Annotated in this window: 48 protein-coding genes (2 of these 48 running past the window's edge); 18 read left to right on the forward strand and 30 right to left on the reverse strand. The window is 71.1% G+C overall.

The features are described from left to right. Nucleotides 1–165 carry the start of a diaminobutyrate--2-oxoglutarate transaminase family protein gene (locus tag E6R60_RS19590; RefSeq protein ID WP_136327881.1) on the reverse strand. 1,215 nt of this gene lie to the left of the window's left edge, so the window shows 165 of its 1,380 coding nt (coding positions 1–165); it begins with the start codon at nt 163–165; its stop codon lies beyond the left edge, outside the window. Between the two features lie 473 nt (nt 166–638). Here E6R60_RS19590 and E6R60_RS19595 point away from each other — a divergent pair, with 473 nt between their 5' ends. Together E6R60_RS19595 and E6R60_RS19600 are read left to right on the forward strand one after the other, a co-directional pair. Then, a complete protein-coding gene (locus E6R60_RS19595) occupies nt 639–1,865 on the forward strand; it encodes a hypothetical protein (RefSeq protein WP_206309460.1) in 1,227 nt (408 codons plus the stop codon). Between the two features lie 224 nt (nt 1,866–2,089). After that, nucleotides 2,090–3,262, forward strand: a complete 1,173-nt coding sequence (locus E6R60_RS19600) for a hypothetical protein (RefSeq protein ID WP_136327882.1) — start codon at nt 2,090–2,092, stop codon at nt 3,260–3,262. Nucleotides 3,263–3,342: 80 nt separating this feature from the next. On the opposite strand, the gene hflX is transcribed toward E6R60_RS19600, so the two are convergent. The 6 genes from hflX to miaA form a co-directional block, all read right to left on the reverse strand. Continuing rightward, nucleotides 3,343–4,863 carry a GTPase HflX gene (gene hflX / locus E6R60_RS19605; RefSeq protein ID WP_136327883.1) on the reverse strand — a complete coding sequence of 507 codons (1,521 nt, stop codon included), beginning with the start codon at nt 4,861–4,863 and terminating at the stop codon, nt 3,343–3,345. 249 nt (nt 4,864–5,112) lie between these two features. After that, complete coding sequence (locus E6R60_RS19610; protein ID WP_136327884.1) at nt 5,113–6,573, reverse strand: M1 family metallopeptidase; 1,461 nt, start codon at nt 6,571–6,573, stop codon at nt 5,113–5,115. 178 nt (nt 6,574–6,751) lie between these two features. After that, the gene (locus E6R60_RS19615; protein ID WP_136327885.1) at nt 6,752–8,917 is read right to left on the reverse strand and encodes an HD domain-containing protein; all 2,166 of its coding nucleotides are present in this window, start codon (nt 8,915–8,917) and stop codon (nt 6,752–6,754) included. 141 nt (nt 8,918–9,058) lie between these two features. Next, complete coding sequence (gene dapF / locus E6R60_RS19625) at nt 9,059–9,931, reverse strand: diaminopimelate epimerase (RefSeq protein WP_136327886.1); 873 nt, start codon at nt 9,929–9,931, stop codon at nt 9,059–9,061. Between the two features lie 74 nt (nt 9,932–10,005). Further along, on the reverse strand, nt 10,006–10,446 hold the full coding sequence (locus tag E6R60_RS19630) for a hypothetical protein (protein ID WP_136327937.1): 441 nt from the start codon (nt 10,444–10,446) through the stop codon (nt 10,006–10,008). Nucleotides 10,447–10,553: 107 nt separating this feature from the next. After that, nucleotides 10,554–11,492 (reverse strand): tRNA (adenosine(37)-N6)-dimethylallyltransferase MiaA, encoded by a 939-nt coding sequence (gene miaA, locus E6R60_RS19635; protein WP_136327887.1) that lies wholly within the window; start codon nt 11,490–11,492, stop codon nt 10,554–10,556. A 259-nt stretch (nt 11,493–11,751) separates the two neighbouring features. On the opposite strand from miaA, the gene E6R60_RS19640 reads away from it, so the two are divergent. Then, a complete protein-coding gene (locus tag E6R60_RS19640) occupies nt 11,752–12,012 on the forward strand; it encodes an antitoxin (protein ID WP_136327888.1) in 261 nt (86 codons plus the stop codon). 184 nt (nt 12,013–12,196) lie between these two features. Here E6R60_RS19640 and E6R60_RS19645 read toward each other — a convergent pair whose 3' ends face one another. Both E6R60_RS19645 and miaB read right to left on the reverse strand, forming a co-directional pair. Beyond that, the gene (locus tag E6R60_RS19645; RefSeq protein WP_136327889.1) at nt 12,197–12,910 is read right to left on the reverse strand and encodes a class III extradiol dioxygenase subunit B-like domain-containing protein; all 714 of its coding nucleotides are present in this window, start codon (nt 12,908–12,910) and stop codon (nt 12,197–12,199) included. Nucleotides 12,911–13,126: 216 nt separating this feature from the next. Then, nucleotides 13,127–14,647, reverse strand: a complete 1,521-nt coding sequence (gene miaB, locus E6R60_RS19650) for a tRNA (N6-isopentenyl adenosine(37)-C2)-methylthiotransferase MiaB (RefSeq protein WP_206309461.1) — start codon at nt 14,645–14,647, stop codon at nt 13,127–13,129. 135 nt (nt 14,648–14,782) lie between these two features. On the opposite strand from miaB, the gene E6R60_RS19655 reads away from it, so the two are divergent. Further along, on the forward strand, nt 14,783–15,781 hold the full coding sequence (locus tag E6R60_RS19655; protein WP_136327890.1) for a TAXI family TRAP transporter solute-binding subunit: 999 nt from the start codon (nt 14,783–14,785) through the stop codon (nt 15,779–15,781). 106 nt (nt 15,782–15,887) lie between these two features. Here E6R60_RS19655 and E6R60_RS19660 read toward each other — a convergent pair whose 3' ends face one another. Then, nucleotides 15,888–17,282 carry a HAMP domain-containing sensor histidine kinase gene (locus E6R60_RS19660; RefSeq protein WP_136327891.1) on the reverse strand — a complete coding sequence of 465 codons (1,395 nt, stop codon included), beginning with the start codon at nt 17,280–17,282 and terminating at the stop codon, nt 15,888–15,890. Between the two features lie 16 nt (nt 17,283–17,298). After that, nucleotides 17,299–17,991 (reverse strand): response regulator transcription factor, encoded by a 693-nt coding sequence (locus E6R60_RS19665; protein WP_136327892.1) that lies wholly within the window; start codon nt 17,989–17,991, stop codon nt 17,299–17,301. A gap of 337 nt (nt 17,992–18,328) precedes the next feature. Here E6R60_RS19665 and E6R60_RS19670 point away from each other — a divergent pair, with 337 nt between their 5' ends. The 8 genes from E6R60_RS19670 to E6R60_RS19700 all read left to right on the forward strand — a co-directional run bounded on the left by E6R60_RS19670 (nt 18,329) and on the right by E6R60_RS19700 (nt 24,710). Next, entirely contained in the window at nt 18,329–19,114 is a 786-nt protein-coding gene (locus E6R60_RS19670; RefSeq protein ID WP_136327893.1) for an amino acid ABC transporter ATP-binding protein, read from the forward strand. Nucleotides 19,115–19,183: 69 nt separating this feature from the next. Next, nucleotides 19,184–20,026 (forward strand): glutamate ABC transporter substrate-binding protein, encoded by an 843-nt coding sequence (locus E6R60_RS19675; RefSeq protein ID WP_136327894.1) that lies wholly within the window; start codon nt 19,184–19,186, stop codon nt 20,024–20,026. Nucleotides 20,027–20,100: 74 nt separating this feature from the next. Further along, a complete protein-coding gene (locus E6R60_RS19680) occupies nt 20,101–20,766 on the forward strand; it encodes an amino acid ABC transporter permease (RefSeq protein WP_136327895.1) in 666 nt (221 codons plus the stop codon). Continuing rightward, on the forward strand, nt 20,763–21,653 hold the full coding sequence (locus E6R60_RS19685; protein ID WP_136327896.1) for an amino acid ABC transporter permease: 891 nt from the start codon (nt 20,763–20,765) through the stop codon (nt 21,651–21,653). The genes E6R60_RS19680 and E6R60_RS19685 overlap by 4 nt, the downstream gene beginning before the upstream one ends. A 240-nt stretch (nt 21,654–21,893) precedes the next feature. Next, the gene (locus E6R60_RS19690) at nt 21,894–23,507 is read left to right on the forward strand and encodes an FAD-dependent monooxygenase (protein WP_136327897.1); all 1,614 of its coding nucleotides are present in this window, start codon (nt 21,894–21,896) and stop codon (nt 23,505–23,507) included. Nucleotides 23,508–23,601: 94 nt separating this feature from the next. Continuing rightward, the gene (locus E6R60_RS37965) at nt 23,602–23,688 is read left to right on the forward strand and encodes a putative leader peptide (RefSeq protein WP_346766078.1); all 87 of its coding nucleotides are present in this window, start codon (nt 23,602–23,604) and stop codon (nt 23,686–23,688) included. Between the two features lie 105 nt (nt 23,689–23,793). Then, on the forward strand, nt 23,794–24,303 hold the full coding sequence (locus tag E6R60_RS19695; protein ID WP_136327898.1) for a cysteine dioxygenase: 510 nt from the start codon (nt 23,794–23,796) through the stop codon (nt 24,301–24,303). Further along, nucleotides 24,300–24,710 carry a rhodanese-like domain-containing protein gene (locus tag E6R60_RS19700; RefSeq protein ID WP_136327899.1) on the forward strand — a complete coding sequence of 137 codons (411 nt, stop codon included), beginning with the start codon at nt 24,300–24,302 and terminating at the stop codon, nt 24,708–24,710. The genes E6R60_RS19695 and E6R60_RS19700 overlap by 4 nt, the downstream gene beginning before the upstream one ends. Before the next feature lie 309 nt (nt 24,711–25,019). Here E6R60_RS19700 and E6R60_RS37825 read toward each other — a convergent pair whose 3' ends face one another. Both E6R60_RS37825 and E6R60_RS37830 read right to left on the reverse strand, forming a co-directional pair. After that, nucleotides 25,020–25,388: a hypothetical protein gene (locus E6R60_RS37825; RefSeq protein WP_276613987.1), complete on the reverse strand. Its 369-nt coding sequence runs from the start codon at nt 25,386–25,388 to the stop codon at nt 25,020–25,022. 167 nt (nt 25,389–25,555) lie between these two features. Beyond that, nucleotides 25,556–25,690, reverse strand: a complete 135-nt coding sequence (locus E6R60_RS37830; protein WP_276613988.1) for a hypothetical protein — start codon at nt 25,688–25,690, stop codon at nt 25,556–25,558. Between the two features lie 500 nt (nt 25,691–26,190). On the opposite strand from E6R60_RS37830, the gene E6R60_RS19710 reads away from it, so the two are divergent. After that, nucleotides 26,191–26,832: a hypothetical protein gene (locus E6R60_RS19710; protein WP_136327900.1), complete on the forward strand. Its 642-nt coding sequence runs from the start codon at nt 26,191–26,193 to the stop codon at nt 26,830–26,832. Nucleotides 26,833–27,061: 229 nt separating this feature from the next. Here E6R60_RS19710 and recX read toward each other — a convergent pair whose 3' ends face one another. From recX to E6R60_RS19730, 4 genes are all read right to left on the reverse strand, one after another. Continuing rightward, complete coding sequence (gene recX, locus E6R60_RS19715) at nt 27,062–27,811, reverse strand: recombination regulator RecX (RefSeq protein WP_136327901.1); 750 nt, start codon at nt 27,809–27,811, stop codon at nt 27,062–27,064. A 3-nt stretch (nt 27,812–27,814) separates the two neighbouring features. Continuing rightward, on the reverse strand, nt 27,815–28,951 hold the full coding sequence (gene recA / locus E6R60_RS19720) for a recombinase RecA (protein WP_136327902.1): 1,137 nt from the start codon (nt 28,949–28,951) through the stop codon (nt 27,815–27,817). A gap of 298 nt (nt 28,952–29,249) precedes the next feature. Then, complete coding sequence (locus tag E6R60_RS19725; RefSeq protein WP_136327939.1) at nt 29,250–30,419, reverse strand: AI-2E family transporter; 1,170 nt, start codon at nt 30,417–30,419, stop codon at nt 29,250–29,252. Between the two features lie 184 nt (nt 30,420–30,603). After that, complete coding sequence (locus E6R60_RS19730) at nt 30,604–30,798, reverse strand: DUF3046 domain-containing protein (protein ID WP_136327903.1); 195 nt, start codon at nt 30,796–30,798, stop codon at nt 30,604–30,606. Between the two features lie 79 nt (nt 30,799–30,877). Here E6R60_RS19730 and E6R60_RS19735 point away from each other — a divergent pair, with 79 nt between their 5' ends. Next, on the forward strand, nt 30,878–31,792 hold the full coding sequence (locus tag E6R60_RS19735) for a hypothetical protein (protein WP_136327904.1): 915 nt from the start codon (nt 30,878–30,880) through the stop codon (nt 31,790–31,792). A 53-nt stretch (nt 31,793–31,845) separates the two neighbouring features. On the opposite strand, the gene E6R60_RS19740 is transcribed toward E6R60_RS19735, so the two are convergent. From E6R60_RS19740 to E6R60_RS19750, 3 genes are read right to left on the reverse strand one after another with little or no spacing between them, the layout of a single operon-like run. After that, a complete protein-coding gene (locus E6R60_RS19740) occupies nt 31,846–32,151 on the reverse strand; it encodes an AzlD domain-containing protein (RefSeq protein ID WP_136327905.1) in 306 nt (101 codons plus the stop codon). Continuing rightward, nucleotides 32,148–33,005: an AzlC family ABC transporter permease gene (locus tag E6R60_RS19745; RefSeq protein ID WP_240802626.1), complete on the reverse strand. Its 858-nt coding sequence runs from the start codon at nt 33,003–33,005 to the stop codon at nt 32,148–32,150. The genes E6R60_RS19740 and E6R60_RS19745 overlap by 4 nt, the downstream gene beginning before the upstream one ends. 10 nt (nt 33,006–33,015) lie before the next feature. Next, nucleotides 33,016–33,879, reverse strand: a complete 864-nt coding sequence (locus E6R60_RS19750; protein WP_136327906.1) for an AraC family transcriptional regulator — start codon at nt 33,877–33,879, stop codon at nt 33,016–33,018. Between the two features lie 90 nt (nt 33,880–33,969). On the opposite strand from E6R60_RS19750, the gene E6R60_RS19755 reads away from it, so the two are divergent. From E6R60_RS19755 to E6R60_RS19765, 3 genes are all read left to right on the forward strand, one after another. Further along, nucleotides 33,970–38,631, forward strand: a complete 4,662-nt coding sequence (locus E6R60_RS19755) for a DEAD/DEAH box helicase (protein ID WP_136327907.1) — start codon at nt 33,970–33,972, stop codon at nt 38,629–38,631. 188 nt (nt 38,632–38,819) lie between these two features. Next, complete coding sequence (locus tag E6R60_RS19760; protein WP_136327908.1) at nt 38,820–39,647, forward strand: DNA-formamidopyrimidine glycosylase family protein; 828 nt, start codon at nt 38,820–38,822, stop codon at nt 39,645–39,647. Nucleotides 39,648–39,708: 61 nt separating this feature from the next. Then, nucleotides 39,709–40,473 (forward strand): SDR family NAD(P)-dependent oxidoreductase, encoded by a 765-nt coding sequence (locus E6R60_RS19765; RefSeq protein ID WP_136327909.1) that lies wholly within the window; start codon nt 39,709–39,711, stop codon nt 40,471–40,473. An 835-nt stretch (nt 40,474–41,308) separates the two neighbouring features. Here E6R60_RS19765 and E6R60_RS19775 read toward each other — a convergent pair. The 10 genes from E6R60_RS19775 to E6R60_RS19820 form a co-directional block, all read right to left on the reverse strand. Then, complete coding sequence (locus E6R60_RS19775; RefSeq protein ID WP_136327910.1) at nt 41,309–41,503, reverse strand: CsbD family protein; 195 nt, start codon at nt 41,501–41,503, stop codon at nt 41,309–41,311. Between the two features lie 102 nt (nt 41,504–41,605). Beyond that, nucleotides 41,606–42,076 carry a DNA starvation/stationary phase protection protein gene (locus E6R60_RS19780; protein WP_136327911.1) on the reverse strand — a complete coding sequence of 157 codons (471 nt, stop codon included), beginning with the start codon at nt 42,074–42,076 and terminating at the stop codon, nt 41,606–41,608. 285 nt (nt 42,077–42,361) lie between these two features. Further along, nucleotides 42,362–42,745 (reverse strand): helix-turn-helix transcriptional regulator, encoded by a 384-nt coding sequence (locus E6R60_RS19785; protein WP_069169097.1) that lies wholly within the window; start codon nt 42,743–42,745, stop codon nt 42,362–42,364. Between the two features lie 109 nt (nt 42,746–42,854). After that, nucleotides 42,855–43,364: a nicotinamide-nucleotide amidohydrolase family protein gene (locus E6R60_RS19790; protein WP_136327912.1), complete on the reverse strand. Its 510-nt coding sequence runs from the start codon at nt 43,362–43,364 to the stop codon at nt 42,855–42,857. After that, a complete protein-coding gene (gene pgsA, locus E6R60_RS19795) occupies nt 43,361–44,203 on the reverse strand; it encodes a CDP-diacylglycerol--glycerol-3-phosphate 3-phosphatidyltransferase (protein WP_136327913.1) in 843 nt (280 codons plus the stop codon). The genes E6R60_RS19790 and pgsA overlap by 4 nt, the downstream gene beginning before the upstream one ends. Then, complete coding sequence (gene rimO, locus E6R60_RS19800) at nt 44,200–45,678, reverse strand: 30S ribosomal protein S12 methylthiotransferase RimO (RefSeq protein ID WP_136327914.1); 1,479 nt, start codon at nt 45,676–45,678, stop codon at nt 44,200–44,202. The genes pgsA and rimO overlap by 4 nt, the downstream gene beginning before the upstream one ends. Nucleotides 45,679–45,876: 198 nt before the next feature. Beyond that, nucleotides 45,877–46,677 (reverse strand): helix-turn-helix domain-containing protein, encoded by an 801-nt coding sequence (locus E6R60_RS19805; protein WP_136327915.1) that lies wholly within the window; start codon nt 46,675–46,677, stop codon nt 45,877–45,879. A 204-nt stretch (nt 46,678–46,881) separates the two neighbouring features. Beyond that, nucleotides 46,882–49,653, reverse strand: coding sequence for a DNA translocase FtsK (locus E6R60_RS19810; protein ID WP_136327916.1), 2,772 nt, complete (start codon nt 49,651–49,653; stop codon nt 46,882–46,884). Between the two features lie 240 nt (nt 49,654–49,893). Next, nucleotides 49,894–50,571, reverse strand: a complete 678-nt coding sequence (locus E6R60_RS19815; RefSeq protein WP_136327917.1) for a response regulator — start codon at nt 50,569–50,571, stop codon at nt 49,894–49,896. A 245-nt stretch (nt 50,572–50,816) separates the two neighbouring features. Next, nucleotides 50,817–56,288 (reverse strand): HAMP domain-containing protein, encoded by a 5,472-nt coding sequence (locus E6R60_RS19820; protein ID WP_136327918.1) that lies wholly within the window; start codon nt 56,286–56,288, stop codon nt 50,817–50,819. A gap of 414 nt (nt 56,289–56,702) precedes the next feature. Between E6R60_RS19820 and E6R60_RS19825 the strand changes: the two genes are divergently transcribed. Further along, nucleotides 56,703–57,671, forward strand: partial view of a SpoIIE family protein phosphatase gene (locus E6R60_RS19825; RefSeq protein ID WP_136327919.1) — the start only. It continues 1,650 nt past the right edge of the window; the window shows 969 of its 2,619 coding nt (coding positions 1–969); it begins with the start codon at nt 56,703–56,705; the stop codon falls past the right edge of the window.

Genomic DNA, 57,671 nt, shown 5'->3' on the forward strand with positions numbered 1-57,671 from the left:
GCGCCGTCCGTCCGCGCCTTCGATGGTCAGTCCCCGTGCCCGTACCGGCACGATCGGCAGCGACCGCGCATAGGTGCGGGCGGCGGATTCACGCAGCGACTGGCGGCGCAGGATGCCTTCGTGCGGCGCGAGGGGTGGTGCCGGAGCTGGTTCGGTCACGGCCACGGCTGTTGATCCTCCCGCTGTAACAGTTGCGTTGCACGTCAGCACGATTCCGCAAGGACGGACTGCGGGGGTGAACGCTGTCTCCGTGTCCCCCGTACGTACCAACGACGCCGGGCGCGGCGGATCACGGGTACATCCGAAGATCCTTGCGGGAGCGCGAGCGGGCGGTGTCCGCGGAATAGCGTCGTCCGCCCGAAGGGCGGGGCCCGCCTCGCGGGGCGGGCGGGACGCCGGGGTCCCGAACCGGGGCCCTGCCGCACGCCGTCGGGAGCCGCACCGGCATAGTGGGGGACCGTGCCGCGGCCCCGGGACGGCCTTCCGGCGGCCCGTGGCCTGCAGGGAAAGGCGGCCGGACCGCCGTCCGCCGGAGCCGGCCCCTGTGCGGTCGGTCAGGACAGAAGTGCGGTACAGAAGCGCAGTTCAGCAGTGCGGTACAGAAGTGTTGAGTTACGAAGTCCCAGGGGGATCACCAGATGCGACTCATTCGACCAGGATTCACCGGTCGGCGTGCGGGGAGCGCCCGCCGCACCCGTTCCACCGTGCTCGCCACGGCGGCGGCCGCCGCCGTCCTCGCCCTCACGGCGACGGCCTGCGGGCCGGGCGACGAGGAGGCGGGCACCGAGCCGAGCAGCAGTGCCGCGGGGACGCCGGACGGCAAGATCGCCCTTCCGGATGACCTGAAGGGCCGGCTCAAGGAACACGGGATCGACCTCGGCCAGTGGAAGAACGGCGACTGGAAGAACTGGGACAGGGACAAGTGGCTGCGTGAGGCCAAGGACTACATCAACCCCATCATCGAGGGCCTGTGGGACCCGGACCGCATGCGGGACGCGGACAAGCCTCCCGAGCAGCCGGTCGACAACGACATCTCCGGCGACAAGGGCGTGACCGACCCGACGCCCGTGCCGGTCAGGGCCGTTGGCGTGCAGACGCCCTACCACGACAACGCCGCCGAGTCGGGGAAGCTGTTCTTCGACGGCCCCGAGGGCTCGATGGTCTGCTCGGCGACGGTGGTGAAGGACCCGGCGCACCCCGGCAAGTCCAACATGGTGTGGACCGCGGGCCACTGCGTGCACGCGGGCAAGAAGGGCGGCTGGTACCGCAACATCGCCTTCGTGCCGTCGTACAACAACAGCGGGCTGTCGACCGATGAGCTCCGGAACAACCCGCCGAAGGAGAAGGTCGCCCCGTACGGCGTGTGGTGGGGCTCGTGGGCGCAGACCTCCGAGCAGTGGATCGATCAGGGCGCCTCGGTCGGCGGTCTGGGCGCCCCGTACGACTTCGCCGTGCTGCACGTGACGCCGGAGAAGGGTTCCACGGGCAAGTCCCTGGAGGAGACGGTCGGTTCGGCTCTGCCGGTCGAGTTCAACGCCCCGGCGGTGCCCAAGATCGCCGAGATGACGGCCACCGGCTTCCCGGCCGCCCCGCCGTACGACGGCCAGAAGCTCTTCCAGTGCGACGACAAGCCCGGCCGGCTCTCGCTCACCGAGGACGATCCGACGATGTACCGCATCGGCTGCAGCATGACCGGTGGTTCCTCCGGTGGCGGCTGGGTCGCGGCGGGTCAGGACGGCAAGCCGGCGCTGGTCTCCAACACGTCCATCGGGCCGGTGTCGGCCGGCTGGCTCGCCGGACCCCGCCTCGGCACGGAGGCCAAGGGCGTCTACGAGTCGGTCAGCAAGAAGTACGCGGGACAGTAGGCCGGCATCACCGTCCCGGACATGTGACGGCAGATCAGGGCCCTTCGGTGGAATGCCTTCGCCGAAGGACCCTGATCCACCCGGCGGATCCCGCGGCGCCCGGGTGGCAACGGCCGCCGCCCGGGCCGTCATAGGGTGGTCCCCGCACATCACCGACAGCCGGCCATTCCGGCCACGGCATGACACGCTCATGCCATTCCAAGGTTTCAGGGGGAATCTTTTCCATGCGATCCATACGTCCGCTGCTCACCGCGACCGGCCTCGTCGCCGTCCTCGCGCTGACGGCGACGGCCTGCGGTCCGGACGAGGACCAGGCAGCCGCCCAGCCGGCGGCCACCATGTCCGCAGGCGGCAACGAATCCGGCGGCGGCATACCCGCCGACCTGGCCGACACCCTCAAGAAGCACGGTGTCGACCCGGACCGGTGGAAGAGCGGCGAGTGGAAGAACTGGGACAGGGACAAGTGGCTGCGTGAGGCCAAGGACTTCGTCAACCCGGTCATCGAGGGGCTGTGGAAGCCGGACCGGATGAAGACGGCGAAGGACCCGGCCAAGACCATGTCGGCCGGAGACCTCTCGGGCGCCCAGGGCGTCAGCGACCCGGAGCCGAAGCCGGTCACGGCCGCGCGCGAGAGGACGCCCTACCACGACTACGCCGCCCCGGTCGGCAAGGTGTTCTTCGACTCCCCCGAGGGCTCGATGGTGTGCTCGGGCACCGTGGTCAAGGACCCGAAGAACCCGGGCAGGTCCAACCTGGTCTGGACGGCCGGTCACTGCGTGCACGCCGGCGCGAAGGGCGGCTGGTACCGCAACATCGTCTTCGTGCCCGCCTACAACGACCAGGGCAAGGACGCCGCGTCGCTGAAGAACGCGCAGCCGCAGGAGATCGCCCCGTACGGCGCCTACTGGGCCGACTGGGCCAGCACCTCCGGCGAGTGGCTGACCGGCGGCGGCCCGACCGGCGGCGAGGGCGCCCCGTACGACTACGCGGTCCTGCACGTGAAGCCCGAGCACGGCACCAAGTCCCTCGAGGAGACCGTGGGCAACGCACTGCCGGTGAACTTCTCGGCCCCCGAAGCCGCGCAGATCAACGCGATCGGCGCCTGGGGCTACCCCGCCGCACCCCCGTACGACGGTCTGATCATGCACAAGTGCGTCGACCGCCCCGGCCGGCTCTCCATCAGCCCCGCCACCCCCACGATGTACCGCATCGGCTGCACCATGACCGGCGGCTCGTCAGGGGGCGGATGGTTCAGCGAGGGCAGCGACGGCAAGCCGGCGCTGGTCTCCAACACCTCCATCGGCCCGGTGACGGCCGGCTGGCTGGCCGGACCCCACCTCGGCGAGGGCGCCCAGCAGATCTTCACGATGATGAGTGACAAGTTCGGGTCGGAGTAGCCCCCCCCCCCCGGAAACGGACGGAGGGCCCGCACCCCATGAGCCATGGGGTGCGGGCCCTCCGTCCGAGCCTGCCGCGGTCAGTGCACCGCGGGTACGAACGCGGAGAGGTCCGAAGCGAGCTCCTCGTGCACCCGGGCCTTGAGCAGGGTGCCCTCGGACGTGTGCTCCTCGGAGATCACCTCGCCCTCGGCGTGCACCCGGGAGACGAGTCCGCCCTGGGTGTACGGCACGAGTGCCTCGATCTCGACCGACGGCCTCGGCAGCTCGCGGTCGATGAGCGCGAGCAGCTCGTCGATACCGGCACCGGTCCGGGCCGACACGGCGATCGCGTGCTTCTCGTTGCGCAGCAGCCGCTGGAGGACCAGTGGGTCCGCCGCGTCCGCCTTGTTGATCACCACGATCTCGCGCACGTCCACCGCGCCCACCTCGCGGATCACCTCGCGCACCGCGGCGAGCTGCTCCTCCGGCACCGGGTGCGAGCCGTCCACCACGTGCAGGATGAGATCGGATTCGCCGACCTCCTCCATGGTGGAGCGGAACGCCTCGACCAGGTGGTGCGGCAGGTGCCGTACGAACCCGACGGTGTCGGCGAGGGTGTAGATCCGCCCGCTCGGCGTCTCGGCCCGGCGCACGGTCGGGTCGAGAGTGGCGAACAGGGCGTTCTCCACCAGGACACCCGCACCGGTCAGCCGGTTGAGCAGCGAGGACTTGCCCGCGTTGGTGTAGCCGGCGATGGCGACCGAGGGCACCTTGTTGCGCTTGCGCTCCTGGCGCTTGATCTCGCGGCCGGTCTTCATCTCCGCGATCTCCCGGCGCATCTTCGCCATCTTCTCGCGGATCCGTCGCCGGTCCGTCTCGATCTTGGTCTCACCGGGACCGCGGGTGGCCATACCGCCACCGCCGCTGGAACCGCCGCCGCCCATCTGACGGGACAGCGACTGGCCCCAGCCGCGCAGGCGCGGAAGCATGTACTGCATCTGTGCCAGCGACACCTGCGCCTTGCCCTCGCGGGACTTGGCGTGCTGGGCGAAGATGTCGAGGATCAGAGCGGTCCTGTCGACCACCTTGACCTTGACGACGTCTTCCAGGTGGATCAGCTGGCCGGGGCTGAGCTCACCGTCGCACACGACGGTGTCCGCCCCTGTTTCGAGAACGATGTCACGCAGTTCGAGCGCCTTGCCGGAACCGATGTAGGTGGCCGGGTCCGGCTTGTCGCGACGCTGGAAGACGGCGTCGAGCACCTGGGCTCCGGCCGTCTCGGCGAGTGCCGCGAGCTCGGCGAGCGAGATCTCCGCGTCGTGCACCGTGCCGGAGGTCCAGACACCGACCAGCACGACGCGCTCCAGGCGCAGCTGTCGGTACTCGACCTCGGTGACGTCCTCGAGTTCGGTCGAGAGTCCCGCCACGCGCCGCAGGGCGGCGCGGTCGGAGCGGTCCAGCTGGTCGCCGTCCCGCGCTCCATCGATCTCGTGGCTCCAGGCGACGTCCTCTTCCATCAGGGCGTCGGCCCGAAGGCTTTCGGTGAGGCTCTCGGTGACATTCTCCGTGGCACTCTGCGCGTCCCGCGCGTCCTGGGGAAGGGAAGAAGAGGAGGTCATTGGATCCTTACGTCGATAGGAATGAGCTACATCAGTCACAACGCGTGACCTCCCGGAATGATTCCCCGGGGATTTCTCCCGGGGTCCCTCCGGTCCGGCCGCCGCAGCGACTCGACCGGTTCCCTCCGGCCCGGCCGCCGTGGCGACCCGACTGGATTCCTCCGGTCCCGCCGCCGTGGCGACCCGACTGGATTCCTCCGGTCCGGTGCCGTGGCGACCCGTCGATAGTGGCACGGCGGGCCCCGCCCGTCACGCGGGTTTCCCGCCGCCCACGGGCGCGGTGCTCACCCAGTCCGGGTGGCCCGGCATGGGGGGCGTCTTCTCGCCGTACAGCCATCCGTCGAAGAACGCGGTCAGATCGCGTCCGGCCACCCGGGACGCCAGGGCGGTGAAGTCGGCCGTGGCGGCGTTGGAATCGCGGTGCTTGCGCACCCAGAGCCGTTCCAGCCGGTCGAATGCGCCCTTGCCGATCTCCTGGCGGAGGGCGTACAGGACCAGTGCGCTTCCGTCGTACACCACCGGCCGGAACAGGCTGATCTTCTCGCCCGGCGCGGGTGCGGCGGGGCGGGCCGGGGGGCCGCCGGCGCGACGCCAGCCGTCCGAGCGGGTGTAGGCGTCACGCATCCGGCGCTCCAGCGGCTTGTCGCCGTGCTCCTCGGCGTAGCGCGCCTCGTACCAGCTGGCGTGTCCCTCGTTGAGCCAGAGATCGGACCAGGTCCGCGGGGAGACGCTGTCGCCGAACCACTGGTGGGCCAGCTCATGGACCATGACCGAGTCGACGTACCACTCGGGGAAGCCGTCGGTGAACAGGCGGCGCTCGAAGAGGGAGAGCGTCTGGGTCTCCAGCTCGAACCCGGTCTCCGTGTCGGCGACCAGCACGCCGTAGTTCTCGAAGGGGTAGCGGCCTACCTGCTGTTCCATCCATTCCAGCTGGCCGGGGGTTTTCTTCAGCCAGCGTTCCAGCTTCTCCCGGTCGGCGGCCGGTACGACGTCGCGCACGGGCAGCCGGTGCGGGCCGGTGCGCTCCACGACGGCGGACCGGCCGATGCTGACCTGGGCCAGCTCGGTGGCCATCGGGTGGTCGGTCCGATAGGTCCAGGTGGTGCGGTCGCCGTGCCGGAACCGCCCGGTGCGCCGACCGTTGGCCACCACGGTCAGCTCCTGCGGGGCGGTGACGTGGAAGGTGAAGTACGCCTTGTCCGCGGGGTGGTCGTTGCCGGGGAAGACGCGGTGCCCGGCGTCGGCCTGGTTGGCCATGGCGAGCCCGTCGGCGGTCCGCACCCACCCGCCGCTGTCGCGCTCGCCCGAGGGGTCGCTGGTGTGGCGGACGGTGATGCGCAGGGGGACGCCCGCGGGGAGGCTGCCCATCGGCTCGATGATCAGGTCCTCGTCCTCGGTCTCGAAGTCCGCGCGCAGTCCGTTGACGTGGACGGAGCGGACCGTGCCGTGCGCGAAGTCGAGGTTGATCCGGTCCAGCGGGTCGGTCGTCCGCGCGTCGATCGTGGTGACGGCGTCGAGCGGTTCGCTGTTGCGGCCGCGGTAGGTGAGGCCGATGTCGTAGGCGAGTACGTCGTATCCGGGGTTGCCGAGATGCGGGAAGAGCGGGTCCCCGATGCCGAGCGGCACCGGTGCGGGCAGGGTGGCGGCGACGAGGGTGGCCGATGCGGTGGCCAGCAGGGCGGCCCGCAGACGGCGGGAGAGGAACGGCATGGACTACGGCTACCAGCGCCACCCCCGCCGTACCGGGACGGCGCGCACCGCGCCACCCGAACGAGGACCGCCGCGGCGGAGGCCCGGCGGATCTGATGGGGGCTACCGCCACTCAGGCTGAGACGCGGACGGCCCCGGCGCCCGCCCCCGGCCACCGTGCCGGGCAGGCGTCTCGCGGTCAGATCGCGCCTGCCGGGTGCTGGGCGCGGCTCACGTCGTACACCCCCGGCACGTCGCGCATGGCGCGCATCAGCGCGGGCAGTCCGGCCGCGTCGGGGAGTTGCAGGGTGTACGTGTGGCGTACGCGCTGTTCGCTGGGGGGTTCGACGGTGGCGGAGATGACGGCCGCGTCCGCACCGGCGATCGCCTCGGTGAGGTCGGCGAGGAGCCGGGGCCGGCCGAAGGACTCCGCGACCAGGGTCACCCGGCATTCGGCGGCGTCGCCCCAGCTCACGACGACCGGCACCCGGCCGACGGCCTCCATCCTGGCCACGACCGGGCACTCCAGGCGGTGCACGGTCACGGCGCCGCCGCGCACCGTGAAGCCGGTGACCTCGTCGGGGGGCACGGGGGTGCAGCAGCCCGCGAGACGCACCGTGGTGTCGGGCCGCTCGACCACGGCGCTCACGGTGCGGGGCGCCATGCCGGTCGGACCGGGGCGCGCGGGCCGGGAGGACCGGTCGGGCTGGGGGCCCGGACTGCCGCCTTCGGGCGCGCTGCCCTCGGCGGATTCGGCGGCCCCCGGGTGGGCGTCGAGCCAGCCGGTGATGGCGATGCGGGCGGTGGGCGTCCGCGCGTGGTCGAGCCAGTCGGGCGAGGGCCCGGACGCGGCGTCCTCGGCGAGGAGCGGCTGGACCGTGTCACCGTCGCCGAGCACGGTGCTGAGGGTGGCCAGCCGGCCGTTCACCCGGGCCCCGATACAGCTGTGCGCGGCGTCCCCGTACTGCGCGTAGGCGGCGTCGACGCAGGTGGCGCCCGCGGGCAGGCCGAGCGTTCCGCCGTCGGTGCGGAAGACGGTGATCTCACGGTCCTGGGCGAGGTCGGCGCGCAGGGTGGTCCAGAAGGTGTCGGGGTCGGGGGCGGACTGCTGCCACTGGAGCAGGCGGGAGAGCCAGCCTGGGCGGGTCGGGTCGGCCCGTTCGCCGTCGGTGGATTCGGCGCCCGGCGCGGCGTCGGCCGCGGACTCGGCGCTCGGGGCCGTGCCGTCCGCGGCGTACGGATTGCCCAGCGCGATCACGCCGGCCTCGGCGACCTTGTGCATGCGGTGGGTACGGATGAGGACCTCGGCGACCTCGCCGTCCGGACCCACCACCGCGGTGTGCAGCGACTGGTACAGGTTGAACTTGGGTGAGGCGATGAAGTCCTTGAACTCGGAGATCACCGGCGTGAAGCAGGTGTGGAGCTCCCCCAGGACGGCGTAGCAGTCGGCGTCCTCGGCCACGAGCACGAGCAGGCGCCCGAAGTCGCTGCCGCGCAGTTCGCCGCGTTTCATCCGGACCCGGTGCACGGAGACGAAGTGGCGTGGCCTGAAGGCTACTTCGGCGGTGATGCCCGCCTCCCTCAGCACGGAGGCGACCTTGTCCGCGACGGCGGTGAGAGGCTCCGCCGTAGCGGTCGCGGCCGAGATGAGGGCGCTGGTGTGTGCGTATTCCTCGGGGTGGAGGATGGCGAATACCAGATCCTCCAGCTCGGTCTTGAGCGCCTGCACACCGAGTCGTTCGGCGAGGGGGATCAGGACGTCCTGGGTGACCTTGGCGATGCGGGCCTGCTTCTCGGGACGCATCACGCCGAGCGTGCGCATGTTGTGCAGCCGGTCCGCGAGCTTGATCGACATCACCCGGACGTCGTCGCCGGTGGCGACGAGCATCTTGCGGAAGGTCTCCGGCTCGGCGGCGGCCCCGTAGTCGACCTTCTCCAGCTTGGTCACGCCGTCGACGAGGTAGCAGACCTCCTCGCCGAACTGCTCGCGCACCTGGTCGAGGGTCACCTCGGTGTCCTCGACCGTGTCATGGAGGAGGGACGCGGTCAGCGTGGTGGTCTCGGCGCCGAGCTCGGCGAGGATGAGGGTGACCGCGAGCGGATGCGTGATGTACGGCTCGCCGCTCTTGCGCATCTGTCCGCGGTGCGAGCTCTCCGCGAGGACATAGGCCCGGTGCAGCACGGACAGGTCGGCGTCCGGGTGGTGGGCGCGGTGCGCCTCGGCGACGTGGGCGATGGCGTCCGGCAGCCGGTCCCGGGAGACCGGGCCCAGCAGGGCGACGCGGCCGAGTCTGCGCAGATCGATCCGGGGGCGGCCCCGTCTGCGGACGGGGGCGGCACCTGGATTGGTGGCCTCTGCGCTCATGGGGCACCTCCGGCAACGTCGACCGGCGGTGGGAAGGTGCGGTCGCGCCTCCGGGGCCGGTGCTTGATGCTACCGACCCCACCACGCGGCGGAGCGCCGCTCTCGCCCAGCGTGAAACGGATCACCCATTCGAGCGAAGCCCTACCCCTTGAGCGTTTCCAGCCATACCGGATCGATCATGCCCTCGGCGACGATCACGGCCGGTCCGGTCATCTCGATCTCGCCGTCCGGGTGCTCGGTGATCACCAGGGTGCCGCCGGGCAGATCGACGGTGTACGTGACCGCGGCCCCGGTCTCCGCCGGGTCCGCCGCGTCCCGGCGGGCCGCGGCGACGGCCACCGCGCACGCGCCGGTTCCGCAGGAGCGGGTCTCGCCGGAACCGCGCTCGTGGACCCGCATCGCGACGTGGCGTGGACCGCGGTCCACGACGAACTCGATGTTGACCCCGTCGGGGTAGACGGCGGCGGGCGCGAAGGACGGCTCGGTGAACAGGTTCCCGGCATGCGCCAGGTCGTCGACGAACGCGATCGCGTGCGGATTGCCCATGTTCACGTTGCGGGCGTCCCAGCTGCGGCCGCCGACGGTGACGGTGACCCCGTCGCCGGGGAGCAGGGCGCGGCCCATGGAGACGGTGACGTCGCCGTCCTTGGCCAGGTGCACCTTCTTCACGCCGCCGCGGGTGGCCACCGCGAGGTCGCCCTCCTCGACGGCTCCCACGTGCTGCAGATAGCGGGCGAAGACCCGCACGCCGTTGCCGCACATCTCGGCGACCGAGCCGTCGGCGTTGCGGTAGTCCATGAACCACTCGGTCTCGTCGGCCATGGCCCGCGCCTCGGGGTGGGCGGCGGACCGCACGACGTGGAGCAGACCGTCGCCGCCGATTCCGGCGCGACGGTCGCACAGCCCGGCGACGAGGGACGCCGGCAGGTCCATGGCGTTGTCGGCGTCGGGGACGATCACGAAGTCGTTCTCGGTGCCGTGGCCCTTGAGGAAGGCGATCTGCGAGGTGGTCACAGGACAACTGTACGAGCCCGCACCGACAGCCCGGTGAACCGGCCCGCCGCGGGGCGGATGGCCGCCCGGGCCGGTCAGCCCCGCAGTCGTGCCACGCGCCAGACGGCCAGCGCGACCAGGACGGCGCACACGACGACGTACAGCGCGATCACCCGCCAGTCGGCCCGCTCCCCGGAAGACCGGGACGGCAGACCCGGCCAGGTGTGGCCGACGCGGCGGGCGGCCATCATGCCCCAGCCCGCGGCGCAGCAGCTGATCAGCAGTCCCAGCATGGCGACCACCGGGCCGCCGTCGCCCACCTCGAAGGCGAGGGGGAAGGCGAACATCAGCGATCCCAGCGCGGCGAGCATGACGATCGGCGCGAGCTGCCAGATGCGCATCCGCCGGGCGGGACGCAGCTCCACCTCGACCTCGGGGGCCACGGCGAGCTCATCGGGCCCGTCGGGGCTCAGACGTCCTGCTCCGTGCTGCGCGTCCGGTGCGTCTTGTTCTGTGTCGCGAGGGCCGGCCTCCATCGCCACGCGCCCTCCCAACTCGGACTCCACTGGTCGATCGATGCTCGATGATGGCACGCCGCAGGACGCCGGATTGACGGGCAGGGCTTCCCGATGCCATCACGTGATCAGGCTGTAACCGCTCGTTCGACCAACGCCAGCGCAAGGCCGGGGAGTTCCCCGCGGTGCTCGGCGGCGCCGTTCAGCCACTGGACGCGCGGGTCGCGGCGGAACCAGGAGTCCTGGCGGCGGGCGAAGCGTTTGGTGGCACGCACGGTCTCGGCGCGCGCCTCGTCCTCCGTGCACTCCCCCGCGAGGGCGGTGAGCACCTGCTGATAGCCGAGGGCCCGGGAGGCGGTGCGCCCCTCCCGCAGGCCCCGCGCCTCCAGGGCGCGTACCTCGTCCACGAGCCCGGCCTCCCACATCCGGTCGACGCGCAGGGCGATGCGCTCGTCGAGTTCGGGACGCGCCACGTCGACGCCGATCTGGACGGCGTCGTAGACCGGGTCGTCCCCCGGCAGGTTGGCGGTGAAGGGTTTGCCGGTGATCTCGATGACTTCGAGGGCCCGCACGATGCGGCGGCCGTTGCCCGGGAGGATCGCGCGGGCCGCCTCGGGGTCGGCCGCGCGGAGCCGCTCGTGCAGCGCTCCGGAGCCGTGCTCGGCGAGCTCCGCCTCGAGGGCGGCCCGGACGGCGGGGTCCGTGCCGGGGAACTCGAGAGCGTCGATCGCACCCTTCACGTACAGGCCGGAACCGCCCACCAGCACGGGTGTGCGGCCCTCGGCGAGCAGCCGGTCGATCTCGGCGCGGGCCAGGTGCTGGTACTCCGCGACGCTGGCGGTCTCGGTGACGTCCCAGATGTCCAGCAGATGGTGGGGGACGGAGCCGCGCTCGTCGAGCGTCAGCTTGGCGGTGCCGATGTCCATTCCCCGGTAGAGCTGCATGGAGTCGGCGTTGACCACCTCGCCCCCGAGCTGCTGAGCGAGGAACACCCCCAGGTCGGACTTTCCGGCTGCGGTGGGACCGACGACGGCGATGACCCGCGGAGCGGGAGCTGGACTTCTCACTGCCACAGTCTCGCAAACCTCGGGGCCGTTCCCCGAATGAGCGGGGAATCGGAGAGGAACGGGCTGGGCCGGTCGGTGAGGGTGGCCGCCCCGTCACACTCCGCCGAGTAAAATGATGTCTACATATGGGTGCTTTCTCATGGTTCCACCGTTTGTCCTCGTGCACCGCCGATGCCGCGGACGGGAGTACGGGGCGGCGCGACGGGTAGCGGGACCTGGGAGAACACCCGCACGCAGCCCCCAGCAGAGAAGGTGTCCGATGGGCTTCATGGACAATTTGAAGGCGAAGCTGAGCCCCGCCAAGGACAAGGTGAGCGACCTCGCGCAGCAGCACGGGGACAAGATCGACCAGGGGCTCGACAAGGCCGCGCGGACGGTGGACGCGAAGACCAAGGGCAAGTACAGCGACAAGATCGTGACCGGCACGCAGAAGGCCAAGGAAGCCGTGGACCGGCTGTCCCAGAAGGACAGCGGCCGCACGCCGCCACCTCCGGGCAGCACGCCGCCCCCCGCCTCCTGACACCGGGCCGCGCGCGGGACGGCACGACGCCATGACGGCCGGGGAGCGGCATCACTCCCCGGTCGTGGTGTGTTCCGGCCAGGTCTCCGGCCCGGGTGATGTTCCGGCCGTCCTGTGGTCCGTTCCGCCTGCGAGGGGTGCGGTCAGGCCGTCGTGTCGTCCGTTCCGCCCTCGGCGGGTGCGGTCAGGACCAGGCCGCGACCATGTACCCCACGCCGTACGGCGCGTCGTCGTACAGCAGCCGCCCGTCCAGCCCGGCTCCCTCGGCCGCCCCCGCGAGCACCTGCCAGGGCGCGCGGCCCGCGGCCTTGAGTTCGTACGCCAGCGCCTCGTCCAGCGCGATCAGCGCGGCCGTGTCGGCGGCGCCCAGCGCGCGCGACGCCTCCGCGTCGAACCCGACGGCCCGCTCGTCCAGGTAGCCGGGCGACTTCAGGGTGCGGCAGGCACTGCCGTCGCCCATGACCAGCAGCGCGACCCGGTCCGCGCGAGCGGCCAGCGCGCGCCCCGTCTCCGTACAGCGGCCGGTCTCCAGCGGTTCGCCCACGCCGAGCGCCTCGACCGGGGCACCCGCCCACCCGGTGCCGGCCAGCAGCCATGCGCCGACCGCGAGGGACGGGGGCAGCCGGCGCTCGGCGACGGTCCCCAGGTCCCGGCCCAGCCGGACGTCGAGATCCACGCCGAACTCCTGGAAACCGCCGGTGGCGCCCTCGGGGTGAGTACCGCGCCCCGCGAGGTCCGCCGGGCCGATCACGACCAGCAGATCGGGCCGGGAGGCCGCGAGCACGCCCAGCGCATCGGTGCACGCGGCTCTTGCTCCGTCGAGCTCGGGCGCGGCACCGGCGGCGACGTCGGGGACCAGCAGCGGCGGGCAGGGGCAGACAGCGGCGGCGACAAGCATGAGGGGCAGCGTACTGGTCGGCCGTCTCGCACCCGGCGGACCCCCGCGGGCCACCGCTCCGGCCCACGGAGCAGGGAGCCGGCCCCGCGACGGCCGCCGGACGGGCCGCCGGCCCCGAGGCTGCCGCCGGACGGGTAGCCGGCCCCGAGACGGCCGGCAGCCGACGGCCGCGCCGGGAGCCGGACCGTCCGTCCGCCCGTCCGTCGCTGCCGTCCGTCAGTCGCAGCCGCAGCCCGGGGCCGAGGCGGCGGGCAGCGGTGCCGGCGCGCCGATCCCCGGCAGGCCCAGCATGACCCCGGCGGGCTTGGCGGCCGCGGCGGCGGTGCGCTTCTCCCAGGCGTCCCCCGAGCGGGTCCGACGCACCCCGAGGGGCGCGCCCTCGGCCAGCAGGTGGTGCGGGGCGGCGTAGCTGATCTCGACGGTCACCACGTCACCCGGCCGGACGTCCTGGTCCGGCTTCGTGAAGTGGACCAGGCGGTTGTCGGGTGCGCGGCCGGAGAGCCGGTGGGTGGCCCCGTCCTTGCGGCCCTCACCCTCGGCGACCATGACCTCGAGCGTGCGGCCCACCTGCTTCTTGTTCTCCGACCAGGAGATCTCCTCCTGGAGGGCGGACAGGCGCATGTACCGCTCCTGCACGACCTCCTTGGGGATCTGCCCCTCCATGTCGGCGGCGGGGGTCCCGGGGCGCTTGGAGTACTGGAAGGTGAAGGCGTTGGCGAATCGCGCCTCCCGGACCGCGTGCATGGTCTGCTCGAAGTCCTCCTCGGTCTCGCCGGGGAAGCCCACGATGATGTCGGTGGAGATCGCCGCGTCGGGCATCGCGGCCCGCACCTTGTCGATGATGCCGAGGAAGCGTTCCTGCCGGTACGAGCGGCGCATCGCCTTCAGGATCGTGTCCGAGCCCGACTGCATCGGCATGTGGAGCTGCGGCATCACGTTCGGCGTCTCGGCCATGGCCGCGATCACGTCGTCGGTGAAGTCGCGCGGGTGCGGGGAGGTGAAGCGGACCCGCTCCAGGCCCTCGATCCGGCCGCAGGCGCGCAGCAGCTTGGAGAAGGCCTCGCGGTCGCCGATGTCGGAGCCGTACGCGTTGACGTTCTGGCCGAGCAGGGTGATCTCGGAGACACCCTCGGCGACCAGCGCCTCGATCTCGGCCAGGATGTCGCCGGTCCGGCGGTCCTTCTCCTTGCCGCGCAGCGCCGGAACGATGCAGAAGGTGCACGTGTTGTTGCAGCCGACGGAGATCGAGACCCACGCGGCGTACGCGGACTCACGGCGCGTGGGCAGCGTGGAGGGGAACGCCTCCAGGGATTCGGCGATCTCGATCTGCGCCTCCTCCTGGATACGGGCGCGCTCCAGCAGCACGGGCAGCTTGCCGATGTTGTGCGTACCGAAGACGACGTCGACCCACGGGGCTCGCTGGACGATGGTGTCGCGGTCCTTCTGCGCGAGGCAGCCGCCGACCGCGATCTGCATCCCGGGGCGCTTCGTCTTCATCGGAGCGAGGCGGCCGAGGTTCCCGTAGAGCTTGTTGTCGGCGTTCTCCCGCACCGCGCAGGTGTTGAAGACGACCACGTCGGCGTCGCCGTCGGAGCCCTCGGGCGCCCGCACATAGCCGGCGTCCTCCAGCAGTCCCGACAGCCGCTCGGAGTCGTGGACGTTCATCTGGCACCCGTAGGTGCGCACCTCATAGCTTTTTCTGACGTCCACTGCTTCGCTCCGGTTGCCGCTGCTCATGCGACAAGGGTAGGCGCTGCACGGGCGCCTCCCGCAGCGGGCGGCCTCCGGGCCCGCGCCCCGGCCCCCGTACGAGGCGTGAGATCGGCCGGCACCCCTGGCCAGGGCCGGGAACCACCTGGCAGGATCGCCGCCATGCTCCCGGCTCTGTCCCGAATCGGCCGGCGTCGCTCGCTGCGGGCGGGCGCCGCCCTCCTCGTCGTGCTCGGGCTGCTGCTCTGGTGGCTGCTGCCCCTCGCGGACCCCGCACCGAACGGAACGCTGTCGTTCAGCACCGGGGTGCGCAGCGGCGTCTACCAGCGCTACGGGGAGCGGCTCAAGGCCGCCCTCGCCAAGGATCTTCCCGAGGTGTCGATACAGCTCCAGACCAGCGAGGGGTCGCAGCAGAACATCGCCCGGGTGGCGACGGGCAAGGCCGACTTCACCATCGCGACGACCGATGCCGTCGCCACGTACCTCAGGGACCGCAAGCCCGGTGCCGACCGGCTGCGCGGCTGTGTCCGGCTGTACGACGACTACATCCAGCTGGTCGTGAAGCGGGACTCCGACATCCGCAGGGTCGGGGATCTGCGGGGAAAGACGGTGGCGGTCGGGCAGCCGGGGTCGGGGGTGCGGCTGGTCGCCGACCGCCTGATGACGGCCGCGGGCCTGGACCCCGCCGCCGATGTGACGGCCGTGCCGGTGGGCATCGACACGATGCCGCAGCTGCTGGAGGACGGGCGGCTCGACGCGTTCTTCTGGTCCGGCGGGCTGCCCACGAGTGCGGTGGCCGATCTCTCGGACCGGTTCTCCATCCGGCTGGTTCCGCTGGAGGACCCGCTCATCAAGGAGCTCCAGGCCGCCGGCGGATCCACCCGTTTCTACCGTTCGGCCGTGATGCCCGCCGACGCCTACCTCAACGCGCAGCAGGGGCAGGCCGTCCCCACGGTGGCGGTGGCCAACGTGCTGGTGACCACGAACCGCACCGACCCCGCGATGACGGAGGCGTTCACCCGGACGGTGATCGACAGCCGGGACCGGATCGGGCGTGAGGTGCACGCCGCACAGCTGGTGGACCTGCGGACGGCGATCTACACGGATCCGCTGCCGCTGCACGAGGGGGCCAAGCGCTACTACCGCTCGGTCAAGCCCTGAGACCCCGCCGAAGCGGGCCGGCTTCCCGGCCCCGTAGCCGGTCGCGCGGGATGCCGGGGGCGGGGGGCATCCAGAGGGCCGGGGGCCTGCTGGACGATGCCGGCTCTCAGCCCTGCGGTCCGTTGCGCGGCACCGAGACCGTCACACGCAGCCCGTGGGGTTCGTTCCGGGTGCAGGCCAGCGAACCGGCGCTGGCGGCGAGGAGCGCCTTGGAGATCGAGAGGCCGAGGCCGGAGCCCCGTACGTTCTGATGCTGTGAGCTGCGCCAGAACCGGTCACCGACACGCTCCATCTCCTGCTCGGTGAGCCCCGGCCCCCGGTCGGCGACGACGACGGTCACGCGGGTGCTGTCGGAGGCGACGGTGACCCGGACCTCCTCGTCCTCGGGAGTGAACTTCAGAGCGTTGTCGATCACGGCGTCGAGCGCGCTGGACAGCGCGATGGGATCGGCCCAGGCCGTGACGGCCGGGAGGCCGTCCGCGATGAGCCGTACGCCCTTCTCCTCGGCCACCGGCCGCCAGGAGTTGACCCGTTCGGAGCTGAGGGCGCCTATGTCCGTGAGCTGGAGATCGGCGTCGGCGTGCTCGGCCAGCGCCAGGTCCAGGAGGTCGTCGAGCACCTGTCCGAGGCGCTTGCCCTCCGTACGCACCGAGGCGATCTCCTCGTTGCCCTCGGGCAGTTCGAGGGCGAGCAGCTCGATCCGCAGCAGCAGCGCGGCCAGTGGATTCCGCAACTGGTGCGAGGCGTCCGCCACGAAGGCCCGCTGCTGCTCCAGCACGTCCTCGACGTTGTCGGCCATCTCGTTGAACGAACGGGCCAGCCGCCTGAGTTCCGGCGGGCCGCCGGACACCGCGACCCGGGACCGCATCCGGCCGCTGGCGATGTCGTGGGCTGCGGCGTCCAGCGTCCGCACGGGGAGCAGCACCCAGCCGGTGAGCCGGTTGGCGGCGCCGACGGCCACCAGCATCGCGATCACCTCGCCCGCGGCGATCAGCACCCAGCCGCGGAGTGTGGCGGCGCGCATCTGGCCGGTGGGCGAGTCGATGACGACGACGGCGATCACATCGCCGTCCCGGACGACGGGCGAGGCCACGACCACGCGGCCGTCCTGCCAGGGCCACACCTGCGGCGGATCGTGGCTGCGGCGGCCCAGCAGCGCCTCCTTGAACGCCTCGCGGCCCTCGCCCTCCACGGGCAGGATCCAGGACGCCGGCGCCTTGGCCATCGCGGAGTCGTCGCGGTAGAAGACGCCGGCCCTGATGCCGTACACCGAGTCGTACGTCGCCAGCTCGCCCTGGAGCGTGCGGCGTCGTTCGTCGTAGCCGACGGTGCGCTCGGTGATGAACTGGGCGAGTGCGGCGAAGCGCGCCGTGTCGTCGATGCGGTCGATCACGACGCGCTGCTGCTGAGCCGCCGCCACGCTCACGGCCAGCGGGAAGCCGAGCGCGAGCAGGACGGCCGCCATGAGGACGATGAGCAGCGGAAGCAGCCGGGTGCGCAAGGGGAAGGGACGCCTTCTACGCGGACGGTGCGACGAGGCGGTAGCCGACCCCGCGCACGGTCTCGATCAGGGCGGGCAGCCGCAGCTTGGAGCGCAGGGAGGCCACGTGCACCTCCAGGGTGCGCCCCGTCCCCTCCCAGCTCGTACGCCACACCTCGCTGATGATCTGCTCCCGGCGGAACACCACGCCGGGCCGCTGGGCGAGCAGCGCGAGCAGGTCGAACTCCTTGCGGGTGAGCTGTACTTCGCTGCCGTCGACGCTCACCCGGCGGGTGGGCAGCTCGATGTGCACATGCCCCAGACGCAGCGCGGCGACGGGGGTGGGCGCGGTGTCCTCGCTGCCCGCCTTGCGACGGCTCACGGCGTGGATACGGGCGAGGAGTTCGCCGGTGTCGTACGGCTTGGTCACGTAGTCGTCGGCGCCGAGGTTGAGTCCGTGGATCCGTGAGCGGACGTCGGCCCGCGCCGTCACCATGATCACGGGTACGGAACTGCGCTTGCGGATCTTGCCGCAGACCTCGTAGCCGTCCTGGTCGGGGAGGCCGAGGTCGAGGAGCACGACGCCGAACGGTTCCGTGTCGGCGGGGAGGAGCGCCTGCAGGGCCTCCTCGCCGCTGCGGGCGTGGACCACCTTGAAGCCGTGCCGGGCGAGGATCGCGGACAGGGCTGCGGCGACGTGGTTGTCGTCCTCGACGAGCAGCAGTCTCATGGCCCCCCTCTCCGCCGGTGCGCGGTGATCTCCGCAGGTGTGCGGTGACTGTACGGTCGCGTACACCTCCGGTTACTTCCCCGTACCGGGGCGTTTCACGTCAGGGTGTACCAGAGCATCCACCCCGATCACGGAGGGCCAGTCAAGAGCCCGCCTGTTGCATCGACGTTTCCGTTATGCACCCGGTACGCCCCGGGGGCCGCCGAGGCGTCCCGTTCACGCGGAGTGTCCGGTTGCCGCCGGATCGTTATGCTCAATTTCCGCTCAGATGTAATGACGCTGGTCGCACTGCGTCACTAAGGTCCTTCCCAACCGAGGAGGACGGAGCAAAAAGCCGATGAGCGGAGTTTCAGTGACCAAGGGCGCCGAGGACGCTGCACCCGCGGCCGGCGACCTGGTTGTGCTGAGCAACGTCAACAAGCACTTCGGCGCGCTGCATGTGCTCCAGGACATCGACCTGACGATCGCCCGTGGCGAGGTCGTGGTCGTCATCGGGCCCTCGGGGTCCGGGAAGTCCACGCTGTGCCGCACGATCAACCGCTTGGAGACGATCGACTCGGGCGCGATCTCGATCGACGGGAAGCCGTTGCCCGCGGAGGGCAAGGAACTGGCGCGGCTGCGTGCCGACGTCGGCATGGTCTTCCAGTCGTTCAATCTCTTCGCCCACAAGACGGTGCTGGAGAACGTCACGCTCGGCCAGCTCAAGGTCCGCAGGACGGACAAGAAGACGGCCGAGGACAAGGCGCGTTCGCTGCTCGACCGGGTGGGCGTCGGGACCCAGGCCGACAAGTACCCCTCCCAGCTCTCCGGCGGCCAGCAGCAGCGTGTGGCGATCGCCCGGGCGCTGGCGATGGACCCGAAGGTCATGCTCTTCGACGAGCCGACCTCCGCGCTGGACCCGGAGATGATCAACGAGGTGCTGGAGGTCATGCAGCAGCTCGCCCGCGACGGCATGACCATGGTCGTCGTCACCCACGAGATGGGCTTCGCGCGTTCCGCGGCGAACCGGGTCGTCTTCATGGCGGACGGGAAGATCGTCGAAGAGACCGTGCCCGACCAGTTCTTCAGCAACCCGCGCAGTGACCGGGCCAAGGACTTCCTGTCGAAGATCCTTCACCACTGATGGAGCCTTCGCCGCCGGTCCCCGGACCGGCCGATCACTCACCTCGCGTCAACTCTAGGGAAATTCACCATGCAGCTTCGTAAGGTCACCGCCGCCTCGGCCGCCGTGCTCGCCCTCGCCCTGACCGCCACCGCCTGTGGCTCCGACGACAAGGACGACTCGGCCGGGTCGGGCGGCGGCAAGAAGATCACGATCGGCATCAAGATCGACCAGCCCGGTATCGGCCTGAAGACCCCGGACGGCAAGTACACGGGCTTCGACGTCGATGTCGCCACGTACGTCGCCAAGGAACTCGGCTACGACGCCAAGAACATCGAGTTCAAGGAGACGAAGAGCGCCGACCGCGAGACGGCGATCGAGCGCGGTGACGTGAAGTTCATCGCCGCCTCCTACTCGATCAACGACGAGCGGCTGCAGAAGGTCGACTTCGCCGGCCCGTACCTCCTCGCGCACCAGGACATCCTGGTCCGCGCCGACGACAGCACGATCAAGTCGCCCGAGGACCTGAACAACAAGAAGCTCTGCTCGGTCACCGGATCCACCTCGGCGAAGAACGTCAAGGAGAAGCTGGCCCCGAAGGCGCAGCTCCAGGAGTACGGCGGATACTCGGAGTGCCTGACCGGCCTGGAGAACAAGGTCATCGACGCGCTGACCACGGATGACAGCATCCTGGCCGGTTACGCCTCGCAGGACGCCCACAAGGGCAAGTTCAAGCTGGCCGGCTTCAAGATGACCAACGAGAACTACGGCATCGGCCTGAAGAAGGGTGACGCCGACCTCAAGAAGAAGATCAACGACGCGCTGACCAAGATGGTCTCGGACGGTTCGTGGGAGAAGGCCGTGAAGGCCAACTTCGGTCCGGCGGGCTACAAGAACGAAGCGGCCCCCAAGATCGGCAACGTCGTCAAGTGAAGCGGGGCTGACCGGGCGCGCCGCCACTGAAGGCGGCGCGCCGTGCCCTTCTACACGCGGAAGCGCGGGAGATCGTGTTCGACTTTCTTGATGGTTACGACCTGCTTGGGGCGTTCTGGGTGACGGTGCAACTCGCCGTCTACTCCGCCCTCGGCTCCCTCATATGGGGAACGCTGCTGGCCGGCATGAAGGTCAGCCCGGTCCCCCTGATGCGCGGTTTCGCGACCGGCTATGTGAACGTGGTCCGGAACATACCCCTGACCGTGATCATTGTGTTCTCGTCGCTGGGCCTCTTCCAGACGCTCGACGTCAAGCTCGGCGCCAGCGACTTCACCGACATCAACTTCCGGCTCGCGGTTCTCTCCCTGAGCGCGTACACCGCGGCGTTCGTCTGCGAAGCCCTGCGATCCGGCATCAACACGGTGCCGGTCGGCCAGGCCGAAGCAGCGCGCGCCCTGGGCCTCACGTTCGCTCAGGTCCTGCGGCTGATCATTCTCCCGCAGGCCTTCCGCTCGGTCGTCAACCCGCTCTCCAACGTGCTGATCGCGCTGACGAAGAACACCACCGTCGCTTCCGCGATCGGGGTGGCGGAGGCGGCGTACCTGATGAAGGGCATGATCGAGGCGGAGGCGCAACTGCTGCTGATCGCGGCCATCTTCGCGTTCGGATTCATCGTTCTGACCCTCCCCACCGGCCTCCTTCTCGGCTGGGTGAGCAAGAAGGTGGCGGTGAAGCGATGAGCTCCGTCCTCTATGACGCCCAGGGACCGCGCGCCAAACGGCGCAACATCCTCTACACGGCCCTCTTCGTCCTCGTCGCCGCGGTCGTGGTCTGGTGGGTCTACGACGGCCTCGCCTCGAAGCACCAGCTCGACTGGGTCAAGTGGAAGCCGTTCTTCACCAGCCCCCAGCCGTGGGAGACGTATCTCTGGCCAGGGCTCTGGAACACGCTGAAGGCGGCGTTCTTCGCGCTGATCATCGCGCTGCCGCTGGGCGCGCTGTTCGGTATCGGCCGGCTTTCGGACCACCGGTGGCTGCGGATGCCCTCCGGTGTGGTGGTGGAGTTCTTCCGCGCCATCCCGGTACTGATTCTGATGATCATCGCGAACGCGGTGTACGCCGAGTACACGAACGTCGACACCGACACGCGTCCGCTGTACGCCGTGATCACCGGACTGGTGCTCTACAACGCGTCGGTGCTCGCCGAGATCGTGCGCGCCGGCATCCTGACGCTCCCCCAGGGGCAGACCGACGCCGCCAAGGCGATCGGCATGCGCAAGGGTCAGACGATGGTCTTCGTCCTGCTGCCGCAGGCGGTGACCGCCATGCTGCCCGCGATCGTCAGTCAGCTCGTGGTGATCGTGAAGGACACCGCCCTGGGCGGCGCGATGATGACGTTCCCCGAACTGCTGGCGTCCGTCCGGCCGATGTCGGCCAACTACGGCGCGAACACCATCGCGTGCTTCACCGTCATCGCCGTCATCTACATCGCCCTGAACTTCTCCCTCACCTCGTTCGCGAGCTGGCTGGAGCGACGGCTGCGGCAGCGCAAGAAGAGCGACGGCGGCGGGGGCGCACCGACGACGGTCGGTGAGCCGGAGCTCGTCATGGACCCGGCCTCCGCCTGACGGGTCGTCGGCGAGGATCCCTCGAGGGGCGGTGGCGCGTCTGCCACCGCCCCTCGCCGCGTTCCGGTGTCACTTGACGCACGCACCGGCAGTAGGTTGCATACGTTCTGTGATCGCGCCCCGAGCCTCCACCGCCGCATCTCCTTCGACGCCGCATTCCGCCTCAGGGGCCGCCCCGGCCTCCTCGCTCTTCTCGTGCGCCTCCTCGCGTCCGACCACAGGAGTTCCGGGGGCCGCGCCGTGGACCCGGTGATCATCGTCGGTGCCGGGCCCGTGGGCCTGGTGCTGTCGCTCGCGCTCGCGGCGCAGGGCGTGCCCTCGGTGCTCCTCGACGAGGATCCCGGCAGGGACGAGACGCGCCCGGCCCGCACGGTGGTGCTGCGCGAGGACACCGCCGACCTGGTGGAACGGCTCGGCTGCAAGACGCTCCAGGACGAGGGCCTTCGCTGGTCCGGCTGGCGGTCCATGCGGCGCCGGCAGCTCGTACGGGAACTGCCGCTCGCCGAAGGTGCGGCCCTCGGCGGCCTGCCGTCCGCCCCCGTCCACGTACCGCAGCACGCGCTGGTGCGGGGCCTGCGGAACGCGGTGGCCGCGCAGGAACTCGTACAGACGGCGGGGCCCAGCCGGATCGACACGCTGGAGCAGGACCCCCACGGGGTCACGGTCCACACCCGGGAGCCCGGTTCGACCTGGTGGCGCGGGAGCTACGTCGTCGGCTGCGACGGGGCGAGGTCCACCGTGCGCAAGCTCCTCGACATCCGTTTCCCCGGGCGTACGGCGGTGGAGCGGCACGCCGTCGCCGCGCTGCGCACCGAGCTGCCCTGGCCGGGCGAGGCCGTGCTGCACCGGCTGCCGCCCTGGCGCACCGGTGGCGCCGAGGTCACCGCACGGCCGCTGCCGGACGGTGTCTGGCGGCTGGACTGGCTGCTGCCGCCCCGCGGTGAGCTCGTCACGCCGGACGTGCTGGTCAGCCGGGTCCGGGACACCCTGGCGGGCTGGTGCGGCGAGACCCCGCCGTACGAACTCCTGGACACCGGCGTCTACACGCTCCACCACCGGCTCGCGCGGCGGTGGCGGGTGAAGCGGGCCTTCCTGGCCGGGGACGCCGCGCATCTGCTGGGCGCCCTCGGCACCCAGGGGCTCGACGAGGGGCTGCGGGACGCCGAGAACCTCGCGTGGAAGCTGGCGCTCGCCTGGCATCACGGCGCGTCCGACGTCCTCCTCGACAGCTACCAGGCCGAGCGCCGGGCCGCGGTCGCCTCCCGGCTGCGCGCAGCCGACCAGTCGCTGCCGATACTGCGGGGCGGCGGGGGCCTGCGGACCCTCGTGCCAGGGAGCGCACGGGGGCACGACTCGCTGCTCACCGACGGACATCTGGGCTGCGGCCCCCTCGGTGCGCCCCCCTCCTACTCCCATTCCCCCCTCGCGCCCCCGCGCGCCGAGGCGCACACCGCGGTGGGTACGCCCCCGGGTGCGCCGGTCGCCGATGTACGGGTCACGGCTCCGGACGGAACACGCGTACGGCTCCGGGAGCGCCTGGGGCAGGGGCATCTGCTGGTGGTGCTGGTGGCCCCGGGTACCGGGGTGTGGGACCGGCGGCACTGGATGCGGGCCGGGATCATGCCCCGGCTCGTCGAGACGGTCGACGCCCTGCCCGTGAAGGCCGAGCTGCTGGTCGCCGAGAGCTACCCGGCCGCGTCCGCGCACACGGTGCTGCTGATCAGGCCGGACGGCCATCTGGTGGAGTCGTTCGGCGGGGTCCGGCCGGCCGAACTCCGCGCGGCGGCGGACGCGGCGCGCGGCGGCGCGGTCCTCACGTCCGTAGGCTCCGACCGCACCGCGGACGTCAACTGAGCGAGGTGAGCGCACCGCGCCCGCACCTCCCGGCGCCCGGCCGGACCGCAGACGCCGATTGACCGACGCAGGCGCACATGGTGTACTCCCGACCATGACCGACACCGATGTGCGCCTGTGGCGGAGGGTCCATATGGACCTGCTTCGCTATGCGGGCTGCGTGTGTCGACCGTCCTTCTGAATCGCTTCCTCCTGCCCCCCGCGCGCTGTGACGTGCGGCAGGGGCCTCCACGCGAACTCTCAGGACGGTCCCGTGTCTGCCTCGCCCCTCCCCTCCCCTGTCCCCGTGCGTACGACCGACCCCGGTCCGACCGCTGCGGAACTGCTCGACTTCGTCCGCCGCACCGCCGCGGACACCGCGCTCATCGCCTCCCTTCCCCTCGATCCCGAGGGCCGTACCTGGATCCGGCTCGACGGCCCCGGCGGCAGTGAGGCCTGGCTGATCGGCTGGCCGCCCGGCACCGGCACCGGCTGGCACGACCACGCGAACTCCGTCGGCGCCTTCCTCACCGCGGCCGGCACGCTGAAGGAGCACGCCCTCGCCGCCCGGCTGCCGACCGACGGCTGGAAGACCCTGGAACTGGCCGAGGACATCGACCGGAGCCGGGAGTTGACGGCGGGGCAGGGCAAGGCTTTCGACCGGCACCACGTCCACGAGGTGCTGAACGAGTCCGCCACGGAACACGCCGTCTCCGTCCACGCCTACTACCCGCCGCTGCCGCAGATCCGGCGCTACAGCCGCAACGGTGCGGTACTCCGCCTTGAGCAGACCGAACGCCCGGAGGACTGGCAGTGAGCGGCGTACAGCCTGGGGGTGGTGACCACCCGGTCGGGATCGACGAACTCCTGGAACGGGTCCGGACCGGCTTCGAGCGGCTCGGACCGCGGGAGGCGAAGGCGGCGGCCGAAGAGGGCGCGCTGCTCGTGGACATCCGCTACGCGGAGCTGCGGGCGCGGGACGGGCTGATCCCTGGGGCGCTGGTCGTCGAACGCAACGAACTGGAATGGCGGCTGGACCCGCAGGGAAGCCATCGCGCCGCGGAGGCCGTGAGCCACGGCCTGCGGGTGGTGGTGATCTGCAACGAGGGGTACGCGTCGAGCCTGGCCGTCGAGTCGCTGCACCGGCTCGGACTGTACCGGGCGACGGACCTCATCGGCGGCTTCCAGGCCTGGCGCGCGGCGGGGCTCCCGGTCGAGGGGTGACCGGGAGCCCGGGATGTCAGGGCCTCGGCACCTTCCGGGTCCAGTGACCGGGAGCCGCCGGGGCCCGGTCACTGGGGCCCGCGCGCCTTCGGGGTTCGGTGACCGGGGCCCGGTCATCGGTCCCGCGCCCATCGGCTCGCGGGCTTCGGGATCCGGGGGTTTGGGAGCCCGGGGGTTTGGGAGCCCGGGGGCTTCGGAACCCGGGGGCTTCGGAACCCGGGGGCTTGGGACCGGTGGCGCGGTTGGGGTGTGCGCCGGGCCGTCCGGCCGGACGTCACCGGCTCGTGACGGCCTCGACCGGGCGGGCCTTCAGGGCCAGCCTGCCGGGCCGGAGCCGTGGGGGTCCCGGGAGCCATGGGGGTCCCGGGAGCCATGGGGGTCCCGGGAGTCGTGGGCGTATTCGCCCGGCCCGGGGAAGGCCAGCAGGCGGGTGTGGACCGTGCGGGCGCCCGGCGGGGTCTCGGCGTCGGGTCTCTTGTAGCGGTTCATGAGAGCGATGTACTCCTCGAAGAACTGCTGGAGTTCGGGGAGCGTGAGCCGCACGGAGCCCCGTGAGTACGCGTGCGCGTCGGCCCACTCGTCGGGTCCCCCGCCGTCCCCCGCGGCCCCGCTCTCGCGCTGGAGCCGCTCGAAGAGTTCGAGGTCGGCGGCGTACGCGTGACGGTTCAGCTCCTCCATCACGGCCCGCATTCCGGGCGTGCGCCGGGACGGCGGCGGGAACCGGCGGTCGCCGGGGAGCGCCCGCCACCACCGCGCCCGGCGCCCACCCGGCACCTGCGGAACGGTCTCGGCGACGAAGCCGTACCGGGCGAGTTCGCGCAGGTGGTGGCTGGTGGCCCCGGAGTTCAGAGCCGGGGCACGGGCGAGGTCGCCGGGCCGTGGAGCGTGAGGTGCTGAAGCATCTGCTGGCGTCGCGGCTGGGCGAGGGCCTTGAGAGCGGCCAGCTCCGTGATCTCGGCGCCGCCGGGCTTGTCTGGCATGCATCACACACTGCTGTGTGCACAGATGTCTGTGCCCTGGAGCGTTCCGACCTCTTCCCCGGCGGTTTCCCCCGTACCCGAGCGACTCCCCGCCGCTGAACGGCCACCCGGCCGAGCGCTCCGTATCGGCCACTCCCGGGCGGCCACTTCGGGTCGGCCCTCCAGGTCGGCCCCTTCACGTCGAGGGCTCCCGGCCAGCCGATCCGAGTCGGCCGCTTCACATCAGGGCTCCCGGCCAGCCGATCCGGATCGGCCGCTTCACATCGGGGGCTCCCGGCCAGCCGCATCACGTCCGGACGTCCCGGTCAGCCGCTCCGAATCACCGGATGCCGCCGCGACACACCCGTATGGCCTTGCTCCGGTGGAGCGAACCGCGGACCGGACGGACATTCGCCTCAACGGCGACGGCCACCACGGCACCGCCGCACACCGCCACGGCATCGCTGTGCACCGCACCACCACGGCATCGCTTTGCCACGCCACGACGGGAAGCCGCACCCATGCCGACCCCCACGATCGCCCTCACCCCCGACGAACTGGACCTCCAGGCCGCTCGCCTCCATGACACGGAGGCCTGGCAGGAGATCGTCAAGGGGTGGGACCGCACCGTCCCCGAACCTCCGAACCCCGTCTCATCCGGTCCGGCGCAGGGCCGACCGGACTCGTCGGGCGACTGGCGCGATCTGCTGTCCGTGCCGGTGGAACAGCTCATCTCCGACACAGTGCGCGCGCTGCCGGCGCCCCTGCCACGCGAGCGTCCGCTTCCCGGGCGTATCGGTGCGGTGCTGCCGGACCGCCTTCACGCCTGGCGGCGCATCGGACAGCCGGAGGTGCGGCCCTCCGTCCATCTCGCCCATGCCCGGCAGATCCTGACCGAATGGGGCTGGCAGAACACCCCGTACCGGCTTCGCAACGCCCGGGGCGCCCGCTGCGTCTGTGGTGCCATGCTCACGGCTCACCGTCTGGGCTACGGATCTGCGTACACCGTGGACCGCGCCGGCGCCTGGCTGATCTCCGAGCTCCGTGCCCAGGGGTGGACCGGACTGATCGGGCCATGGAACCGCTACCCGGGGCGCACCGCCGCGGAAGCCCTCGCCCTGATCGACGCCACCATCAGCCGTGCGGCCCGCGCCGGGCAGTAGCACCCCGACGGCGGACAACGGCGAGGAAGCTCAACGGAGCACGCAAGCCTGCCGGGCGACAGGTGCGCGGCTCGACAGGCGATGGGCGCGAGGCGCGACCGGGCCGCGCAGATCAGAGCCACAGGGCGGCCACGACGACGCGTGCCGTCGGCCCGGGCCACGCGGGCCGGAGTCACTGGCGACGTGCGTGCGGCTGCCGCTGCCACGGCGACCGCGACCGCGAGGACGCTCAGAACGGCTCGTCCAGCCCCTCCGTGTCCTCGCCCTCTTCTTCCAGTGCCCGGCGCACCACGCGCAGGGCCATGCCCTCCCCGTACCCCTTGCGCGCGAGCATGCCCGCAAGACGGCGAAGCCGTTTGTCGCGCTCCAGGCCCCTTGTGGACCGGAGCTTGCGTGCGACGAGCTCGCGCGCCGTCTCCTCCTCCTGATCGGAGTCGAGCCGGCCGACGGCCTCGTCGATCACGGCGGCGTCCACGCCTTTGGTCCGCAGCTCACGGACCAGCGCGCGGCGGGCCAGACCGCGTCCGTGGTGCCGGGACTCCACCCACGCATCCGCGAACGCGGCGTCGTCGATCAGCCCGACGTCCTCGAAGCGCGACAGCACTTCTTCGGCCGCCTCATCCGGGATCTCCCGCTTGCGCAGGGCGTCCGCCAGCTGCTTGCGGGTGCGCGGAGTCCCGGTGAGCAGGCGCAGACATATGTTGCGCGCCTCCTCGACCGGATCGCGCGGTTCCCCCTCCTCGGCCCTCGACGACGAGGGGGAACCGCTGTCCCTGGAACGGGAGCGGGAACGGCGCCCCGCCCCCTCACCGAATCCGGCTCCCGCACCCCTGCCTCTGCCGCGGCCGGTCCTGGTGCCCGGCTCGCGGGAGAGGCCGGGCTCGTCGTCCGGTCCGGCCGTGTGTCCGGCGGCGAATTCGAAGCCGGGGCCCGCGCCGGGATCGGCGGCGCTGCCCGGCCACTCCGTACGGCGCGTCACGGGCTAGCTCTTGGCCGCCGCCGTCTTGGCCGGCTTGGCCTTGCCGGCCGGAGCGGGCACCGCCTTCGCCGCACCGTCCACCGGAGCCGCCGCACCTGCCGCGCCCGCCGCGTCCGCACCGGGTTCGGCGGACTCGGCCTCGGGCCGGACCCCGACACCCAGCTTCGTCAGGATCTTCTTCTCGATCTCGTTGGCGAGATCGGGGTTGTCCTTGAGGAAGTTGCGGGCGTTCTCCTTGCCCTGGCCGAGCTGGTCGCCTTCGTACGTGTACCAGGCGCCGGCCTTGCGGACGAAGCCGTGCTCCACGCCCATGTCGATCAGGCCGCCCTCGCGGCTGATGCCCTGGCCGTAGAGGATGTCGAACTCCGCCTGCTTGAACGGCGGCGCGACCTTGTTCTTGACGACCTTGACGCGGGTGCGGTTGCCGACCGCGTCGGTGCCGTCCTTGAGCGTCTCGATACGGCGGATGTCGAGCCGGACCGAGGCGTAGAACTTGAGCGCGCGACCACCGGTGGTGGTCTCCGGCGAGCCGAACATCACACCGATCTTCTCGCGGAGCTGGTTGATGAAGATGGCGGTGGTCTTGGACTGGTTGAGCGCGCTGGTGATCTTCCGCAGCGCCTGGCTCATCAGACGGGCCTGCAGACCCACGTGCGAGTCGCCCATCTCGCCCTCGATCTCCGCCCGCGGCACGAGCGCCGCGACGGAGTCGATGACGATCAGGTCGAGCGCGCCCGAGCGGACCAGCATGTCCACGATCTCGAGGGCCTGCTCGCCGTTGTCCGGCTGGGACAGGATGAGGTTGTCGATGTCGACGCCGAGCTTCTTGGCGTACTCGGGGTCCAGGGCGTGCTCGGCGTCGATGAAGGCAACCGTGCCGCCGAGCTTCTGCGCGTTCGCCACGGCGTGCAGAGTCAGCGTCGTCTTACCGGAGGACTCCGGTCCGTACACCTCCACGACACGGCCACGCGGCAGGCCGCCGACGCCGAGCGCCACGTCGAGCGCGGTGGACCCGGTGGGAATCACCTCGATGGGCTCGTTCGGCCGCTCACCGAGGCGCATCACCGCACCCTTGCCGAATTGCCGTTCAATCTGTGCGAGTGCGGCGTCCAACGCCTTCTCGCGGTCGTTTCCTGCCATGGGTTCCACCCGATTTGCTTGAGTCGATCGCTTCACGTCAAAGACGCTAACCCCTGCCACTGACAATGGGCCTCGACGTCCTCCCGGCCTGTGGACAACTCCACGGTCGGGCCCGGGAAAAACCCGGCCGGAAACCCCATGAGAATGGATGTTCGATTTTGGTGTCAAGCACACCACGCCGCACCGGCTCGCCCTCAGGATAGCGCCCTAGCAGCAGTCGTCCGGACAGTCAAGATCGTGTGCGCGACACCACATCGGGTGCCGGACGAGGGGGGCCACTGCCGGAGGGGTCCGCCGCTCAGGGGCGCGGCTGCGGGCCCTGCGGCTCCTCGTCCTCCCCCTGCCCGTCCTCGTCCTCGGGGGCGTGCCAGAGCCGGCGCAGCCGCGCGGACATCCGTTCGCCGCGCCGCCCCTGACGACGTCCGTGGACCCTCGGGTCGTCCGTGACGGCGTAGCGCTTCACGTAGGCGCCGAGGAAGGCCTGCAGGGTGGCGACGGCCGGGATGGCGATCAGCGCTCCGACGGCGCCCATCAGCGCCGTGCCGGCGATGACCGAGCCGAAGGCGACCGCCGGGTGGATGTCGACGGTCTTCGAGGTCAGCTTGGGCTGCAGCACGTAGTTCTCGAACTGCTGGTACACGACGACGAAACCGAGGACCCACAGCGCGTACCACGGGTCGACGGTGAACGCGATCAGCATCGGGAGGGCACCCGCCAGATACGTACCGATCGTGGGGATGAACTGCGAGACGAGCCCCACCCAGACCGCGAGCGCCGGTGCGTACGGCACTCCGAGGGCCAGCAGCAGGATGTAGTGCGCGATTCCGGAGATGAGCGCCATCAGACCGCGCGAGTAGAGGTATCCGCCCGTCTTGTCGACCGCGATCTCCCAGGCCCGCAGCACCTCGGCCTGGCGGCTGGGCGGGAGGACGGAGCACAGCGCGCGGCGCAGCCGGGGACCGTCGGCCGCGAAGTAGAACGAGAACAGGAAGATCGTCAACAGCCGGAACAGACCGCCGAGGACCGTGGCGGACACGTCGAGCACGCCGGTCGCACTGTTCTGGACGTACTTCTGGAGCCAGTCGGAGTGCAGAAGGCTGTCCTGCACGTCGACGCGGGAGAGGTCCGTACGGAAGTTCTGGTTGACCCAGTTGATCACCGAGTCGAGGTACTTCGGGAAGTCCTCGACCATGTCGACGATCTGGCCCGCCAGCATCGAACCCAGCAGCACGACGAAACCGGCGCCGAAGACCAGCACGACGAGGAAGACCAGGAAGGTGGCGAATCCCCGGCGTATGCCGCGGGCCGCCATCCGGCTCACCGCGGGCTCTATCGCGAGCGCCACGAAGAAGGCGATCAGCACATTGATCAGCAGACCGATGAGCTGGTCGAAGGCCCAGTTGCCGAGCCGGAAGCAGGCGTAGAGCGCCAGGGCCAGCACCATGGCACGCGGCAGCCAGCCGGGCATGCGGGCGGGCCCGGCGCCTGACGGCTGGGGCGGCGGCGCAGTCGGCGGGACGGGCGGGTCGAGGGGCGGCTGGGCTTGAGCGGTCTCGTCTGTCGGTGCCACGGAGCAAGTCTCGCCTACGGATCGGACAACCGGTCGCACGTCCCGGAGCCGTCCTGCCCGCCGCGCCGCGCCGGCCTGCGCTTCAGCGCTTGTCCGGGGGGATGCCGACGGCCGTGCACACCGCGCGCCAGACGTCCCTGGTCTCCCACCCCGCGTCCAGCGCCTGCCGCACGGTACGCCCGCCGAGTTCCGCCATCACGTGGTCGCGCGCGAAGGAGTCGGCGTACGCCGCGCCGAAGTGCTCCGCCATCCGTTCCCAGAAAATCGTCAACCGCATGCCATCAGTATCCCGCTCCTGAGAGTGCAGCCGGGCCGCCCGGCCTTCCCGCGAGCGCTCACCGTCCTACGGTCGGTGCATGGCTGGAACCGGAACAAGTCCCCTCAACCGTGCCGAGCAGTTCATCTGGCTCACGGCCCGCGTCCTCGAACAGCGGCGGTTCGCCCATCACTTCCTGGAAGGAAGTGCGGACGCCGTGGAAACGGCGCTCGCCGCCTTCCTCAACGAGGACGGCGGGTACGGTCACGCGCTCGAGCCCGATCTGCGGGGGCCCGTCAGCCAGCCGCTGCACACGGCGCACGCGCTGAGCGTCCTCGACTCCATCGACCGCTGCGGCGGCCTCCGGGTGGAACGGATCTGCCGGTTCCTGACCGAGGTCTCCACCAAGGAAGGCGCTTTACCCGCGCTGCTCCCTTCGCAGCGCGGCTACCCGGCCGCGCCGTTCATCCCGATCGTCGACCATCCACCGGCCGAGCTGCTGGTCACCGGGCCCGTCGTCGGACTCCTCCACCGCAATTCGGTGTGGCACGCCTGGCTGTTCCGGGCCACGGACTTCTGCTGGGCGGCCGTCGACGCCCTGGAGGTGTCGCATCCCTACGAGATCGAAGCGGCGGTCGCCTTCCTCGACGGTGCGCCGGACCGGGCGCGGGCCGAGGCCGCGGCCGACCGGCTCGGACGTCTGGTGCGCGACCAGCGGCTCGTCGCCCTGGATCCGGAGCGGCGCGCGGAGTACCCGGTGGCGCCCGGGTACGCGCCAGGTGAACAGCACTTTCCGTACGACTACGCCCGCGCGCCCGAATCGCTCGCCCGGCGCTGGTTCACCGACGCGGAGATGGATCGCGCGCTGGACCACCTGGCCGCCGGGCAGCAGGCGGACGGCGGCTGGCCGGTCACCTGGCGGCAGTGGGCGCCGGGAACGGCCCTGGAGGGGCGCCCCCTGGTCACGCTCAGAGCCCTGCAGACACTGCGGGCGTACGGGCGCGCCCTGGACTGACCACCGCGCGGCGCCCCTCCGCCGGGGCCCCCGGCAGGCCTGCCGTCACGGTCCTACCCGAGCGCGCGTACGCCGGCGGTGACGGCCACGGCCACACCCACGACGACGAGGAAGGGAGCGCGCAGGATGAGGGCGAGGGCCGCGGCGGCGAGACCCGCGCCCCTGGCGTCGAGTACCAGCTCCCGCCCGTCGCCGAAGGCCTGCTGCGCGGTCAGGGCGGCCAGCAGAGCCACCGGCACAAGGGCGGCGAGACGTTGCACCAGGGGCCGTTCGAGAACGTCGGCGGGCACCAGGAGGCCGAGGAGTTTGGCGAGGTAGCAGCCGACGGCGGTCAGCGCGAGGGCGATCCACACGTTCATCGGCCGTCCTCCGAGGTGGTGGTGCACGGTTCCCCGGCATCCCGGGCCCGCTGCGGGCCGGGCGCCGTTTCCGTACCGCGCCGCCGGGTCTCCTCCTTGCCCTTGCCCTGGCCCCCGCCCCGCCTGCCGCGTCCCGTCAGGAAGAGGACGACCGGCGCCGCGAGCGCGGACAGCAGTACCGGCACCCCAGCGGGCAGGACCGGCAGCAGCCCGAGGGCGAGCAGGACGGCGAGCGCGGCGGTGACGCGCTCCGTCGTGTTCTTCAGCATCGGGGCGAGCAGGGCGAGGAAGACGGCGGGGCCCGCCGCGTCCAGCCCCCAGGCGGCGGTGTCGCCGAGCGCCTCGGCGCCCAGCGCACCGGCCAGCGTGGTGAGGTTCCACAGCACGTAGAGGGTGAGCCCGGTGACGGTGAAGCCGATGCGCGCGGCCCGCCGGGTCGGCTGGGCCAGGGTCACGGCGGTCGTCTCGTCGATCACCCACTGGGCGGCGAGAGGGCGCAGGGCGCGCGGGAGCGCGAGGAGCTGCGACAGCCGCAGACCGTAGAAGGAGTTGCGTACGCCGAGGAAGAACGCGCCGGCCGCCGCGGTGTAGGGATTCCCGCCTGCGGCGAGCGCGCCCACCAGGGCGAACTGGGAGGCGCCGGTGAAGACGAGGAGGCTGAGCGCGCAGGTCTGCAGCAGGCTCAGTCCGGAGCCGGCGGACGTGACGCCGAACGCGAAGCCCGAGAGTCCGACGGCTATGCCGACGCCGAGAGCGTCACGGACGACGGCCGCGTCCGGCTTGGCCCCGGGGGCGACCGCGCTGCCGCCGGACGGGCCGGCCGCGCTCCGGGGGGATGCTGTCTGTTCTGCCACGCCCGGCACGCTACCGGGGCCGGTCGGGGCCGGTCTTGTACGTTCTTGCGCGTTCGCGCCGGTAGGCGCCGGGAGGCACTCCCACGATCCGGGTGAAGTGACGATTGAGGTGGGGCTGGTCGGTGAAGCCGACCGCGGCGGCTGCCGCCGCGGGTGCGACGCCCGAGTCGAGCATCCGCCGCGCACGGCGGACCCTGGCGTCGGTGAGCCAGGTGTGCGGCGGCATCCCGTACTGCTTCTTGAAGGCCCGGAGCAGGGCGAACGGGCTGGTGCCCAGTTCGGCGGCCAGCGCCTCCAGCGTGGGCGGCCCGGTCATCCTGCTCTCCAGTACGGCACGGGCGCGCGCAGCGTCCCGCGCACCCGCCGCCCTGACCGGGCGGGTGGGCAGCGCGCTGCCGTGCCGGGTGAGCAGTCGCGTGACCAGGACGCGCAGCACGCTGTCCGCGGCCAGTGCGTTGTCCTCCTCCGCCGCGCGGTGGACCTCCCCGATGAGGCGGGCCGCGTAGGGATCGGCCACGCCGGTCTCGGTGAAGCCGACGGTGCCGCGCAGGTGCGTCGTCTCCGCCGCGATGTCGTTGATCACCCGGGCGGACGGGTACAGCGTGGCGTAGGCCCAGCCCTCGGGGACACCGGCCCTGGCGGTGTGCGGCACCTCCGGGTTGATCATGACGACGGAGCCGGGTACCGCGTGGACGGTGCCCCCGGGCAGCTCGACGTCCTCGACGCCCTGCGTGACGGCGCCGAAGACATAGCCGTCGTGGCTGTGGCGCGGGAAGGTGTGCCGGACGTAGCGGGCCCGCAGCAGGTCGAGGTCGGGCAGCTGCGCGTACTGCCAGTGCCTCGCCCACTCCGCCCGTTCCGTCGCTCCCGCCATGCCCGGATTCTCGCAGCCCCGCGGGCCGCGGCGGACCTGGCGGCGGCCGCTTCCGGGGCCGTTGTCAGTGGCGGGGTGCACGATGGGGACATGACCGGCTCCGCACTCGATTCCTTCTCCCCCGCGACCCGCAGTTGGTTCACGGGGGCCTTCAGCGCGCCCACCGCCGCGCAGGAGGGCGCCTGGCGGGCGATCGGTGAGGGGTCGGACGTCCTGGTCGTCGCGCCGACCGGATCGGGCAAGACCCTGGCCGCCTTTCTCGCCGCCCTCGACCAGCTGACGGCGGTCCCGCCGCCCGCCGAGGCGAAGAAGCGCTGCCGTGTGCTGTACGTGTCGCCGCTCAAGGCCCTCGCCGTCGACGTGGAGCGCAATCTCCGCTCGCCGCTGACCGGCATCCGCCAGGAGTCGGTGCGGCTGGGGCTGCCCGAGCCGGAGGTCCGTGTGGGGATCCGCTCCGGCGACACCCCGCCCGCCGAACGCCGCTCGATGGCGACGCGGCCGCCGGACATCCTGATCACCACGCCCGAGTCCCTCTTCCTGATGCTGACGTCCTCGGCGCGGGAAGCACTGGCCGGGATCGAAACCGTGATCCTCGACGAGGTGCACGCGGTCGCGGGGACCAAGCGGGGCGCGCATCTCGCCGTGTCGCTCGAGCGGCTCGACGAGCTGCTGCCCCGGCCGGCCCGGCGGATCGGTCTGTCGGCCACGGTCCGCCCGGTCGACGAGGTGGCGCGTTTCCTCTCGCCCCAGCGGAAGGTGGAGATCGTCCAGCCGCCCTCCACGAAACAGTTCGACCTGTCGGTGGTCGTACCCGTCGAGGATCTGGGTGAGCTCGGCGCCTCCCCCGCCACCGACCAGGACTCCGGCCAGGCGGACAAACCGTCCATCTGGCCGCACGTGGAGGAGCGGATCGCCGATCTCGTCCAGGCACACCGCTCCACGATCGTCTTCGCCAACTCCCGCCGTCTCGCCGAGCGGCTCTGCAACCGGCTCAACGAGATCGCGTACGAGCGGGCCACCGGCGAGACGATGCCCGATGCCCACTCCCCCGCCGAGATCATGGCGGAGTCCGGGGCGGCGAAGGGTGCGCCCCCGCTCCTCGCCCGGGCCCACCACGGATCCGTCTCGAAGGAACAGCGCGCCCAGGTGGAGGAGGACCTCAAGGCGGGCCGGCTGCCCGCGGTCGTCGCCACCTCCAGCCTGGAGCTCGGTATCGACATGGGGGCGGTCGACCTGGTGATCCAGGTGGAGTCCCCGCCGTCGGTCGCCTCCGGACTGCAGCGGGTCGGCCGCGCCGGGCACCAGGTGGGCGCGGTCTCCACCGGGGTCGTCTTCCCGAAGTACCGGGGCGATCTGGTGCAGGCCGCCGTGGTCACCGAGCGCATGCGCACGGGGTCCATCGAGGCGCTGCGGGTCCCGTCCAACCCGCTGGACGTACTGGCCCAGCAGCTGGTCGCGATGGTCGCCCTGGACAGCTGGCAGGTGGACGACCTGCTGGCGGTGACCCGGCGGGCCGCACCCTTCGCCTCGCTCCCGGAATCGGCGTTCACCGCCGTGCTCGACATGCTCGCCGGCCGCTATCCGTCCGACGCCTTCGCCGAGCTGCGCCCCCGTGTCGTCTGGGACCGCATCGCCGGCACGGTCACGGGCCGGCCCGGCGCCCAGCGACTCGCCGTCACCTCCGGCGGCACCATCCCCGACCGCGGGCTCTTCGGGGTCTTCCTGGCGGGCGCCGACCCCAAGAAGGGCGGCGGCCGGGTCGGTGAGCTCGACGAGGAGATGGTGTACGAGTCCCGGGTCGGCGACGTCTTCACCCTGGGCACCACGTCCTGGCGGATCGAGGACATCACCCGCGACCGGGTCCTGGTGTCACCAGCGCCGGGCGTCCCCGGACGGCTGCCGTTCTGGAAGGGCGACCAGCTGGGCCGTCCGCTGGAGCTGGGACGTGCGCTGGGAGCCTTCCTGCGCGAGCTCGGCGGGCTGTCCCCGCAGGACGCCCGGCAGCGACTGCTGGCCGCGGGGCTGGACACCTGGGCCGTGGACAACGTCCTGTCCTACATCGACGAGCAGCGCCGGGCCTGCGGTCATGTGCCGGACGACCGGACCATCCTCGTCGAGCGCTTCCGCGACGAGCTGGGCGACTGGCGCGTCGTCGTTCACTCCCCGTTCGGAGCCCAGGTGCACGCCCCGTGGGCGCTCGCCCTCAGTGCCCGCCTCGCCGAGCGGTACGGCATGGACGCCCAGGTCATGCACGCCGACGACGGCATCGTGCTGAGGCTCCCGGACGCCGACATGATGGGCCTGGACCTCTTCGACTTCGACCCCGCACAGGACACGGCGCAGGACGCCGGCGCGGCGCCGCTCCCGGCCAACACCGCTCTCGACAGCGATCAGCCCCCGGTCGGCGCGGCCGATGTCGCCTTCGACCAGGGCGAGATCGCGCAGATCGTCACGGACCAGGTGGGCGGCTCCGCCCTGTTCGCCTCACGGTTCCGCGAGTGCGCGGCCCGCGCACTGCTGCTGCCGCGCCGCAGCCCCGGCAAGCGCACCCCCCTGTGGCAACAGCGTCAGCGGGCCTCGCAGCTCCTTCAGGTCGCCTCCGAGTTCGGCTCGTTCCCCATCGTCCTCGAAGCGGTCCGCGAATGCCTCCAGGACGTCTTCGACGTCCCCGGGCTCACCGAGGTGATGGGCGACCTCGAAGCCCGCCGGATCCGGCTGGTCGAGGTGACGACCCAGGAACCGTCCCCGTTCGCCCGCTCGCTCCTGTTCGGATACGTCGCACAGTTCCTGTACGAGGGCGACTCGCCCCTGGCCGAGCGACGGGCCGCCGCGCTCTCCCTCGACTCCCACCTCCTGGCCGAACTGCTGGGCCGCGCCGAGCTGCGCGAGCTGCTCGACGCAGAGGTGCTGACCGAACTGGAGCAGGAGCTCCAGTGGCTGACCGAGGACCGCCGGATCAAGGACGTCGAAGGGGTCGCCGATCTGCTGCGGGTCCTCGGCCCGCTCACCGACGCGGAGCTGGCCGAACGCGGGGCCGAATCCCCGTGGGCGCAGGAGCTGGCGACGGCCCGCCGGGCCATCCGCGTCCGGATCGGCGGCAGCGACCACTGGGCGGCCGTCGAGGACGCGGGCCGGCTGCGCGACGCCCTGGGCACGGCGCTCCCGGTCGGTGTTCCCGAGGCGTTCACCGAACCGGTCAAGGACCCGCTGGGCGACCTCCTCGCCCGATACGCCCGCACGCACGGCCCGTTCACCTCGACCGCGGCGGCCGCCCGCTTCGGCCTCGGCACCGCCGTCACCGACGGCGCGCTGCAACGGCTCGCGGCCTCCGGCCGGATCGTCCAGGGCGAGTTCCACCCCGCCGGCATCGGCCAGGAGTGGTGCGACGCCACCGTCCTGCGGCGGCTGCGCCGCCGCTCCCTCGCCGCGCTCCGCCATGAGCTGGAGCCCGTGCCCCCCGCCGCCCTGGCGGGGTTCCTCCCCCGGTGGCAGCATGTCGGCGACCACAGCCTGCGCGGAATCGACGGACTGGCGCGCGCCGTCGAGCAGTTGCAGGGGGCGCCCGTCCCCGCCTCGGCGCTGGAGAAGCTCATCCTTCCCAGCCGGGTCAGCGGCTACTCCCCCGCCCTCCTGGACGAACTCACCACCACGGGCGAGATCGTGTGGGCCGGTGCGGGCGCCCTGCCCGGCAAGGACGGCTGGCTCTGCCTCTATCCGGCCGACAGCGCACCGCTGCTCCTGCCTCCCCCGCGTCCGCTCGAACTCAGCGCGCTGCACGAGTCCGTACTGACTGCGCTCAGCGGTGGATACGGTCTCTTCTTCCGCCAGATCGCCGATCAGGTCCGCGCCACCACGCACCCGGACGCCACCGATCCCCACCTCGCCGACGCCCTGTGGGACCTCGCCTGGTCGGGCCGGCTCACCAACGACACCCTCGCCCCGCTGCGTGCGCTCCTCGGCTCCGGACGTACGGCCGGATCGACGGCGCACCGCGCCAAACGCAACGTTCCGCGAGGCCGGTACGGCTCACTGACGGCCTCGGCCCGCCCTGTCTCGCGCACCGGTCCGCCCACGGTCTCCGGCCGCTGGTCCCTGCTGCCGCCCCCCGAACCGGAACCGACGCACCGGGCCCACGCCCTGGCCCGCACCCTTCTGGACCGGCACGGCGTGGTGACGCGCGGCGCGGTCCAGGCCGAGGGGGTCGAGGGCGGCTTCTCCGCCGCGTACCGCGTGCTGTCGGCCTTCGAGGACAACGGGCAGGCGCGCCGCGGTTATGTCGTGGAGGGACTGGGGGCGGCGCAGTTCGCCATGGACGGAGCGGTCGACCGGGTCCGCGCGGCGTCGACCGCCCTCGACCGCAGGGAACCGGGCGCGGAGCCCCGCGCGCTGGTCCTGGCCGCGGCCGATCCCGCGAACGCCTACGGAGCGGCGCTGCCGTGGCCCGAGCCGCCGGCCGGGGCCGGTCACAAGCCCGGCCGCAAAGCGGGTTCCCTGGTGGTCCTGGTCGACGGCGAACTGACGCTGTACATGGAGCGCGGCGGCAAGACGCTGCTGGCCTGGCCGACCGAACCGGACGACCCCGCGCTCCACGCGGCCGCAGCAGCCCTGGCCGCCGCCGCCCGCGCCGGAGCGCTCGGCACGGTCACGGTGGAGCGCACCAACGGGGCCTCGTCCCTGACCTCACCCCTCGGCCGCACCTTGGAATCCGCCGGCTTCCTCGCCACCCCGAGGGGCCTGCGCCTGCGCGCCTGAGCCCCCGGGGGGCCGCCCGCCACCTGTTCCCACCGACCGACCGACTCATTGCCCCCTGCCCCCTGTCCCCTGTCCCCTGCCGCCCGACCCACCGACCCACCGACCCACCGACCAGCCGACCAGCCGACCCACCGACGACAGGCTCCCCGGGCGCACCGCCACCATCCGTCCCGCCGCATCATGGACGTATGCCCGAAGGAGACACCGTCCTGCAGACCGCGAAGCGTCTGCACAGCGCGCTGGCCGGTCAGGTCCTCACCCGGTCCGATCTGCGCGTCCCACGTTTCGCCACCGCCGATCTCACCGGCCGGACCGTTCTCGACGTCACCGCTCGCGGAAAGCACCTGCTGACCCGTATCGAAGGCGGTCTCACCCTTCACAGCCATCTGCGCATGGACGGCGCCTGGCGCATCTACGCCCCCGATGAACGCTGGCGGGGCGGACCGACCCACCAGATCCGCGCCATCCTGGCGAACGCCGCGCACACCGCCGTCGGTTACCGCCTCCCCGTTCTGGAACTCCTGCGTACGAGGGACGAGGAGAAGGCGGTCGGCCACCTCGGCCCCGACCTGCTGGGCCCGGACTGGAACGCCGACACCGCGCTGCACCGCCTCCTGGCAGACCCCGACCGCCCTCTCGGCGAGGCGCTCCTCGATCAGCGCAACCTGGCCGGCATCGGGAACGTCTACAAGTGCGAGCTCTGCTTTCTGGCCCGGGCCACCCCCTGGCTCCCCATCGGCCGACTCCCCGGACCCACCGCGGTTCTGCTGGTCAGCACGGCCAAGCAGCTGCTGGAAGCCAACCGCGACCGTCCGGACCGCACCACCACCATCGGCGCCCGCCCCCGCACCGCTGCCGCTCCGGCGCCCCGCGCCCGCCGCCCGAGCGAGAAGCTCTGGGTCTACGGCCGGGCTCACCGCCCCTGCCTGCGCTGCGGGACCCCGGTCCGAGTCGCGGACCAGGACACACGCCCCACCTACTGGTGCCCGCACTGCCAGGCCGGCCCCACCCCGTAGGGAAACAACCGACCGCACACCATAGTTGACGACCCGTCAGGTACGGTCGTACGGTCCGGTCATGCCTCTCGCCGCGTACGACCTCACCGGCCGCACCGCGTTCGTCACCGGCGCCGCCGGCGGCATAGGCCGCGCCTCCGCCGTTCTGCTGGCGGAGGCCGGCGCCATCGTCCACTGCGCCGATCTCGACGAGAAGGGCCTCCTGGAAACCCACGGCCTGATCGCCGCCGCGGGTGGCGAAGCCCACACCCATCCGCTCGATGTCACCGACCGCAACCAGGTGCGGGCCGCGGTCGCAGCCGCCGACGATCTGGACATCCTGGCCGCCGTCGCCGGAATCATGCATACGAGCAGCGTCCTGCAGACGACGGACGAGGACCTCGACCGCGTGCTCTCGGTCAACTTCAAGGGGGTTCTGTACGCCTGCCAGGAAGTGGCCCAAGCCATGGTCGCGCGCAGCGCTTCGGGCTCGCTGATCACGATGGCCTCGGGCGCGGTCGACTCCGCGAGCCCTGGTCTGCTCTGCTACAGCGCGGCGAAGGCCGCCGTGGTGCAGCTGACCAAGACGCTGGCGACCGAGCTGGGGCCGCACGGCATCCGGGTCAACGCGGTCGCTCCCGGCTGGATCCGCACCCCCATGACCGCCCGCCACGACGCGGAGCAGCAACACCGGGCCGAGGCCACGATGGCCCGCATCGCGCCCCTGGGCAGGGTCGGTGAGCCCGCTGACGTCGCCCACACGGTCCTGCATCTGGCGTCGGACGCGTCGGCCTTCATGACCGGCCAGATCCTCCGCCCGAACGGCGGCGTCGCCATGCCCTGGTAGCCCGCCACGCACTTCTGATACGGCCGACGGACCACGACCCCTCACCCGTGTCCCGGGATGACACCCGCCAGGAACCCCAGGAACGCCAGGTACCTCGGGAACCCCAGGACCACCGGGAACCCCAGCACCACCGGGAACTCCGGGAACGCCCGGCCTCACACTCCCGCGACCGGGACCTCGGCAGGCCGGGTATGGACGAGCCGGATATGGACGAGCCAGGCATCGAAGAGCCAGGCATCGAGGAGCCGGATATGAGTGAGCCGGATATCAGCGACCACCAGGCCCGCCCCGCGTCGCGCACGCCCTCGGCGCACCGCCGGAGCAGGCCGGTCCCGGCGTCGAATATCCCCGTCGGCCGGCCGGTCTCGGCCACATGGACGGGCAGGAGGCTGAGACCCCATCCACCCGCCGCCACCACCCCCTCGACCGGCCCCGCGTGCGCCGGCTCCAGCACCAGCCGCAGCACCGCCCACCACCACACACCACCGAGCATCAGCGTCAGCACCGGCACCCATCGCCGCACCATGGCTGCCTCCTTCGGCCGAACCCGGGGGCTTGTCGTTCGGAACATGCCAGGTGCGCAGGGCCCGACCGTCCCGATCCGAACGGCAGACGCTAGCCCTGCCCGCCCAGCCGGCGGGAGAGCGCACCGGCGCAGTACCGGCGCACACAAACGCAGGCGCACGCCGTCCCCCCGGAGCCGCCGACGCTCAGTTCACCGACACTCCATGCCACCGGAGGGCGTACCCCGCGGCAGCGGGCATGCGGAGAGGAATTCCACCGCTTCCAGGGAGGAGCCCCCACCGCTTCCGGTGGGGGCTCCTCCGACCGCCGTTCAGTCCTTGTCGTCGCGGGTCAAGGAGTCCTTGGCGCCCTGGGCGCGGTCCCGGGCGTCACCCACGGCGCCCTTGGCCTTGCCCTTCGCCTGGTCCGCCTTGCCCTCGGACTCCATGCGCCGGTTGCCGGTCATCTTGCCCATGGCTTCCTTGGCCTTGCCTGCGACCTTGTCCTTGGCGCTGTCGTCAGCCATCACAACTCCTCGCGTCGTGCGGTCCGGCCTCTGCCCGGTTTCGGACGGCCGGTGGAAAGGGGGCCCGGCGGGGTGGGGACCCTGCCGGGCGGGAGAGCCCGCTCAGGCACTCTCCGCCTGGAACATCCACGCGTGCTTCTCGAGGTCGGCGGTCAGCGTGATGAGGATGTCCTGGCTGACGGGGTCGGGGTCGCCCGTCACCTCGATCCGCTCGCGCATCCGGCCGATCACGATCCCCAGTGCGTCGACCAGGGTCCGTACGGCATCGACGTCCTTGACCCAGCCCTCGGGTACGGAGTCGATGGCCGTGGTCCTCGCGATCGTCCCCGACCGGCCGTCCGGATTGACGCCCAGCGCGGACGCCCGCTCGGCCACCGTGTCGGAGTGCTGGCGGGCGGTGTCGACGACCTCGTCGAGCTGAAGATGCACGGACCTGAAGCGAGGCCCCACCACGTTCCAGTGGACCTGCTTGGCCACCAGAGAGAGGTCGACGAGGTCCACCAGGGCGCCCTGGAGGGCACCGCCCACGGACTTGAGGTCAGCCTCGGACAGCGGGCTCTTCACGACAGACATCACATCTCCGATCTGGTATCCGTTCCGTTCAGCACCAACCACGATGGCACAAACGAAGCAAAACGGTCATCTGGGGGGAGTCTCCGAAGAGATCGTTCCCCGCTCTCGTCCATGCGCCTGCCCGCTGAGAGCGCGTCGACACCCCACCGGCCTTCGCCCGCATCACTTCGGGGCCGATGGACCGTCCGGTGACACGCCCGCCGCACAGCCCGCGGACGCACAGAAGCCCCGGTCCGCCCCTTCAGGGGCGGACCGGGGCTTCTGCTTCACACCGAACCGAGCGGATCAGGCGGCGACGACATCCACCGCTTCCGCAGGCGCCTTGATGGTCACCCGCCCCGTCGGCACACCCGCCACCGAGGAAACGGAGACGGAATTCAGCATGGGGCGCACCGGTACAGGTACCGGATCGCTGGCTGCTGCCGACTCGGCCAGTTCGGCCAGGGACAGCTCATCGCTCACTTCACGCATGAGCTCGGACATCCGTACATCAAGCGCGTCGCAAATGGCGGAGAGCAGTTCGGAGGATGCCTCCTTCTGCCCCCGCTCCACCTCGGAGAGATAGCCGAGCGAAACTCGGGCGGACGAGGAGACTTCGCGCAGAGTACGGCCTTGGCGCTGGCGCTGCCGACGCAGCACGTCACCAAGCAGGCGACGGAGCAGAATCATCGGTGGCTCCCTCCTCGGACCGCGTAGCCGCATCCTTCACGCCCCACCGTACCGCCTAGCGCTGCGGCCGTGCGGGGAGCGATGTCGTGTTCACTCAGGGCTGCAAACATCAATTCCCCCCGTGCTGTTCCGTATCCTGTGCGCTCGCGTACCCGCCGAGTTCGCCGGAGAGCAGTTCGAGCACGCTCCGTACGCTCTCTCTACGGATGTCCGCCCGTCCGCCGTTCAACCGCAACGCGGTCACTTTCGCGGCGTCACAGGGGCCGCAGACTGCGACGAAGACCGTTCCGACCGGTTGGCCGTCCTGTGGTTCAGGGCCGGCGACGCCCGTGGTCGCCACTCCCCAGTCTGCGCCGAGCGCCCGGCGCACGCCTGCCGCCATCTGGCGCGCGACCTCGGCGTCCACTGCCCCTCGCGCCGCCAGAAGCGCCGCGTCCACTCCCAGGACTTCACTCTTGAGGGGGGTCGCGTAAGCCGTCACGGAGCCTCGGAAAGCCTGCGAGGCACCGGGTACGGACGTCAGCTCGGCCGCGACCAGGCCGCCCGTCAGGGACTCGGCGACGGCGAGGGTCTCCCCCCGCCCGACGAGCAGCCGCAGCACCCGGGCCGCGGCGGTCACCGCTCCGCCTCCGTGCCCCCGCGGGGCCCGGACACCCGAGCCGGGTCCCTGAGCCCCTCGGAGGCGGTGTCAGCGGTCTCGGCAGCCCCGTCAGCCTCCTGGGCCACGACGGCCTCCTCAGGAGCCACAGCGGCCTCCTGAGCCACGGACGCCACCTCTGACGCCCCCGTCGGCACCTGGGCAGCCTCGGACGCCTTCTCCGCGGCCAGCCCCTGGCGCCGCAGCACGACGGCCTGCCGCACATAGTCCAGGCCGGTGACCACCGTCAGGACGACGGCGACCGCCATCACCCAGAAGCGCAGCGTGGCCAGCGGTCCGGTCAGCGCCAGGACGTACATCCCGACCGCGGTCCCCTGGGCCAGGGTCTTCAGCTTCCCGCCGCGGCTGGCGGGAATCACCCCGTGCCGGATCACCCAGAACCGCAGCACCGTGATGCCGAGTTCGCGGAAGAGGATCACACCGGTGACCCACCAGGGCAGATCACCCAGGTAGGACAGACAGATCAGCGCGGCTCCCATGATCGCCTTGTCGGCGATCGGGTCGGCGATCTTCCCGAAGTCGGTGACCAGGTTGTACGTACGCGCCAGATGCCCGTCGAACAGGTCGGTGATCATCGCGATGGCGAACGCGGCCCAGGCGATGGAGCGCCAGGCCGGGTCGTATCCGCCGTTGTGCAGCAACAGCACGACGAAGCCGGGGACCAGCACCAGCCGCGCCATGGTGAGGAGATTGGCGATGTTCCACAGACTGGCCTGATTGACGGCCGCCGCGCCCAGCTTCCCGCCGCGGACCGGCGTCGCGCCGGAACCACCTGCCGCGGATGCCGGGGCTCCGGTCATCTGGCTACCTCCGCAAGTTCACAGCACTCGGCCACCAGGTCCACGCCTTCGGTGCCCACTACCTTTGCCTCGACCATACGGCCGGGGACAAGTCCTTCGCGTGCCGTGAAGAGCACCTGGCCATCCGTTTCGGGCGCCTGGTGGGCGGCTCTGCCCACGGCGCGCGACTCGTCCTCGGTGGGCTCGACGGACTCGACCAGCACCTGGAGCGACTCGCCGATCCGCTCTTCGGCCCGCTGCGAGGTCAGCTCCTCGGCCAGCTGCGAGATGTGCGCCAGCCGCTCGGCGATCGTGTCGGCGTCCAGCTTGTTCTCGTAGCCGACCGCCTCGGTGCCGTCCTCGTCGGAGTAGCCGAAGACGCCGATGGCGTCGAGGCGCGCGCCGGTGAGGAACCGTTCCAGCTCCGCCAGGTCCGCCTCGGTCTCGCCGGGGAAGCCCACGATGAAGTTGGAGCGCGCACCGGCCTGCGGCGCCTTGCTCCGGATGGTGTGCAGGAGCTCCAGGAAGCTGTCGGTGTCACCGAAGCGCCGCATCGCGCGCAGCACGCCGGGGGCCGAGTGCTGGAACGACAGGTCGAAGTAGGGCGCGACCTTCGGGGTCGAGGTCAGTACGTCGATGAGGCCGGGCCGCATCTCGGCGGGCTGGAGGTAGCTGACCCGGATGCGTTCGATCCCCTCGACGTCCGCGAGCTCCGGAAGGAGTGTCTCCAGGAGGCGGATGTCGCCGAGGTCCTTGCCGTACGAGGTGTTGTTCTCGGAGACCAGCATGATTTCCTTCACACCCTGCTCGGCCAGCCAGCGCGTCTCGCCCAGGACGTCCGAGGGACGCCGCGAGATGAAGGAGCCGCGGAAGGACGGGATGGCGCAGAAGGAGCAGCGGCGGTCGCAGCCCGAGGCGAGCTTGACGGAGGCGACGGGGCTGGTGCCCAGCCGGCGGCGCAGGGGCGCGCGCGGACCGGAGACCGGCGCGATTCCGTCCGGCAGATCGGCGGGGGCCGGCACGGCCTCCTGGGCGTGGCCGGGCAGGGCCACGGCGGCGTCCTGGCGCTCGGCGGGGCTGATGGGCAGCAGCTTGCGGCGGTCGCGCGGGGTGTGGGAGGCGTGGATGCCACCGTTGAGGATGGTCTGGAGGCGGTCGGAGATGTCTGCGTAGTCGTCGAATCCGAGGACTCCGTCGGCCTCCGGCAGGGCCTCGGCGAGGTCCTTGCCGTAGCGCTCGGCCATGCAGCCGACGGCGACGACGGCCTGGGTCCGGCCGTGGTCCTTCAGATCATTGGCTTCGAGCAGGGCATCGACGGAGTCCTTCTTGGCGGCCTCGACGAATCCACAGGTGTTGACCACGGCGACATCGGCATCGGAGGCATCCTCGACGAGCTCCCAGCCGTCCGCTGCCAAGCGGCCTGCGAGCTCCTCCGAGTCCACCTCGTTACGGGCGCAGCCAAGAGTGACAAGGGCGACGGTACGGCGTTCGGGCATGGGCTCAAGACTACTTTGTCCCGGCACTGGCCCCGCCGTGCAGGGTTCGCCGCTTACCCAGAGTGACCGAGACGGGGAACGGTGAGCCTCCGGGAGCGGCAAAGACGGAGAGCGCCCGGCACGGTGGCCGGGCGCTCTCCGCCCTGTGAACTGCTGAACTGCTGAACTGCTGAACTGCTGAACTGCGCGGTCCCGGGGTCAGCCGACCTCGGGGTCGCCCTTGGTGTAGGAGAGCCGCTCGACCTGTCCGGGCTGGAACTGGTCCTCGACCTTCTTGCCGTTGACGAAGAGTTCGATCGACCCGGCGTTCCCGAGAACGAGGTCGACGCGCTCCTTGTCCTGGAACGTCTTCGTCTCGCCCTGCTGGAGGGTTCCGTCGAAGAGGGACCGGCCGTTGTGGTCCTTGGCGGAGATCCAGCTCTTGCCCTGGCTCGCGCTGAGCTTGACCGTCACCTTGTCCTGGGGCGCAGCCGCGATGGCGCTGTCCGAGGGGGCCGGCTTGGGATCGACGGGCTTGCTGGACGCGGGTTTGGGCGTGATCTTGTCGGATGTAGGGCCTTCGGCGACCTGGCCGGCGGTGGACGGCTCGTCACCGCCCTGGAAGAAGGTGAAGCCGACGAACCCGATGACGGCCACGATGGCCGCGACCATGGCCGCGGTCCAGTTGGGCCGCCGGGGTTCGGAACGGATCCGCTCGGCTTCGAACAGCGGTGCCGCCGCCGTGGGTGAGGGACGGCCGCCGTGCTCGGTGTCGTACTGCGAGACCAGCGGCTCGGGATCGGTGCCTACGGCACGTGCGAGCGTTCGGATATGGCCGCGGGCGTACACGTCGCCGCCGCAGCGGGAGAAGTCGTCCTCCTCGATCGCGTGCACGATGGGGATGCGCACCCGGGTGGACGTGCTGACCTCTTCGACCGTGAGACCTGCGGCGATACGAGCCTGCTGAAGCACTCGACCGATCGAAGGCCGGTCGTCTTCGGGGGAGTTGCCGATGGACACGGGGGCGCCTTTCGAGCGTGAGCCACCTGCTGGGTGTTCAGTCTAGGGGGGGTACGAAAGGGTGGGGCAACCGGGAGGGAGGACTTTGTACGCCATCAGATTCGAACAGAGTCGGATCCACCGGACGGCCCCGGGGAGGAACATCCTGCTTTCCCTCCCTTCAACTTGACGTACGACCCGGCGAAACGGTTGCCCGCGAAATCCTCACGAACCGGTTTCCCCCCGGATCAGTGCCAGAACGCCGTCGAGTTCGTCCGGTTTCACCATGACGTCGCGGGCCTTGGAGCCCTCGCTGGGGCCGACGATGTTCCGCGACTCCATCAGGTCCATCAGCCGGCCGGCCTTCGCGAACCCCACGCGCAGCTTGCGCTGGAGCATCGAGGTGGACCCGAACTGGGTGGAGACGACCAGCTCAGCGGCCTGGCAGAGCAGATCGAGGTCGTCGCCGATGTCCTCGTCGATCTCCTTCTTCTGCTTCGTCCCGACCACCACGTCGTCGCGGAAGACGGGCGCCATCTGGTCCTTGCAGTGCTGGACGACCGCCGCGACCTCGTCCTCGGTGACGAACGCGCCCTGCATACGGGTCGGCTTGTTGGCCCCCATCGGCAGGAACAGCCCGTCACCCTTTCCGATGAGCTTTTCGGCTCCGGGCTGGTCGAGGATGACGCGGCTGTCGGCCAGCGACGAGGTCGCGAAGGCGAGCCGGGAGGGCACGTTCGCCTTGATCAGACCGGTGACGACGTCCACCGAGGGGCGCTGGGTGGCGAGCACCAGATGGATGCCGGCGGCGCGGGCCAGCTGGGTGATGCGGACGATCGAGTCCTCGACGTCCCGGGGGGCCACCATCATGAGGTCGGCGAGCTCGTCGACGATCACCAGCAGGTACGGGTACGGCGACAGCTCCCGCTCGCTGCCCTCCGGCGTCTTGAGCTTCCCGGTGCGCACGGCGTGGTTGAAGTCGTCGATGTGGCGGTATCCGAACGCGGCGAGGTCGTCGTAGCGCAGGTCCATCTCGCGCACCACCCACTGAAGGGCCTCGGCGGCCTTCTTGGGATTGGTGATGATCGGCGTGATCAGGTGCGGGATGCCCTCGTACGCGGTCAGCTCCACGCGCTTGGGGTCGACCAGCACCATCCGGACGTCCTCCGGGGTCGCCCTTATCATCACCGAGGTGATCAGGCAGTTGATGCACGAGGACTTTCCGGAGCCGGTCGCACCGGCCACCAGGACGTGCGGCATCTTCGCAAGGTTGGCCATCTCGTAGCCGCCCTCGACGTTCTTGCCGAGCGCGACCAGCATCGGGTGGTCGTCCTCCGCCGCGTCCGCGAGGCGCAGCACGTCGCCGAGGTTGACCATCTCCCGGTCGGAGTTGGGAATCTCGATGCCGACGGCGGACTTCCCGGGGATCGGGGAGATGATCCGGACGTCGGGGCTGGCGACGGCGTACGCGATGTTCTTGGCGAGCGCCGTGATCCGCTCCACCTTCACGGCCGGTCCGAGCTCCACCTCGTACCGCGTCACCGTGGGGCCGCGGGTGAAGCCGGTGACGGCCGCGTCGACCTTGAACTCGGTGAAGACGTTGGTCAGGGACGCGACGATCGCGTCGTTGGCGGCGCTGCGGGTCTTGCCGGGGCCGCCGCGCTCCAGCAGGTCGAGCGAGGGCAGCGAGTAGGTGATGTCACCGGCGAGCTGCAGCTGCTCGGCGCGCGGCGGCAGGGGCTGCGACGGCGGCCGCTCGGGGACCGGCTTGGTGAGGTCGGGCACGCCCCCGGAAGGTGCCGGAGCACGCTCCCCCGGCCTCCGCGCCGGCTCCGCCTCCCTGGCGCCGGGCACCGGGGTGCCCGCGCGCTCGCGGTCGGCCGAGACGCCTTGGGTGAGATCGGCGACCACCGGCGAGGGCGGCATGCCGTTGAGCACGGCTCCGTCGAGCGCGGCGGCCGCCGCGGCCGCGACGTCGACGGCGTCCATGGTGCGGTTCATCGCCGGCTGCACGGACGGCCTGCGCGGCCTGCGGCGACGGGAGAGCGCGTCGCTCTCCGCCGGCTCGGGGTTGTACTCCTCCGACGCCCCGGAGCCGCGGACGGAGGAGCGTCGGGAACGGGCGGGCAGCGATTCACGCCACTGCTCGTCGTATCGCTCGTCGTCGTCGTCGAACGCCTCCGGGTCGTGGACCGGCTCGATGATGCCGAGCCTGGAACCGAGCAGACGCAGCCGCTGCGGAATGGCGTTCACCGGGGTCGCCGTCACGACCAGCAGCCCGAAGACGGTCAGGAGCAGGAGCAGCGGTACGGCGAGCACCTCGCCCATCGTGAAGATCAGCGGCTTGGAGGCGGCCCAGCCGATGAGCCCGCCCGCGTCCTGCATGGCCTCGGTGCCGTCCTCGCGTCCCGGGGATCCGCACGCGATGTGGACCTGGCCGAGCACCCCGATGACCAGTGCGGAGAGCCCGATGACGATCCGGCCGTTGGCCTCGGGCTTCTCCGGATACAGGATCAGCCGTACGGCGACCGAGCCCAGCAGTATCGGTACGAGGAGGTCGAGCCGGCCGAAGGCTCCGGTGACGAGCATCTCGACGAGGTCGCCGACCGGCCCGCGCAGATTCGACCAGGTGCCGGCGGCGACGATCAGCGCGAGGCCGAGCAGCAGCAGCGCCACGCCGTCCTTGCGGTGAGCGGGGTCGAGGCCCTTGGCGCCGCGCCCTATGCCGCGGAACAGCGCGCCGACCGCGTGCGCCGCTCCGAGCCAGACGGCGCGCACCAGGCGGTACACCCCGCCGGTGGGCGACGGCGCCGCCTTGGGCGGTGCGGCCTTCCTGGCCACCGCCTTCTTGGCGGGCGCCTTCCTGGCGGGCGCGGTCTTCTTCGCGGCGGTCTTCTTGGCGGGCGCCGCTTTCTTCGCCGGTCCCGGGGCACGGCCGGCGCGCTTCGCGGTGCCCGCCGTGCCCTGGGAACCCTTGCCGGACGTACGTGAGGCCATGGGGCTGAGGTTACCGGTGTCTGCGGCAGTGAACACGTGCACGGGCCGGTTCACCCGACCGTGTCGCCTTTCAGGGGCCGCGAACTGACGCGCCCTCACCGGCCCCCGGAGGCGGAACGCCGACCGGCCGGGGAATCCCCGGACCGGCCGCGGCCGCCGAACGACCGCGGTTCCCGCTCAGTTGACGCCCACCGGCCCGAAGGGGCCCGGCGGCGAGGAGCGGTGCGGCCGGCCGACGCGTTACGAGGAGAGGGCGGCGGGTCCGCCACCGGTGCCGGGTTCCAGCGCGTCGAGCGCCCGGCGCAGGCCGGTCAGCTTCCGTTCGAGGTGAGCGGCGGTGGCCACGGCTCCGGCGTCCGCCGACTCGTCGTCGAGCTGCTTGGAGAGGGCCTCGGCCTGCTCCTCGACCGCCGCGAGCCGGGCGGAGAGCTCGGCGAGCAGTCCGGCGGGCTCCTTCTCGTGGTTCGCGCCCACGTGCCCGCCGCCCTCCAGCTGGAGGCGCAGCAGCGCCGCCTGCTCACGCAACTGGCAGTTCTTCATGTACAGCTCGACGAAGACCGAGACCTTGGCGCGCAGCACCCAGGGGTCGAACGGCTTCGAGATGTAGTCCACCGCGCCGGCCGCATAGCCCCGGAAGGTGTGGTGCGGGCCGTGGTTGATCGCGGTGAGGAAGATGATCGGGATGTCCCGGGTCCGCTCCCGTCGCTTGATGTGCGCGGCGGTCTCGAAACCGTCCATGCCCGGCATCTGGACGTCCAGCAGGATCACCGCGAAGTCGTCCGTGAGCAGCGCTTTGAGCGCTTCCTCCCCTGACGATGCCCGTACCAGTGTCTGATCGAGCGCAGAGAGGATGGCCTCCAGCGCCAGCAGATTCTCCGGCCGGTCATCGACCAAGAGGATCTTGGCCTTCTGCACCATGGCCCGTCCTCCTCGCCCCGGAATCGCACCGGGCGCCGCCCCAGGGGACGGCTCCCTTACGCCGTCCGTCCTTGTGCCGGTCATGGTAGCCGCACCCCGGCCGCCACCACACCCTGTCACCGCGATGTCACTGTGCACACAGGGAAAACGCGGCGAGAGACCAGAAGGTTCCCCGGGATCCGCGATTCCACACTCCTTCCGACACGACCAGTCCCCACATCGCGACTGATTCGCTCAGTTAGTGATCACTCTCCGCGCATCCACTGCTCCATAACCGACAGAAGATGGTCGGAATCGACCGGCTTGGTCACGTAGTCGGATGCTCCCGACTCGATCGCCTTCTCGCGGTCGCCCTTCATCGCCTTCGCCGTCAGCGCGATGATCGGAAGACCGGCGAACTGCGGCATCCTGCGGATCGCCGACGTCGTCGCGTAGCCGTCCATCTCCGGCATCATGATGTCCATCAGGACGAGGGTCACCTCGTCGTGCTGCTCCAGGACTTCGATCCCCTCGCGCCCGTTCTCCGCGTACAGCACCGACAGACCGTGCTGTTCCAGCACGCTCGTGAGCGCGAAGACGTTGCGGATGTCGTCGTCGACGATCAGCACCTTCTCGCCGCCGAACCGGAACGTCCTGCGGACCTCGGGCTCCTGCTGACCGCCGAGCGCCCACGGCTCCTGCGGCGCGGGCCGGTCCGCCGGCGAGGCCGGACGGGGCTGCGGTGCGGACTGCTGCCGCCCGCCGCCCAGCGCCTTGCGCCGACGCCTCAACAGCCCTGCCGCACCACTCTGGTCGGGCCCGTTCCCCGGCGCCCCGGAGGCCTCCCCGAACGTCTGGAAGCCCGGACCGGAACCCTGGCCCGCCTCGGGCAGCCGGCCGCTCTCCACCGCCGCGCCGTGCGCCTCGATGGGCCCGGGGCCGAGCTGCGGATAACCCTGCGGCGGGAGTTCGCTCGGGTGCAGCGGCAGGTACAGCGTGAACGTCGAACCGCGGCCCGGCTCGCTCGCCGCATGGATCTCGCCGCCCAGCAGCCGCGCGATCTCCCGGCTGATGGAGAGACCGAGGCCGGTGCCGCCGTACTTGCGGCTGGTCGTCCCGTCCGCCTGCTTGAACGCCTCGAAGATCACCAGCATCTTGCTGGACGCGATCCCGATTCCGGTGTCGGTCACCGAGAAGGCGATCAGATCGGCGTCGGCGTCCCGCAGGGAGCCGGCTTCCAGCAGCTGCTCGCGGATGGCGTCCGGAACCTCCGCACCAGCGTGCCGGATCACCAGCTCGACGGCGCCGCTGTCGGTGAACTTCACCGCGTTGGAGAGGAGGTTGCGCAACACCTGGAGCAGCCGCTGCTCGTCGGTGTGCAGCGTGGCCGGGAGTTCCGGCGACACCCGTACGGAGAAGTCCAGCCCCTTCTCCGCGGTGAGCGGCCGGAACGTCGCCTCCACGTAGTCGACCAGCTGCACCAGCGCGATCCGCGTCGGGCTGACGTCCATCTTGCCCGCCTCGACCTTCGACAGATCGAGGATGTCGTTGATCAGCTGGAGCAGATCGGAACCCGCCCCGTGGATGGTCTCGGCGAACTCCACCTGCTTCGGCGACAGATTGCCCTCGGCGTTGTCCGCGAGGAGTTTGGCCAGAATGAGCAGCGAGTTGAGCGGTGTCCGCAGCTCGTGGGACATGTTCGCCAGGAACTCCGACTTGTACCGCATGGAGACGGCGAGCTGCTCGGCGCGCTCCTCCAGGACCTGGCGCGCCTCCTCGATCTCGGTGTTCTTGACCTCGATGTCGCGGTTCTGCTGGGCCAGCAGCTCGGCCTTCTCCTCCAGTTCGGCGTTGGACGCCTGGAGGGCCTTCTGCCGGTTCTCCAACTCCTGCGAACGGTCGCGCAATTGCTCGGTGAGCTGCTGCGACTGCTCCAGCAGCTTCTCGGTCGTGGTGTTGACGCTGATCGTGTTGACGCTCGTGGCGATCATCTCGGCCAGCTGGTTGAGGAAGTCCCGCTGGATGTGGGTGAACGGCTGGAACGAGGCCAGCTCGATCACGCCCAGCACCTTCCCCTCGAAGAGCACCGGCAGCACGATCACGTGCGCGGGCGGCGCTTCGCCGAGACCGGAGGAGATTTTCAGGTACCCCGGCGGCACGTTGTCCACCTGGATCGTCCGCTTCTCCTCGGCCGCCGTGCCGATGAGCGTCTCCCCGGGACGGAAGGACGTCGGCATGGAGCCCGCCGAATAGCCGTAACTGCCCCGCATGCGGAGCTCGTACGCACCCTCCTTGCCGCCCTCCGCACCCAGCGCGTCGGTGTCCCCGGTCGCCGTCGCGAGGAAGAAGGCGCCGTGCTGCGCGGAGACGACCGGGGTCAGCTCGCTCATGATCAGCGAGGCCACGTCGTCCAGATCGCGCCGTCCCTGCATCAGACCGGAGATCCGGGCGAGGTTGCCCTTGAGCCAGTCCTGCTCCTTGTTGGTGGCGGTGGTGTCGCGCAGGTTGGCGATCATCGTGTTGATGTTGTCCTGCAGGGCCTGGATCTCGCCCGCGGCGTCCACATCGATCTTGAGATTGAGATCGCCCCGGGTCACCGCGGTGGCCACGGCCGCGATGGCGCGGACCTGACGGGTCAGGTTCCCGGCCATCTCGTTCACGGACTCGGTGAGGTCGCGCCAGGTGCCGTCCACGTCCCGGACCCGCGCCTGGCCGCCCAGCTGGCCTTCCGTGCCCACCTCGCGGGCCACCCGGGTGACCTGGTCGGCGAACGAGGACAGCTGGTCGACCATCGTGTTGATGGTGTTCTTCAGCTCCAGGATCTCGCCGCGGGCGTCGATGTCGATCTTCTTGGTGAGATCGCCCTTGGCGATGGCGGTGGTGACCGTGGCGATCTGGCGCACCTGACCGGTCAGGTTGGACGCCATCGAGTTCACGGACTCGGTGAGGTCCTTCCACGTACCCGAGACCCCGGGGACGCGCGCCTGGCCGCCCAGCTCGCCCTCCGTGCCCACCTCGCGGGCCACGCGGGTCACCTCGTCGGCGAACGACGACAGGGTCGTCACCATCGTGTTGACGGTGTCGGCCAGTTCCGCGACCTCTCCGCGCGCCTCGACGGTGACCTTCTTCGTCAGGTCTCCGTTGGCCACCGCGGACGAGACCCGGGAGATGTTCCGCACCTGACTGGTCAGGTTGTTGGCCATCAGGTTGACGTTCTCGCTGAGGTCCTTCCAGATGCCCGTGGCCCCCCGGACGCGGGCCTGGCCGCCGAGGATGCCCTCGGTGCCCACCTCGCGGGCGACTCGCGTCACCTCGTCGCCGAAGTTCATCAGCTGATCGACCATCGTGTTGACGGTCGTGACCAGTTCGAGGATCTCGCCCTTGGCGTCGACGGTGATCTTCTTGGAGAGGTCGCCCTTCGCGACCGCGGTGGTGACCTCGGCGATGTTGCGGACCTGGAGGGTCAGGTTGTTCGCCATGCCGTTGACGGACTGGGTGAGGTCCTTCCACGTACCGGACACGCCCTGCACCTCGGCCTGGCCGCCGAGGATGCCCTCCGTGCCCACCTCCCGGGCGACCCGGGTCACCTGCTCCGCGAAGTTCGAGAGCTGGTCGACCATCGTGTTGAGGGTGTTCTTCAGCTCCAGGATCTCGCCGCGCGCGTCCACGTCGATCTTCTGCGACAGGTCGCCCCGCGCCACCGCCGTGGCGACCTGGGCGATGTTACGGACCTGAGCGGTGAGGTTCCCCGCCATGCCGTTCACCGAATCGGTCAGATCGCGCCATACGCCGGCCACGCCGGGCACCTGCGCCTGACCGCCGAGGCGGCCCTCCGTGCCCACGTCGCGCGCCACGCGCGTCACCTGCTCCGCGAAGGCGGAGAGCTGGTCCACCATCGTGTTGATGGTGTTCTTCAGCTCCAGGATCTCGCCGCGCGCGTCCACGTCGATCTTCTGCGACAGGTCGCCCCGCGCCACCGCCGTGGTCACCTGCGCGATCTGGCGCACCTGGGAGGTCAGGTTCCCCGCCATGAAGTTGACGGAGTCGGTGAGCTCCTTCCACGTACCGGAGACGCCGTCGACCCGCGCCTGACCGCCGAGGCGGCCCTCCGTGCCCACGTCACGCGCCATGCGCGTCACCTGGTCGGCGAAGGAGGACAGCTGCGCCACCATCGTGTTGACGGTGTTCTTCAGCTCCAGCATCTCGCCGGCCACGTCGACCGTGACCTTCTGCGACAGGTCGCCGTTCGCCACCGCCGTCGTCACCTGCGCGATGTCGCGCACCTGACCCGTCAGGTTCCGGAACGCCGTGTTGACGGAGTCCGTGAGGTCCTTCCAGGTGCCCGCCGCTCCCGGCACCTCGGCCTGGCCGCCCAGCCGGCCCTCGACGCCGACCTCCCGGGCCACCCGGGTCACTTCCGAACCGAAGGACTGGAGCTGGTCGACCATCGTGTTGACGGTGTTCTTCAGCTCCAGCATCTCGCCGGCCACGTCGACGGTGACCTTCTGCGACATGTCTCCGCTGGCGACCGCCGTCGTCACCTGCGCGATGTCGCGCACCTGGGTCGTCAGGTTCCGGAAGACGGTGTTCACCGAATCGGTGAGGTCCTTCCAGGTGCCCGCGGCGCCCGGGACCTGCGCCTGGCCGCCGAGCAGACCCTCGCCGCCGACCTCGCTGGCCACGCGGGTGACCTCGTCCGCGAAGGTGCGCAGCGTCTCCGTCATCTGGTTGATCGTCTCGGCGAGCTGCGCGACCTCGCCGCGCGCGCTCACCCGGACCTTCTGCGACAGGTCACCGTTGGCGACCGCCGTCGTCACCTCCGCGATGCCGCGCACCTGGGAGGTGAGGTTGCCGGCCATCGTGTTGACGGAGTCCGTCAGGTCCTTCCACACCCCGGCCACGCCCGGCACCGTGGCCTGGCCGCCGAGCTCTCCCTCGGTGCCGACCTCGCGGGCGACCCGGGTCACCTCGGAGGAGAACGACGACAGCTGGTCGACCATCGTGTTGACGGTGTTCTTCAGCTGGAGCATCTCACCGGCCACATGGACGGTGACCTTCCGCGACAGATCGCCCTTGGCCACGGCCGTCGTCACCAGGGCGATGTCCCGCACCTGCGCGGTCAGCCGGTACGCCATGGTGTTCACGGAGTCCGTGAGGTCCTTCCAGGACCCGGACATGCCGCGCACCTGGGCCTGGCCGCCCAGCTTGCCCTCGGTCCCCACCTCGACCGCGACGCGCGTCACCTGCTCGGTGAACGCGGACAGCTGGTCGACGAGGTTGTTGACCGTCCGGGCGACCTTCAGGAACTCGCCGCGCAGCGGCCGTACCGTCTCGTCCGCCGTGTGCGAGCGCAGTTCCATCCGCTGCTCGAGATCGCCGTCGGCCACCGCCGACAGCACCCGTCCGACTTCCGAGACCGGGCGGGCGAGATCATCGACCAGTTCGTTGGACGCGTCGATCGCGGCGGCCCAGGAACCCTCGCAGGCCCCCGTCTCCAGCCGCTCGGTGAGCTTGCCCTCCCGGCCGACCACGCGCCGTACGCGCGCGAGCTCGCCCGTGAGATGCACGTTGCGGTCGGCCACCTCGTTGAAGACCGCCGCGAGCTCCGCCATGACGCCGTCGCCGGAGACGGTCACACGCCTGCGGAAGTTCCCGTCGCGCATGGCCACCAGACCCGACAGCAGTCTGTTGAGTGCGGCGGCGTCGACTTCGACGGTTCCATTGCGCTGCTTCTTCACGGACTGTCCGCCTCCACTGCGCGTACCTGTCCCCCGCGCCGCCACGTCAGACTCCACCGTGTCCCTCCCGCAGGGGTTTGACCGAATCGCCCGGGCCTTGTCCGAGAGCTTGCCCAGATCCTGTATGGCTCACCGCCACACGCCACCGTCGACGGGTGACCATGCGGACGTCAAATCGTTGAAACGTACCAGGCCGGAAGCGGTCGGGGTGGAACCTCCCATGGTTGTCCCCCATCCCTCCCGGCGGAAGCCCACACTTGTCCGGTCACCCGCCTGTTCCTGCCCGTACGTGCCCGAACCCGGCCCTCGTGTATCCGGCACCTGCACGGAGCGTCTAGCCTGGCAGGCGAATCGAAGCGGCGAGAAACGGGCACAGGACTCGGGGAAGCGACGAGACACCATATGGGGAGTGCTGTGATCACGGCGCGCGCGGCTGCCACCTTCGACCCGGTGGGGCGCTCCGTCGCGACGGCCCGCGCCTTCGTCCGGGACACCCTCCAGGGGTGGGGGTACACCGATGTCGTCGACGACGCCGTCGTCCTCACCAGCGAACTCGTCACCAACGCGGTCGTCCACGCGGGCACGGCGGCGGACGTGCTGTGCCTGCGCACCGAGGACGGTGTCCGGGTCGAGGTCTCCGACCACTATCCGGAACGGGAGATCCCGCTCCAGTCCGCCGGGCTGGACTTCGCCGGCCCCGACCGGGAGGGCGGCCGCGGCCTCCTCCTGTGCGCGGCGCTCGCCTCCCGCTGGGGCGTCGAGTACTCCCCCACGCAGAAGCACGTCTGGTTCCAGCTCGATCTCCCCGCCCGGCCGGTGGGCATCCGGTCCGCGGGCCCGCTGCTCCCGGTCGGTCTGCTCCCCGTCACCGACGAACGGGTCAGGGTCGCCGTCGTCCAGATCGACAGCTCGGGCTCCATCGCGGCGTGGAACGACGACGCCACGTACCTGTTCGGGCACACGGCGGACCAGGTCACCGGCAAGCAGTTCACCGACTTCACCGCCTGGCCGCAGACCCCGGGCACCAACACCGGCATCGCCGACGCGCTGCGCCTCTCGCGCTGGGAGGGCAGCTACGGCATCCGTGCCGCCGACGGCCGCACGATCCAGGTCTACGGCTCCCACCTGCGCGTGCGGGACACCGAGGGCGAACCCTCGACGGTGTGCCTGCTGGTGCGCGACTACGAGCGGGCCGTGCTCCAGTCGCCGGTACGCACTCCGGTCTCGGACGCGGGCACCGAGAGCCGCACGACGGACCCCTTCGAGGTCTTCATCGGCTCGCCCGCGCCCGACGATCTCGACGGGCTGCTCCAGCGGACCGTCGAGCGGGCCCGCGACATGCTCGACGCCGACGCGGCCTTCCTGCTCCTGGCGACGGACGAC

This window comes from Streptomyces sp. A0642, from assembly GCF_004795105.1.
Lineage (GTDB): Bacteria > Actinomycetota > Actinomycetes > Streptomycetales > Streptomycetaceae > Streptomyces.

Bases quoted from the DNA above. Each gene is read 5' to 3' on its own strand.
- E6R60_RS19595 (WP_206309460.1), top strand. From the start codon at position 639: ATGCGACTCATTCGACCAGGATTCACCGGTCGGCGTGCGGGGAGCGCC.
- E6R60_RS19600 (WP_136327882.1), top strand. From the start codon at position 2,090: ATGCGATCCATACGTCCGCTGCTCACCGCGACCGGCCTCGTCGCCGTC.
- hflX (WP_136327883.1), bottom strand. From the start codon at position 4,863: ATGACCTCCTCTTCTTCCCTTCCCCAGGACGCGCGGGACGCGCAGAGT.
- E6R60_RS19610 (WP_136327884.1), bottom strand. From the start codon at position 6,573: ATGCCGTTCCTCTCCCGCCGTCTGCGGGCCGCCCTGCTGGCCACCGCA.
- E6R60_RS19615 (WP_136327885.1), bottom strand. From the start codon at position 8,917: ATGAGCGCAGAGGCCACCAATCCAGGTGCCGCCCCCGTCCGCAGACGG.
- E6R60_RS19630 (WP_136327937.1), bottom strand. From the start codon at position 10,446: ATGGAGGCCGGCCCTCGCGACACAGAACAAGACGCACCGGACGCGCAG.
- E6R60_RS19640 (WP_136327888.1), top strand. From the start codon at position 11,752: ATGGGCTTCATGGACAATTTGAAGGCGAAGCTGAGCCCCGCCAAGGAC.
- E6R60_RS19645 (WP_136327889.1), bottom strand. From the start codon at position 12,910: ATGCTTGTCGCCGCCGCTGTCTGCCCCTGCCCGCCGCTGCTGGTCCCC.
- miaB (WP_206309461.1), bottom strand. From the start codon at position 14,647: ATGAGCAGCGGCAACCGGAGCGAAGCAGTGGACGTCAGAAAAAGCTAT.
- E6R60_RS19655 (WP_136327890.1), top strand. From the start codon at position 14,783: ATGCTCCCGGCTCTGTCCCGAATCGGCCGGCGTCGCTCGCTGCGGGCG.
- E6R60_RS19665 (WP_136327892.1), bottom strand. From the start codon at position 17,991: ATGAGACTGCTGCTCGTCGAGGACGACAACCACGTCGCCGCAGCCCTG.
- E6R60_RS19670 (WP_136327893.1), top strand. From the start codon at position 18,329: ATGAGCGGAGTTTCAGTGACCAAGGGCGCCGAGGACGCTGCACCCGCG.
- E6R60_RS19675 (WP_136327894.1), top strand. From the start codon at position 19,184: ATGCAGCTTCGTAAGGTCACCGCCGCCTCGGCCGCCGTGCTCGCCCTC.
- E6R60_RS19685 (WP_136327896.1), top strand. From the start codon at position 20,763: ATGAGCTCCGTCCTCTATGACGCCCAGGGACCGCGCGCCAAACGGCGC.
- E6R60_RS37965 (WP_346766078.1), top strand. From the start codon at position 23,602: ATGACCGACACCGATGTGCGCCTGTGGCGGAGGGTCCATATGGACCTG.
- E6R60_RS37825 (WP_276613987.1), bottom strand. From the start codon at position 25,388: ATGGAGGAGCTGAACCGTCACGCGTACGCCGCCGACCTCGAACTCTTC.
- E6R60_RS37830 (WP_276613988.1), bottom strand. From the start codon at position 25,690: ATGCCAGACAAGCCCGGCGGCGCCGAGATCACGGAGCTGGCCGCTCTC.
- E6R60_RS19710 (WP_136327900.1), top strand. From the start codon at position 26,191: ATGCCGACCCCCACGATCGCCCTCACCCCCGACGAACTGGACCTCCAG.
- recA (WP_136327902.1), bottom strand. From the start codon at position 28,951: ATGGCAGGAAACGACCGCGAGAAGGCGTTGGACGCCGCACTCGCACAG.
- E6R60_RS19725 (WP_136327939.1), bottom strand. From the start codon at position 30,419: ATGCCCGGCTGGCTGCCGCGTGCCATGGTGCTGGCCCTGGCGCTCTAC.
- E6R60_RS19730 (WP_136327903.1), bottom strand. From the start codon at position 30,798: ATGCGGTTGACGATTTTCTGGGAACGGATGGCGGAGCACTTCGGCGCG.
- E6R60_RS19735 (WP_136327904.1), top strand. From the start codon at position 30,878: ATGGCTGGAACCGGAACAAGTCCCCTCAACCGTGCCGAGCAGTTCATC.
- E6R60_RS19740 (WP_136327905.1), bottom strand. From the start codon at position 32,151: ATGAACGTGTGGATCGCCCTCGCGCTGACCGCCGTCGGCTGCTACCTC.
- E6R60_RS19750 (WP_136327906.1), bottom strand. From the start codon at position 33,879: ATGGCGGGAGCGACGGAACGGGCGGAGTGGGCGAGGCACTGGCAGTAC.
- E6R60_RS19755 (WP_136327907.1), top strand. From the start codon at position 33,970: ATGACCGGCTCCGCACTCGATTCCTTCTCCCCCGCGACCCGCAGTTGG.
- E6R60_RS19760 (WP_136327908.1), top strand. From the start codon at position 38,820: ATGCCCGAAGGAGACACCGTCCTGCAGACCGCGAAGCGTCTGCACAGC.
- E6R60_RS19765 (WP_136327909.1), top strand. From the start codon at position 39,709: ATGCCTCTCGCCGCGTACGACCTCACCGGCCGCACCGCGTTCGTCACC.
- E6R60_RS19775 (WP_136327910.1), bottom strand. From the start codon at position 41,503: ATGGCTGACGACAGCGCCAAGGACAAGGTCGCAGGCAAGGCCAAGGAA.
- E6R60_RS19780 (WP_136327911.1), bottom strand. From the start codon at position 42,076: ATGTCTGTCGTGAAGAGCCCGCTGTCCGAGGCTGACCTCAAGTCCGTG.
- E6R60_RS19785 (WP_069169097.1), bottom strand. From the start codon at position 42,745: ATGATTCTGCTCCGTCGCCTGCTTGGTGACGTGCTGCGTCGGCAGCGC.
- pgsA (WP_136327913.1), bottom strand. From the start codon at position 44,203: ATGACCGGAGCCCCGGCATCCGCGGCAGGTGGTTCCGGCGCGACGCCG.
- rimO (WP_136327914.1), bottom strand. From the start codon at position 45,678: ATGCCCGAACGCCGTACCGTCGCCCTTGTCACTCTTGGCTGCGCCCGT.
- E6R60_RS19810 (WP_136327916.1), bottom strand. From the start codon at position 49,653: ATGGCCTCACGTACGTCCGGCAAGGGTTCCCAGGGCACGGCGGGCACC.
- E6R60_RS19815 (WP_136327917.1), bottom strand. From the start codon at position 50,571: ATGGTGCAGAAGGCCAAGATCCTCTTGGTCGATGACCGGCCGGAGAAT.